This window comes from Rossellomorea sp. DA94 (assembly GCF_029834455.1).
GTDB classification, from domain to species: domain Bacteria; phylum Bacillota; class Bacilli; order Bacillales; family Bacillaceae_B; genus Rossellomorea; species Rossellomorea vietnamensis.
The window spans coordinates 2,755,178-2,812,236 of record NZ_CP122397.1 but is presented as its reverse complement, the minus strand read 5'-3'; the positions used below and the strand labels follow the sequence as shown (position 1 = coordinate 2,812,236).

Here is a 57,059-nt window from a genome sequence, read left to right as displayed (position 1 = left end):
ACCGGAAGCGACACAGGTGTTCCGATTGGTCATGCAGCCAATTTTATTGCGGGAGTCCTTTTGATTCTTCCGACATATTACATCTATTCACGTTTTCAATCGAAAAAAGGTCTGTTGATCGGACTGATCACAGGAACCGTCGTCATGAGTATCAGCATGGGGATCCTGAATTACTTTGTGTTCCTTCCTGCTTATAAATACTTCATGAACTTTGAGCTTCCTGCTGAAATCATCATTACCGGAATCGTTCCATTCAATATCCTGAAAGGGATTTTGGTGACATCCGTATTTACTTTACTGTTTGTCCGCCTTCAAGGCTGGCTATCAAGACAGGTGGCCTTAAACAAAGCGGCATAGTGATACTATAAAAATGAACCCCTCAACCAAATTGAGGGGTTTTTCTATTGGATTCCATTCCATTAAAAAAAGCTAAGAAGATCGATCTTCTTAGCCTTCATCCTTACTATTCAAATTTCAGTGCATCTCCGTCGAATGGTTCGTCAGATACTTTAATGGAATCTGTCGGGCAACCTTCAAATGCATCGATCATATCATCTTCCAACACGTCAGGAACTTCAACCGTCCCCTGGTTATCATCTAATGTTACAAATGCAATACCTTCATCATCATAATCGTAAATATCTGGAGCGGCAGCCCCGCATGCTCCACATGCAATGCATGTATCCTTGTCAACGATCGTATATTTTGGCAAAGAAAAAACCTCCCGAATAAATAATTCTATATAATTCATCATTATACACAATGTCAATTTGTGAAAAATCACTTAATGTTTATTTTATAGAGGATTGGATGACTTTTCAATAGTTAGGTGCTTTCTTTTTATTTTTATCCTATATATGAAAAACAAAACATGGTGAAAAGCCAATTTCATGGTACAATATTTGACAATAACCTACATATTAAGGAGGAGAGCATTGACCTATCTTAATTATGTGATCCTATATTGTTTTATGCACATTAATGGAGAGCGCTCCATTTACTCTGTATTTCACATTCTAAAAGGGAAGAAATCTTCCCAATCGATTCAGGATGCACACATTTTTCATCTGCAGCCTTTTTTCCTTTCTTTACCTAAGTTGAAGCGGCCGTATTTCAATCAAAAGGTAAGGGAACTGGAAGAGGCCGGATGGATGACCGTTGGTGAAAATGATAATGCCATAGTGTCATCCGAGGGTTCTAAAGCCGTGAAACAGTATTTTCTTGATGAGACCTTCCCTTCAGAAATGAACGGTCTCATCCATGGTGATAAAGCCCGTCTATTCTGGATGAGGTTAAGCCTCCTGGTTCAGGTCCTTTCCAATGCGAAACGACAGGAATTCCTCTATTACCCGGTTCAGCGGAACAGACATATACAGGAATGGGTCAAGAATTGTATCAGGGCCAATCCAAACAGTGACAATCTCTCGTCCCTCTTGTTCAAAGAGCTGACCACCCTGCTGAATGTCCAGGAAAGTGATCCATCTTTATTGGTGTATCGATTAACTGGATATAAGGACTATGGCTGGACGGAATTTCAGGTGGCAGAGCAATTGGACATGGATCTTGAAGAGTGCCGCTTCCGATTCCTGAATTTGCTTCACGGTATGTTGACAGAAATAGAAAAGGATCCTAAAGGCTTTCCGTTATTATATTCCATGGGCTTGAAAAGTGACCACCGACAGAACCTGACCATATCGACCAGCAAGACCTACGACTTGTATAAGAGGGGGCATTCCCTTGAAGAAATCGCCCGGATTCGTAAATTGAAACTCAATACCATTGAGGACCATGTCATCGAATTGATCTTAACAGAAGAAGGTTTGGGCATTGATCCCTTCATTACCAGGGAAGAATACGTAAACGTACTGAAGGTGATGGAGGAAGCGCAGACGAAAAGACTTAAGCCCATTAAAGAAAAGCTCCCTCATTTGAGCTATTTTCAAATCCGGGTGGCTATCGCAAAGGCAGGTGAAACACGTGAATCTGCAACAAGAACTTAAAGAAAGATTCGGTTACTCTTCCTTTAGGGAAGGACAGGAAGAAATCATCCATTCCGTGCTGAATAAACAGGACACAGTTGCTATGCTCCCGACCGGGACAGGGAAGTCACTATGTTATCAGCTGCCCGGTTATCTGATGGATGGGCACGTGTTGATCATTTCTCCCCTGCTCTCTTTAATGCAGGATCAAGTGGAGCAGATGAAAGTGATGGGGGAAAAGCGGGTCATCGCACTGAATTCTTTTTTGCCCTACATGGAAAGAAGAGAGGCTTTGGAACGATTACATCTGTATAAGTTCATCTTCATTTCCCCTGAAATGTTAATGAAGCGAGGGGTCATATCCTCCCTGCAATCTTTGGATATTTCCCTGTATGTGATCGATGAAGCACACTGTATATCTCAGTGGGGACCTGATTTCAGGCCGGATTATCTAAAGCTCGGGGAACTGAAGAAAGTGCTCCACAACCCGACCACTCTGGCATTGACGGCAACGGCGACGGAGGAAGTCAGGGAAGACATCAAGCAGGTGCTTCAAATGGATCATGCTGTTGAAATGGTCTATTCAGTCGATCGTGGGAATATTGGATTATTTGTTAAGAGGGTGTCCGGACCAAATGAAAAACTGAACACTTTGTTAGAATGTGTGAGAGCGTGGGAGGGTCCGGGAGTAGTATATTTCTCAAGTAAACGTATGGCTGAAGATGTTGCTCTCTGGCTGTCAGAGAACGGTGTGTCAGGAGTGGCCCACTATCATGGTGGGATGGAGCAGGAGGACCGGATCTTGATTCAACAGCAATTCCTTTCAGGGAAGCTTAGAATGATCTGTGCAACCTCTGCTTTTGGAATGGGAGTGAATAAAGAAAATATACGTTTCGTCATTCACTTTCATTTCCCCTCCAGCATCGAAGCGTTTTTACAGGAAATTGGAAGGGCGGGCCGCGATGGAGAAAGTAGTGTATCTGTCGTGCTATACTCAGAACAGGATCTTTCCTTGCCCCTTCAGTTCATCGAAAGTGAGTTGCCCCAAGATGATCAAATTCAGAGGTTTATCGAAGAGGGCAGAAAGGGACAGTCAAAGGAGTTAATCGAACAGCTTCAACTTACAGAGGTGCAGTATCGATTCCTGTTGTATTATACAGAGGAGTTGACCCGGGACATGCCAATTGATCAAGATAGATTACTAGAAAAAGTGAAACAAATCCGGAACAATCGTTTACAATACAAGAAGGACAACCTGTACTCCATGATCAACTGGCTTCAGGCCGTTACGTGCAGACGGGAGAAGCTCCTCCATTATTTCAATGAAAAAAAGAATGTCGATAACCCATATTGTTGTGATCGATGCGGTGATTCACTCGATGATTTCAAGACTGAGCCATTCTCGTTAAATATACAAGAAACCGGCACTGCGAACTGGGAGAAAAGGTTAGAAAATTTATTATTAGGATAAGTGGTATCAATGAAGAAACAAGGGGAAATCATTCAACAGCTTTCCAAAAAGCAATTAACTTTCCATTTGTATTTTACTCAATTTTTACTATTAACGATCGCCTGTGTGTTAGGTATATTTTTATTTGACACAACGTCCGAATTCTGGAATCAAATCAGGTTTTCCCCTGCCATCTTTACGGTCGGGATGTCGAGCGGTCTCCTGATCGTCCTGATCGATATCCTCCTGATGAAGCTGTTGCCTGCTAAATATTACGACGATGGCGGGGTCAATGCACACATATTCACAAATAGAAGCATGGGGGAAATCGCTCTTTTAGCGATGTTTATCAGTGTAAGTGAAGAGGTTTTATTCAGGGGTGTCCTTCAATTTCACTTTGGACTGATCATTTCAAGCATTATTTTCGCTCTCATTCATTTCAGGTACTGGGCTCACTGGTTTTTAATCATCAATATCGTATTGCTCAGCTTTTGGATCGGTTTCATTTATGAATTCACAGATAATTTATTGGTTACGATCATCATGCACTTTGTCATCGATTTTTTACTGGGGTTACATATGCGTAAGAATGGAAGACAAAGAAGTAAAGAAGGGATGTCACATGAGTAAAGACCCATATCGAGATCAGGCAGCGAAACGGAAGATAAAAATTGAACGAGTCCCTGAGGAAACACCCGTCAAAAAAAGGGAGCCCCTTCCCCCAAGAAGTGAGCTGCATAGAGAGAAACATAAAAAGAACAAATGGAAAATGAAGTACCCATTGATCAGTATGCTGCTCTTATTTTTTATTTTATTGCCTTTGACCGTTTTTGGCATTTATTCTTATCTCGATCACAGAAATGGTCCCCTCGTCGTCATGTCCGAAGATATAGATGACGTGGTTGAAGTCCGTTATGACCAATCTGAGGATGAACAAGAAGATAGTGAGGCTGAGGCTGCCGTCGCCCCTCAAAAGGAAGAGGATCCTCCTGCAACGGACAAGGAAAATGCAACATCGAAAGAGTCCGCTTCCACTACTGGTGAGAAGAATCAACAAGCCTCGGCACCGCCGCCTAAAGAAACAGTGGAAGAAAAGCCGCAGGAACAGATAAAAGAAGAACCAAAAGAAGAACCAAAAGAAGAACCAAAAGAAATAGAGAAAGAAGAGCCAAAGGTCAAGATTGTGTATCATACGGTTAAACCACAGGAAACCTTGTACCGGATCGCCATGAATTACTACCATTCCCCATCAGGCGTTGACCGGATCAAAGAATGGAATAAAATTCAGGATACAGACATTCAGACAGGCCAAGTGTTGGAAATTCCGTTAGATCAATAAAGCACCCTCCCCAGAATATGGGGCGGGTGTTTTTTTGTTGGTGATTTACATTCATTTGCAACAATCGCAATGAGAATTTACATGGAATTAGTAGAAGCATTACAAACCGAAAATATAATGAAACTGACATATCAGTATAGAGAAGGGGTTGATGGAATGGACAATATGCTGACGCGCTTTCGTCATGCAGATGATAAGTTGTTTTATAGGATCAATGGCAGTAAGGAGCTTTATCGTTCATTCTTTGGATATGTAACTCACTTGGGAGGAGCGAGGTTCAGTGTGGGATCCATCTTCATCTTATTCTTCCTGGGTCAGTATTATAGTTGGCTCATGGATACGGTCATTGCGGCTGCTGTCTCCCTGATCATCAGCCATATCCTGATGATGTTGCTGAAAAAAGGGGTCAAAAGAATCCGTCCATATATGACATTACCGGGGGCGATCATTCATGGCTATCCATTCAAGGATCACTCATTTCCTTCGGGCCATTCAACGGCTATTTTCTCCATCACCTTCCCTTTTATGATCCACTACCCGATCACGATGCTCGTTCTGTTCCCGTTGAGCTGGCTCGTTGGGTATTCAAGAGTCGTCCTGGGTGTCCATTATCCTTCAGACGTATTGGCAGGTGCGTTTCTGGCATTTGCCACGACAATGATGGTTATCTTGTTTATCTAAAGAAGCTAACGGAAAGCTAAGATTGCATGCAAACCAAAAAGGGGGAAGGGTAATGAGAGTGGCGCTTTTTACTGATACGTTTTATCCGCAGGTAAACGGAGTGGCAAGGACGTTAAAAAAACTGACGGATCATTATGATAAGAGAAGGATTGAATACAAAGTGTTCACACCTGATCTTCAGCATAAAGGGGAGAATTATCCTAATGTGCACTCATTCACGAGTTTCCCATTCTTTCTTTATCCTGAATGCCGGACGGCCATAGTAAATCCAAAAACAATCCGAAAGCAGCTAATGGATTTCTCTCCCACATTGATTCATGTTACCACGCCACTGACGATGGGGCTTTATGGAATCCGTGGAGCAAAGAAATTGGACCTCCCCCTTGTGGCTTCTTATCATACCCATTTTGATGTTTACTTGAATTATTACAAAATGATGTGGGCGGCCCCATTATTATGGAAATATATGAAGTGGTTTTATTCACATGCCGACCGCATCCTCGTCCCTTCTGAAGAAACGAGGATGCATCTGGTGAATCAGGGCTTTACCGACCTGTCCATATGGGGGAGAGGGGTCGATTGTGCGACGTTTTCACCCAAGAAGCGAAACTCCTCCCTTAGGGAAAAATTCAAGATTGATAAGAAATATATCCTCCTTTACGTAGGGAGGCTGGCACCAGAGAAAGACTTGGATACACTTGAAAAAACAATCAAACACCTTCCAAGGGAAGTGAAGGATCGAGTCCAATGGCTCATCGTCGGCGATGGACCGCTAAAGAAAGAGCTCATGGATAAGACCCAGGGTGAAAATGTCATCTTCACAGGCTATCTGACAGGGGAAGAACTTGCAGAAACGTATGCCTCCTCCGATTTGTTTGTCTTCCCTTCAGCTTCTGAAACATTTGGGAATGTCGTACTGGAAGCACTGGCATCAGGGTTGCCTGCCGTAGTCGCAGACAGGGGAGGCGTGACGAATATCGTCGAGCATGATCATACTGGCAGGGTTGCAGAAGCTCATCGATATCAATCCTTCATCCACCATATCATCGAATCGCTGGATGAAAGCCGGCTGATCTACATGAAACGAAAAGCACTTCAGATGGCTGAAAAACAATCCTGGGATACTATCTTCGAAAAACTCATAACTGAATTAAGGGAAGTGAGCTCCTTCCATAGCCAAACGCAGCGGTATGGATGAAAAAATAGTCAAAAGGGATCCTCAAAAGGGGATCCTTTTTCAGGTGCTGATTCTATCTCTCTGGACATGTTCATATGCTTTAAGGAGGGGAGGAGTGGATAAGGATGGACCTTGGAGGAAAGGAATTTGGGGAGTGGACAGATCAGGCAACGGAGCAAATGCTCTATAACCTGATTGAGAAGAAACAAAAATTTGATAGGGCGAAGGCCCTTCACCTCTATATATTATGGGGGGCAATGTTTGCGTCCTTCTTTTTTCTATATTATTTGACGAAGTTCGTGTTGGACCCTTATTCATACTCATTTGCCGCCATGTTCTCAAGCTTTGTATCAGATTCCATTCATTTATTCATGGTCCTTTTTTTGGTTGTGCTATTCGGAGCTGCCAAAATACTATATGAAAAGAAGGAAAAGAAAGAAAAAGAATTTCATGCATTAAGATGCGAAATCATCGATCGAAGTAAAGATTTATGGAAAGAAGAAGCGTGGAAAAAGAGGCATCATGTATACGATAAGATGAAGAAAGAATGGGATATCAATCTGTTCCATGGCAGTAAATGAGAACCCAGTGCTTAAAGGGAAGCACTGGGAGTGGCTTTAACAGACATGCACATCCCTCACACTTGCCATGGCCAGGGTGCTTCCTTCCAATCCCACGGGTAATTGGAGTAGCTGTACCCAAAATGGGTCAGTGGGCCGAATTCCTTTTCAAATTTCTTTTTAATTTGTTTTCGGGTTTTGACATACATATTGTACTGTGAGATGGCCTCATGATCTTCCGGGTGGGTATCAAGGTACAGAGTGAGGTCGACAATGACGAAATCGACCGCCTGCAGTTCTTCCAACACTTCATAATAATGGGCGGGAAGCTGTTTCATATGGGATCACTCTCCCTTCGCTTTTTCGTAGGGACTATAATACGGATCATAAAATACTTTCCACAGTGTCCCTTTCTGCAATGCCTCTTTAGGGGTATATTGTTCTAAATTTGGTGGTTGAAACCCAAGATACAGGTTTGGGGGAGTCGAATATACCTTCCGTGTAATCGGCTTACACGGGTCATAGGGACTTATATACGGATAATATGCTTTATAGAATTCATGCATATCGATTCCTCCTTTAAATGAATTCCTTCGTAACAACATATGATTGGAGGAATGGGAACATGTTAATTTATATAAATTCATTAGAATGAAGGGAAATACAAGGGAAATGTTGAATACTTAAGATGTAGGAAATTAATGATGAGGTGGTCAAATGTTTGTTAAAAATGCCATGATACCGAAACACAAATGCTATGTGGTGGATGTAAACGATTCAGTTGAAAAGACGCTGACGGTGCTTGAACACCATAAAATCGACGGGGTACCTGTCCTTTCGAATGAAGAGTTTAAAGGCGTAGCGACCCGTTACAATATCTATCAAAGCTTCTTCCTTTCCGGAATGGACAAGGAAGCCTTTCTCAAAGAGAAAAAGGTCAGTGATATCATTACGGATTCGGACAAATATATAACCGAAAAGGATGTATTTGAAAATGCATTGATCGAATTAAAGGATTCGCCGATCCTCCCGGTGGTGGCCGAAAATAATAAGTTCCTGGGACTCGTTACACGCTTCGACGTCCTGGATCAATTCAGGAGTGCATTCGGCATGGACCAGAAGGGAGTCCGCATCGCTTTCTCTTCTGTAGAAACGGAAGGGCGGATCGCAAGGCTCGGTGACATCATCCAACAATATTCAGAATCAGTGATATCCCTTGTAACATTCGATGAATCCGATAAATTATTACGTCGTATTGTCCTGAAGGTGGAAAAGAAGGACAATATGGATAAATTCCTTCATAAGTTAGAAAAATCAGGTTTCCGGATTCTCGATATCCATGAAGATGAATAATTGAATAAATCCCTGTATGAAACAAAATCCCTCTCATAAGATTTATGGGAGGGATTTTTTTGATCAATCATTTCATGAAACTGATAATGACGTTTCTTTTAGGGTATCTATTCATTACATGGTTTCCGACATCCGAACGATTTACAAATCCGGAAATCATCGTGGAAATGGTCCTCAATCCTGTACAGTTCTTCGCTGCGTCCATTGCTTTTATGATCGGGGTCATGGTCCAGGTGAATGTACTGAAAGCTGAATTCTATTCTGTCCTTCAATTATGGAATGGAAAACTACATAAAGAATCGATCCTCATTCCATTTCACTTAGCGGTGATCTACGTGTTGAGCGGGTATGGCATATGGCAAACGATGATTTTTTCCTGTTCAGCCATTTTTTATGGTATCATTTCAATAGATTTTCGCCGTCAAGGAGGCCACAATGCTTGAAATTAGTATGATTTTATTGGCAGGGGGAGTCAGCCTCCTCTTTTATATGGTATATGAAGCCCGACGTAACATCGTAAAGATTGAAAAGGTGAAGCTGCCTCACTATCCCCGACAGATGAAGCCTGTATCCCTTTTTTTTATTTCTGATATACATAAACGGGAAATTTCAAATGAAATCATTGAAGAAGTGAGAGGGAAAACGGATCTTGTCATTATCGGCGGGGACCTGTTGGAAAAGGGAGTGCCTTTTTCAAGGGTCGAACGAAATCTTGACAAACTCCTGACTTTGGGAAGCGTTTATTTCATATGGGGAAATAATGATTATGAAGTGAATACGAGCAGGTTAAAACAAATATTCAAGAAAAAAGGAATCATCGAAATCGTCAATTCCTCAGTGAAGGTAAAGGTTCATAACGGTGTCTTGAACTTGATAGGGGTGGATGACGCAAGTACCCAGCGGGCAAATTATGAGGCTTCACTTGAAGGGGTACACCCTGATGAATTCAACCTTTTGATCAGTCATGATCCAAGACTTGTGAATCAAGTTCGGAAAGAAGACGGAATCGACTTCATGATAAGCGGACATACACACGGGGGGCAGATTCGTCTGTTCGGTTGGGGGATGTATAAAAAAGGAAGACTTGAAACTCTCCCGGAGACCACCCTATTAGTAAGCAATGGCTACGGGACCACCGCTATTCCTTTGCGGCTGGGTGCCCCGGCGGAAACCCACTTGGTGATGATAGATAAAGGTTAAAATGAACAAATGTTATTCATTACCTATACAAATTTTACACAATAAGGTTTCTCGGGTTATAATTCTAGAGAGATGAGAAATACTTGGGGGACTATTTATGAGCAATGATAAAAAGTTGGAAGGCAAATACAACATTAAGGCTGTGTCTACCATTTTAGGGATTCAACCTGGAACATTGAGGGCATGGGAGAGAAGATACCAAATCATTGCTCCTGTGCGGAATGAATCCGGGCACCGTTTGTATACCGAACAACATTTAAATATATTGAAATGGCTGGTTGAAAAGGTCGATCAAGGCTTTACCATCAGCCAGGCCGTTGCGTTACTGGACAAACAGGAGCTGGAAGAGAATGAAATCACATCCTCTGAACAGAAGGATCGTACCCAGACGATTTCCGATGATCTCTTGAAGGCTTTATTGAGTTTTGATGAAACGAAAGCCCATGAATTGATCAACCAGTCGTTTTCGGTGTATACCATCGACAAAGTGGTCATCGACATTCTCGGCAGCCTCCTGGTCAGGATCGGTGATTTATGGGAAAATGATGAAATCACGACGGCCCATGAGCACTTTGCCACTTCCATCCTCAGGTCCCGTATCGGTATCATCATGCATTCTTTCCCACATAACGGGATATTACCCAAGGTAGTGGCTGTCTGCGGCCCCGGAGAATGGCATGAATTAGGATTGTTGATTTTCACCCTTTACGTACGAAGGAAGGGGTTTGAAGTCATCTATCTGGGATCAAGCATAAAAGAGAATGATATTGAGGTCGTATTGGATGAAGTGGATCCAAAGTTTCTATTCTTCTCGTGCACATTGTTTGAAAATGTGGATAACCTTCTTTCACTCGTTACATCCTTAAAGACCGAGCGGAAGGATCTCGTAATCGGAATGGGCGGTTTCGCCGTCGATCATCTGCCCAAAGACGTAAAAGCAGAATTTGATGAACACATCGTGGGACAATCCAAATCCGAATGGGAACATTGGCTCAAAAGTAAATTATAAGAGCATGCACTGTTTTTTGCCCCTTACATAGTATGATGATAAATCGTCACACTCTAGGGGGTACGAAGATGAAGCTCGAAAGAATTTCGGACAATAAAATAAAATTTTCCATTAGTGTAGAAGAGTTGGAACAAAAAGGGTTATTTGAACAGGACCAATGGAAAGATTCCTATATGTGGCATGATCTGTTCGAAGACATGTTAGATGAAGTACAAGGGAAGTTCGGCATCGAAACACAAATGGAAATCACAGTGGAGATCGAATCATTTGATGACCAGGAAATCTGTCTGATCCTCACGTTGGAGTCTGAGGATGACTTTTCCGACTGGGAAGAAGGTACCGAAATGATGAAATCCATGAACGATCATGATGTTCTCGTGTATTTCAATGATTTCGAGGACTTACTCAACCTTCTCATACGGATCAATGAGATGGGAAAGCTGAGCCATTCCCTCATTCAATGCAGTATTTTTCACTATGAAAAAAAATATTACGTACTTATAGAGAATTTGCTTGAAGGCGACAGTTTCGTCCTTGAAGCGATTTGCGCCGAATATGGTCAACACTCGACGATCACAAAGCATATTCTGATGGAATATGGCCGAGTTGTGTTACTAAGGGATTCCATTAAAAAGATATTACATTATTTTTGACTCGTTCATCCTTGTATTGTATCTTTACCCCCTTTGAATATATATTTTATGTTTGATCTTATAAGAAAATCGTCTTTTTGCACTCTCAGGGTCTCCTGGGGGTGCTTTTTAGAAATTCTTATTCTAAAATGATAGCGTTTTCAAAAAAATATCCCATATTGAATTTTCCTTCTTTGCAAGTGCAAATCAAACGTGTATACTATGTCATGAAAGCGGACGAGGTTCTGCTAAACAGTGAAGGATACTGGGAGGTTTACATACATGGTAGCCGAAAAGGGGAAAGAAAATCATCAAAGTTCAGAACAGCATGATGTGCTGAAATCTACACAAACGGTTATTCATCTTGCACTCGATAAATTAGGGTATTCAGAAGAAGTTTATGAATTATTAAAAGAACCAATTCGTATGTTAACGGTTAAAATACCAGTCCGGATGGACGATGGAAAAGTAAAGGTTTTCACTGGCTATCGTGCCCAGCATAATGATGCGGTCGGACCGACAAAGGGCGGTATCCGCTTTCATCCAAACGTTTCGGAGAAGGAAGTTAAAGCGCTCTCCATTTGGATGAGCTTGAAATGCGGAATTGTCGATCTTCCCTACGGGGGAGGTAAAGGCGGAATCATCTGTGATCCCCGGGATATGTCATTCAGAGAGTTAGAGCGATTAAGCCGTGGATATGTGCGTGCCATCAGCCAAATTGTCGGACCTTCTAAAGATATTCCGGCACCGGATGTTTTCACCAACTCTCAAATCATGGCGTGGATGATGGATGAATACAGTCGCATTGATGAATACAATTCTCCAGGATTCATTACCGGCAAACCACTGGTGCTAGGAGGATCCCACGGCCGTGAAACGGCCACTGCCAAAGGGGTGACAATTTGTATCCATGAAGCGGCGAAGAAAAAGGGAATCAAACTCGAAGGGGCACGGGTGGTCGTTCAGGGGTTCGGGAATGCCGGAAGCTTCCTTGCCAAATTCATGCATGATGCCGGTGCGAAGGTGATCGGGATATCCGATGCCTACGGCGGCCTGCACGATGAGGACGGCTTGGACATCGACTATCTGCTGGACAGACGCGACAGCTTTGGAACGGTCACGAAGTTGTTCAATAATACGATTACAAATGAAGAACTGCTGGAGCTGGATTGTGATATTTTAGTGCCTGCTGCCATCGAAAATCAAATCACGGATAAGAATGCCCACAATATCAGGGCAAGCATCGTCGTCGAAGCTGCCAACGGCCCGACCACACTGGATGCGACGAAGATCTTGACGGAACGCGGTATCCTATTGGTACCGGATGTGTTAGCGTCCTCGGGTGGCGTGACGGTTTCCTACTTCGAATGGGTTCAGAACAATCAGGGGTATTACTGGACAGAAGAAGAAGTGGAAGAGAAACTGGAAAAGATCCTAGTTAATTCTTTCAATAATGTGTATGAAACGTCACAAACAAGAAGAGTGGATATGAGGCTCGCAGCCTATATGGTCGGGGTAAGGAAAATGGCGGAAGCCTGCAGGTTCAGAGGGTGGATTTAGCGACATACTAAAAGGGGGGGGACAAGATACCCCACCCTTTTTTCTATTGGGATCATATTCAATGGCGCCCATATAATGAGTGTGGATCACGGGAGACCGAGGGCTCCTTTTTGACCTGGACGCAATCTTATTCCATAATAACTGAGTAAAGACTTTTTAAAAATCTGAAGTGTACGGATGAACTTGATCATTCAGATAGAGGAATTGAAGGAGTGTCTGAATTTGAAAATGGAAGAATGCATAATTGTAGGCGGAGGACCGTGCGGGTTGTCTGCTGCCATTAGTCTCAAAGAAAAAGGAATCAATCCTTTGATCATTGAAAAAGGAAATATCGTCAATGCGATTTACCACTATCCTACCCATCAAACCTTCTTTTCGTCGAGTGAGAAGCTTGAGATCGGCGATGTACCATTTGTCATTGAAGAGCATAAGCCGAGAAGGAATCAGGCATTAGTCTATTATCGCGAAGTGGCGAAGCGTAAAAAGCTGAGGATCAACCGATTTGAAACCGTTTATAAAGTAGAGAAGCACGACGACAGCTTTACGGTGACGACTTCTAAGGGCCATTACGAAAGTAAGTCGATCGTCATCGCAACCGGATACTACGATAACCCGAATTATATGGAGATCCCGGGAGAGGAACAAGAGAATGTGTTTCACTATTTTAAAGAAGCCCATCCTTTTTTTGATACGGATGTGGTGGTCATCGGAGGTAAAAACTCCGCGGTTGATGCAGCACTCGAATTGAATAAAGCGGGGGCAAGGGTCACCGTTTTATACCGGGGAAGTGAATATTCCAAAAGTGTCAAGCCCTGGATCCTCCCGAATTTTGATGCGCTTGTAAGAAACGGTGAAGTCACGATGGAGTTTCAGGCATGTGTGGACGAAATAACAGGGGATTCTGTTCTTTACAACGTGAATGGAGAAAAGAAAGAAGTCAAGAGTGATTTTGTGTTTGCCATGACCGGCTATCATCCCGATCACAGCTTCCTGACGAAAATGGGGATAGAAATCGATAAGGAAACAGGACGTCCGGCCCACAATCCCGAAACGATGGAAACAAATGTAGCCGGTGTCTATATTGCGGGAGTCATTGCCGCAGGAAACAATGCCAATGAAATCTTCATAGAAAACGGTCGTTTGCATGGCGGATTGATTGCAGGATCCATCACGGAAATGAAAAAATAGAATGACAAAGAGGCTCGAGAGAGGAGCCTCTTTCTTTCGTCTTTTTTACTTTTTGTCGTTTACTAGTTTTTGAAAATCGCTTCAAGTTCTTTCATATCATGTATTTGGGAAAGGGCGACCACAAGCTTGATTCTGGCTTTTTGTCCATTTAGACCGTTAGAGAAGATGACCCCTTTTTCCTTCAGTTGTTTTCCTCCACCTGAATATCCGTAAATGTCCTGGACGATCCCATTGAAGCATCTCGAAACCAAAACGACGGGAGTATTCGCTTCTAACAGTTCCTCGATGCCCATCACGGTTTCCGGTGGGAGATTCCCCTGTCCCAATGCTTCGATGACGACCCCGTCGTACTGAAGCTCTTTTATCGCCCGCAGTAAACCTGAATCCATTCCTGCATACGCTTTTATAAGTGTCACCCTTTTGGAGATGTCACACACTTCGTAGTGTTCGTTAGAGGTCGGCTGGTGATGGAAGAGGACCCCTCTTTTCGTCACGATCCCGATCGGTCCATACTGTGGGCTTTGAAAAGTAGATACATTGCTCGTATGGGTTTTGGTCACATTTTTCGCAGAATGGATCTCATCGTTCAGGACAACCAGAACCCCTTTGTTCATGGATTTGTCGTCCGCTGCTACACGTACAGACGAAATCAGGTTATATAAACCGTCAGCCCCGATTTCATTGCTTGATCTCATCGCCCCCGTCACCACGATCGAGATGGGGAGGGAGAGGGTCAAGTCCAGGAAATAAGCTGTTTCTTCCAATGTATCTGTTCCGTGGGTGATGACGACCCCGTGGAATGGCTTTTCCTGATACTTTTCTTCGATGGTCTCTTTCAGCTGCTGCATATGCAGAGGCGTAATATGAGGGGAGGGCAGATGGAATGCTTCTACTACACTCAGATTCGCCAGATTTGAAACGATGGATGTTTGCACAGAGAGCGGGTTTTCTTTTCCCGGTGAAACGGCTCCGGTTTGTTCGTCTTCCATCATCGAGATGGTGCCGCCTGTATGTATGACTAAAATATCTTTCTTCATTATTCATTCCTCCAACCATTTAAATTCCTATTTCCAATCCTACATTAACATGATACGATTAAGAAAACCGAAAGAAAAGAGGACTTTTTATGCTGGTGATTTTATCAGCGGGTATAGCACCAGGATTAGCATTGTTAAGTTACTTTTATTTACGGGATCAATATGAGGCCGAACCCATTACATTGGTGTTTAAAACGTTTATGTACGGGGCCCTTATTACCTTTCCGATTATGTTTTTACAATATGTCCTGGAAGTGGAAGGGATCATTAATTCCAATTGGTCTACAGCCTTCATTTCTTCCGGGTTCCTCGAAGAGTTTTTTAAGTGGTTTATTTTGATGTTTGCCATCTTCCAACACGTGGACTTCAACGAACCCTATGACGGGATCGTGTATGGGGCCAGTGTTTCCCTTGGGTTTGCTACAGTGGAAAATATTTTATATTTGATCGCCAATGGCGTAGAGCACGCATTTGGGAGGGCGGTACTCCCTGTATCCAGTCATGCCCTTTTCGGGGTCATCATGGGGTATTATTTAGGGAAAGCCAAGTTCTCTTCCCGAGAAGAAAGGCATAAATGGCTTTTTCTGGCCATTTCGGTGCCTATCTTGTTACATGGAACCTACAATTATATTTTCCTTTCTGAGAAAAACTGGGTTTACTATATGGTTCCGTTTATGTTTTTCTTATGGTGGCTGGGATTAAAGAAAGTGAAGAGTGCCCATCAGCTGACAGAGAAGAAGTACAAAAGGGAACTGAAGAAAGAAGTCATTTAAAGACGATTGTGAATAAGTGAATCAGAAGAACCCCCGCTAATTGCGGGGGTTCGGTTTATTTATAGGCAGCAGCTAGATCAGTTTTTGGGGATTCTTTCCGCTTCACTTCATCAATTTTGTTCACAAACATCTGAAATACTTTACGTTTTTCATCCAAGTCGCGTATGTATTCTTTCAATTCACTATACTTTTCTTCAAATGGCTTATGATACATTTCCCTGATATTTTCAATGATTTCCTCATTCACCGTGGATTGAATGACCTGCTTTGTAATTCCGTATTTATAGGAATAGACCTTCAGTTCTTTTTTTACTTCCTCATAATCTGTATTGATTTGATCCAATACCTCTGAAATATCTTCTTTCCATTCATCCAACGATTTCGCTAAATAATCCTCCATCATGACCCTCCTGTTTGAATTAATGAAGTATCCCTCACTCATTATAACCTTACTTGTTTACATCCTTTTTGCTGAGACATTACAGTGTCTTATCAAAGTGCTTCACTTGTGCAGGCGCTTTTTCCTGTTTTCAAATTTTAATGATTCCACTTGTATAAAATGGGAGCCTCTACAAAAACTAGAGTTAATGTTAATTGAAGATATGGAGGTTAAGGCATTATGAATAGTCGTTTCAAATGGGTTTCTACTTCAGTCGTCATGGTGCTTATGTGTTCTCTTCTTATGATTTCTTCTGAAGGTGAGAAGGCAGACGCTTTTACGAATCAGGTCATTCAGCATGGCGCAACGGGTGAGGATGTAATCGAGCTTCAATCCAGACTTCAATATATCGGATATTATAACGGCGATATTGATGGTGTATTTGGATGGGGGACCTATTGGGCGCTCCGAAACTTTCAATATGAGTTCGGTCTTCCGATCGATGGCCTTGCCGGTGCGAAAACAAAAGAAAAACTTGTGAAAGCATCAAAGTACAATAAGGAATATGTGAAGAATCAAATTGAAAAAGGCAATGACTTCAGCCATTATGGCGGGACAGATTTAGATAAACAAGGAGGTTCGACAGGTGGGGGAGGGGCAAAGGCTCCTGCTCAAAACAAGCCGGCACCTTCTAAGCCGACGGCGGTGAATACACCGAATGGTTTCTCTCAGAATGACATTCAATTGATCGCAAACGCAGTATATGGAGAATCGCGTGGTGAACCATACGAGGGACAAGTAGCTGTAGCAGCAGTCATTCTCAATCGGATAGACAGCTCAGCGTTTCCCAATACCGTGGCAGGGGTCATCTTTGAACCAGGTGCGTTCACAGCCGTAGCTGACGGCCAAATCTGGTTAACCCCAAATGAAAGAGCAAAAGAAGCGGTGTTGGATGCCATTAACGGTTGGGATCCGTCATCAAGTGCCCTGTATTACTTTAATCCAGCGACGGCAACAAGCAAGTGGATTTGGTCCCGTCCCCAAATCAAGAAAATTGGAAAACACATATTCTGTAGTTAAAGAGGTGAAGGGAATTGCTACGTATCATTTTAATTACGGTACTCGTCCTAGGTGTTGCAGGTACCGCTTTCTGGGGATACCAGGAACACCAGGAGAAAAATGCGATACTGATCAATGCGGAAAATAATTATCAAAGAGCATTTCATGAATTGACTTACCAGGTGGACCTGCTTCATGATCAAATCGGTTCCACTCTTGCCATGAATTCACGGAAGTCACTATCACCGGCACTTGCCGATGTGTGGAGGTTGACGTCACAGGCTCACAGTGACGTAGGTCAGCTTCCTTTGACGCTGCTGCCATTTAATAAGACGGAAGAATTCCTGAGTAATATCGGTGACTTCAGCTATCGTGTAGCTGTAAGGGATTTAGATAAAAATCCATTGACGGATAAGGAATATAAGTCATTGGAAAATCTGTATAAACAAAGTGCCGATATTCAAAATCAGTTACGTCAAGTCCAGCATCTTGTCATGGAAAACAATTTGCGATGGATGGATGTGGAAATGGCTTTGGCTTCAGGGGATGAACAGGCAGATAATACCATAATCGATGGATTCAAGACTGTTGAGAAAAATGTAACCGGATATGATGAGGCGAACTTTGGCACGACTACCTTCGTCAACACGGAGAAAAAAGATCAGAACTTTAAGAAGTTAAAAGGGAAAGAAATTTCCAAAGAGGAAGCAGTCAAGATATTGAGAAGGTATTCCGGTATCCCTAAATCAAAAGATGCAAAAGTTTCAAAAAGTGGGAAGGGTGCCGATTACAAATTCTATAGTGTATCAATCGGAAATGGTAACACCGAAGCGAGCATGGATATCACCCAAAAAGGCGGGTATCCGATCTGGTATATCAATAACCGTAAAATCAAGGAACCAAAGATCAGCTTGAACAAAGCAGCTGAAAAAGCGACGGCTTTCCTGAAGGAAAATAACTTCCAGAAGCTTGAACTTTTTGAGAGTGCACAATATGATAACATCGGTATTTTCACATACGTGACGGTCCTGGACGGAGTGAGGATTTATCCTGATTCAGTCAAAATAAAAGTAGCGCTGGATAATGGACAGATTGTCGGATTTGCTGCTGAAGAATACTTAAAGAATAATCATGAAAGAGAAATCCCTAAAGCGTCCATTACAAAGGCAGAGGCGAAAGAAACGACGAACCCCAACCTGAAGATAATGGAAGAGCGCCAGGCAGTGATCGTGAACGACCTGAACGAAGAAGTGCTTTGCTATGAATTCATGGGTATGCTGGGTAAAGATACCTATAGAATATTCGTCAATGCAAAAACAGGAGAAGAAGAGAAAGTAGAAAGGCTCAAAAAAGCAGAGCCCATTTATGAAGAAGTCGTTTAACACTAGAGGGACGGACCTCCAACTTGGAGGTCCGTCCCTCTCTTTTTTATTGGAAAATTCAGAATGGAGTTAAAAAAGGTATGGAAAGGAGAGGGATCTCGTGACATAATATAGATACATAATATGGGAAAGTGGGAATTTTGGACTATGATAAAAACAGGTACCACATTGCAATTGGAGCCTATAGATAATGAAACATTTGATCGATATAGATGCAGGGTGGTCGAACTTTCCGAGGAGGGGATTTTTATCGATTATCCCATCCATACCAAAACGGAGAAAGCCGTTTTTTTAATCGATGGAACACAGTTGAAAGCAAGCTTCACCTTTAATGAACAGACCGTCCTGATGTTTGAAACGGAAGTGATGGGCCGTAAATTATCCAAGATACCGATGATCCACCTGCACTATCCAGGAGAAGAAGGGTTAATGAAAGTCCAGAGAAGGCAATTCGTTCGTGTAGATGCGAATACCGACATTTCATTAAAGAAGAATGGTCAGTTTTACCCTACGATCACGGAAGATCTCAGTGCAGGAGGATGTGCTGTGGTGGTGAGGAAGGGAATGGATTTGAAAAGTGGCGACAGGGTGTCAACCATCATCGTCCTCCCGATGCAGACAGGGGAGTGCCGGTATGCAGAAATCGAAGGGAAAGTGATCCGGGTCTGGGAAAAGGAACACAAACAAATTGCGAGCATCGAATTTGTTCATTTAACTGAAAATCAGAGGCAACATATTTTAAGGTATTGTTTCGAAAGACAGCTTGACTTAAGAAAAAAAGGCTTACTTGAATAAAAAAACGAAATGTACACATACTTTTTCTTAGTAAGGAAAAAGGGTGATCACAGTGAAAAGGGTAGAAAGAATTTTAATCAAATTAGCCATCATTCATGTCATATTATTAATAGCGGTCCAGTTTGTATTTCATCAACTGAATGTCCTTCCCGAGCTTCATAAGCTTGTATTCTACGAAGGAGTGGAGAAAATGGAGTACAGTGAAATTGTAGAAACCCTATCACGTTAGAGCAGGAGATGAATCCCTGCTCTTTTTTTTGAAAAAGACTCCAAAAGTAAGAATCTATAAACGAAAAGTGAGATTTATGTTAAAATGGGTAAGAAAATTATTAGGAACTTAAGTAGGTGGATGAATTGAAAAAATTAAGAATTGCAATCGATGGTCCTGCAGCTGCAGGGAAAAGTACTGTTGCAAAGATTGTGGCAGGAAAATTATCTTATCTTTATATTGATACCGGGGCGATGTACCGCTCTTTAACGTATAAAGCTTTGAGCAACAACGTAGACTTGCATGATGAGAATGAATTGAATCAATTATTGTCTGAAACAACGATCGAACTTGAACCTTCTGAAGTGGGACAGCTTGTATTCCTGGACGGGAACGATGTAACGGATGAAATCCGTCAGGCTTCCGTGACCAATTCAGTTTCCCATGTGGCCGTTCACTCTGGTGTAAGGGAAGAAATGGTGAAGAGACAGCAGCTGCTTGCGAAAGAAGGCGCTGTAGTGATGGACGGAAGGGATATCGGCACCCATGTCATACCTGATGCGGAAATCAAGGTTTTCTTACTCGCGAGTGTGGACGAACGCGCCCAAAGGAGACATGAGGAGAACCTCTCGAAGGGATATCCGAGTGATCTGGAGCAATTAAAAGAAGAAATCGCCCGCCGTGACAAGATCGATTCTGAAAGAGAAGTGGCCCCATTGAAAAAAGCCGAGGATGCAACGGAAATAGACACCACTTCCCTTTCCATTTCAGAAGTTGTTGACCAAATCATGATGTTAGTAGAAAGGAAAGGTTAAAGTGAACCTATATACCTTTGCCAGAGGTCTCGTTAAGTCGATCCTTTCCCCTTTGTACCGGATAGAGGTGAAGGGGCTGGAGCATTTCCCGGAAGATGGGGGTGTTTTACTATGCGCCAACCATATTGATAATCTGGATCCCCCCGTTGTAGGGATCTCAGCCCCAAGGCCAGTATCCTTCATGGCGAAAGAAGAGCTCTTCAATGTTCCCGTGTTGGGGAAATTGCTGCCTGACTTACGTGCATTCCCTGTGAAAAGAGGGATGAGCGACCGGGAAGCACTCCGTAAAGGATTAAAGATCCTGAAGCGGGGAGATGTTTTAGGACTGTTTCCAGAGGGTACTAGAAGTAAAACAGGGCAAATAGGCAAGGGATTGGCCGGAGCGGGCTTCTTCGCTCTCAGATCTGAAGCTTATGTCGTACCCTGTGCCATCATCGGCCCATATAAGCCATTCAGGAAATTGAAGGTTGTGTTCGGACCGCCGATCCCGATGGATAGTATCCGTGAAGAAAGATTAAATGCGGAGAAAACGACGGAAATCATCATGAAGCATATTGAAGAGTTGATACTTGCGAATCAATAATATAAGGTTTCCCGCTTGACAAAAAGTAGTATTTATTAGAAGTTAGTAGAAAGAATATTTTAAATTGCGAAGTCTCACAATAATCAAAATCTTTGCAGTCATGGATTAAGGAGGAGTACATAATGGAAGACATGAATGGAATTGAAGTGAAGAATCTTGAAATTGGTGAAAAAGTTAAGGGGACAGTCACTAAGGTTGAAGAAAAACAAGTCTTAGTCGACGTTCAAGATAGTAAAGTGGATGGCATCATTCCAATTAGTGAACTCTCAAGCCTTCATATTGAAAAAGCTTCTGATGTAGTCAGTGAAGGGGATGTACTTGAGTTAATCGTGACAAAAGTGGAAGAAGAACTTCTGGTTCTATCCAAACGTAAAGTGGATGCCGAAAAAGCATGGGAAGAAATGAAGGTCCGCTTTGAAAATGGAGACGTCTTCGAAGCTGAAGTGAAAGACGTTGTGAAGGGCGGTCTTGTCGTTGATCTTGGAGTAAGGGGATTTGTCCCGGCATCATTGGTGGAAGATTACTATGTCGAGGATTTCTCCGATTATAAAGACAAAACCTTATCATTCAAGATCGTTGAGCTGGATCAGGAGAAGAATCGTTTGATCCTGTCCCACCGAGCAGTGGTCGAAGCAGAGAAGCAGCAACAGAAAAAACAGCTGCTGACAGATATCGAATCGGGTGCCGTCCTTGAAGGGACAGTCCAGCGGATTACGGATTTCGGTGCATTCGTGGATATTGGTGGAGTGGACGGACTTGTCCATATTTCCCAACTCTCCCACGAACATGTAGAGAAGCCTTCGGATGTCGTGACTGAGGGACAAAAAGTACAGGTGAAGGTCCTGAGTGTCGATCGTGACAACGAACGGATTTCTTTATCCATCAAAGAAACCCTCCCTGGGCCATGGAGTGACATCACAGGCAAGGCTCCTAAAGGAAGTGTGTTGGATGGGGTCGTAAAACGCCTTGTATCTTATGGTGCATTTGTAGAAGTGTTCCCTGGAGTGGAAGGACTTGTTCACATCTCTCAAATTTCGCATAAACATATCGGTACTCCGCACGAAGTGCTTCAGGAGAACCAGGATCTAAAAGTGAAGGTGCTTGACGTGAACGAAAATGAACAACGCTTATCTTTAAGCATCAAGGCACTTGAGGAAAAAGAGGAAGAAGTAACGGATTACGAAATGCCTGAAGAAAGCACCGGCTTCCAATTAGGTGAAATGATTGGAGACAAATTAAAAGATCTTAAGTAATGGTGATGAATTGTGACGAGAGCTCAAAGAAAGCAAGACCACATTAATTATGCTTTGTCTACCGGTCAACAGCGGAAGACCGGTTTTGATGAAGTGGCTTTTGTCCACCAAAGCTTACCGAATATAGCAGTAGATGAGGTTCATCTGCAGTCTGAGATTGGCGAACTTACATGGAGTTCGCCAATTTTCATAAATGCTATGACGGGTGGAGGTGGAGAATCCACTACAAAAATCAATCAGGAATTATCGATTCTTTCCAGGGAAACGGGGCTCGCCATTGCGGTAGGATCGCAAATGTCAGCACTTAAAGACCCTGCTGAACGAAAAACGTATGAAGTCGTACGGAAGCACAACCCGGATGGGATGGTTTTCGGGAATTTGGGAAGTGAGGCCACTGTTCAACAGGCAAGAGATGCAGTTGAAATGATTCGAGCCGACGCCCTGCAGATTCATTTGAATGTAATTCAGGAATTGACGATGCCTGAAGGGGACCGTGACTTCCGGGGTGCATTGGAGAGGATACAGAATATTGCCGAGAATCTTTCTGTACCTGTGATTGTGAAAGAGACCGGGTTTGGCACTAGTAAAGAGGCTGCCAAATCCTTGTCCGGCTCAACGATTTCAGCCATCGATATAGGCGGATTCGGCGGAACGAACTTCTCAAAAATCGAGAACCAACGGAGAAAGCGTATGCTGGATTTCTTTGATGAATGGGGGATCCCCACTGCGATATCGATTGCCGAGAGCTACGCTGTCTCAGATAAGCCGATCCTGGCTTCCGGTGGCATCCAGAACAGTCTGGACATCGTTAAGTCCCTTGGTTTAGGGGCATCCGCTGTTGGGATGGCCGGCGTCATCCTTAAACAGCTCCTGGAATCGGGTTTGAACGATACCATTGAAGAAGTGAATCAAATTCATACGGATATTCAATTTTTAATGTGTGCTCTCGGATGTAGACGGATTGACGATCTTCATAAGGTGCCCATGGTGCTATCAGGCCACGTATATCATTGGCTTGAGACGAGAGGGTTGAATCCCCGGGGGTACAGCAATAGATGTATGTAAAAAGAACGAATTCTCATGAGTGAGAATTCGTTCTTTTTTTTGTTGCAGGGGTTGAGTCGGTCGGTTTTGATTCGGTTTGGTGGACTAGCGTTTAGCTTTTTCCGGTCCTTCGACGCCTGTCGCTCCGTTGTAATGTAAGCCCTGGTCACGGTCTGATTCCACGCGCTTGCTTTGTTTCAGCTTTTTCTCTTGTCGATCTTTACCCACTTGAAAACACCTCCTTTCTTTATTTTTTCTTTGGAAAGTTGATTCATACATGAATGAGATACATAAAGATTTTCCATAATGTAGATAATAGGAGGGAGAGTGTACTGATGGATGGGATATTGTATTTGTGGTTACTGTGGGGAATATGGGTATATACGACATTTTTAATGAGAAAGACGCATCCGGAACGTTTTCGTTATTCGTTTCTCTGTTTATTGCTTCTTTGTGTATTTCCTTATGGAATGATGGTGGGTCCTGTAGAAGTATCATTCCCTGTTATTGTACTTGCACTCATTTGTATTGTTTATATACGAAATTTAAGCTTGAGAGAGAAGCTATACATGCTTGTAGCTGTTCTCTCCATGGGGATGCTCTACGCTGGAATCGCTCTGATTTCCATTTATGACCCGGTACTTATGTTTATAGATCGGGATATCATCCTTTCTTTGTCGTTGGTGCTTGTAGGTGTTCTATTCTACAGTCTCTCCACCCAATACAGGCTCCGTCTCATTGCGGTTGCTTTAAGCAGTGTGATCGGCGACTTTTTTCTGAGCATTCCATTAAACAAGGTGGGATTTTATTATTCGATTGGAGGTCCTGCTTACCTGGACGTGCTTGCTCTAACCATCGGGCTTTTATCAGCCTTGAAAATAGTGGGGGAATTAAATCAGGCTGTTCACATCAAGACACAAACAAATAAGGGGGAAATGAAGAATCTATGAATGTGTATGTGTATCCGGTGATCTTTGGTGTGGTGGTGGGGACCCTGACAAGGATTTATATGCTTCGCACCGACTATCGCCAATATCCAACTTATCTGCACGGAAAGATTATCCATATAGCCCTTGGGTTCATTGCAGCGGGGCTAGGTACCATCGCCATTCCGGCATTACTTGAGGAGAATTTTACGGCGATTACATTTTTGACCGTTGCGGCCTCACAGTTTCGGGATGTGAGGAATATGGAGAGAAACACTTTGACAGAACTGGATGCTTATGAACTTGTCCCAAGAGGGGCTACATATATTGAGGGAATTGCCGTTGCCTTTGAAAGCCGGAATTACTTAGTCATCTTCACCTCTCTTCTTGCCACCATCGCGTACATCGTCATTAATATATATGCGGCTATAGTGATCAGCGCGATCTGTATGGTATTGGCTCATAAACTGATGGCTGGCGGACGATTGAAGGACATTGTCGACATTGAATATGTGGAGCCGCGTTTTGACGGAGCGGGTTTATATGTTGATAATATTTACATCATGAATATAGGTTTGAAAGTAAGGCAGGAGGAGATCTTACGATATGGGATGGGGTTCATCCTTTCGCCTAAATCCTTCGATGCAAGGTCGACACTCGCCAATCTGGGTCAGCGTCAGGCCATTCTCCATGATATGTCCACTTCCCTCGGGATCTTTAAGGATTCGGGGACTCCTGCTTTGACACCGCTCGCCAAGAGGGATCTAGATGATGGGAGAGTCGGGGTGTTTGTCCTTCCGCAGCGAAAGGACGTAGAGAAGGCCATTGCCATCCTTGGGCAGGTACCAACACTGGAAAATGCCATAAGGATGCCGTCTGAGTCGAAAGCGAATCAGGAGGGGAGTAAGTTAAAATGAGTACGACGATACAGAAATTCATCCTCGCAACCGTCACCACCACTCCTGAAAAAGTACCGAGTGGAACAAGTGTGTTCTATTGTAAAACGGATGATGAATTACAGAAGATCTGTGCAAACCTGGAAGCCATCCTGGACGGGATTGCCCATGAAATAGACGAGGGACTCTTCATCATTGTAAAACATTGATTGCCAGTTTATTCTTTTACTGATAAAATAGTAAAGTTAGGGGGGACTGTCCCATAAGGAAGCATTACCTTAAGGGCCGGTCCTTCTTGTGCCAGTTAATGAAAATGATTGAACAGGCTTAAAAAGAGGAAATGTAAGAACGAAACAACTTCTTACAGAAAGGGTGATGAACGTGACTAAACCAGTAGTAGCAATCGTAGGGCGTCCGAACGTCGGGAAGTCCACGATCTTTAATAGAATTGTTGGGGAAAGAATATCCATCGTTGAAGATGTACCTGGTGTAACAAGGGACCGAATATATAGTTCTGCAGAATGGCTGACGCATGAATTTAATATCATCGATACAGGCGGGATTGAACTGGGAAATGAACCATTCCTGGATCAGATCAGGCAGCAGGCTGAAATTGCGATTGATGAAGCCGATGTCATTGTATTCTTGACCAATGGCCGTGAAGGTGTCACAGCCGCTGATGAAATCGTTGCCAAAATTCTTTACAGATCAAAGAAACCGGTCGTATTAGGGATAAACAAAATCGATAATCCAGAAATGAGGGAAATGGTTTATGATTTCTACTCTTTAGGATTTGGCGAACCGTATCCTATTTCAGGTTCCCATGGACTTGGTCTTGGAGATCTGCTCGACGAGGTCGTCAAGAACTTCAAACAGGAAGAGGAAGAGGACTATGCGGAAGATGTCATCAAATTTTCTTTGATCGGACGTCCGAATGTAGGGAAATCTTCTTTAGTGAACGCTTTATTAGGGGAAGACCGTGTCATCGTCAGTAACGTAGCGGGTACGACGCGGGATGCCATTGACTCCTCCTATACGTATGATGGACAGGACTACGTCATCATTGACACAGCGGGTATGAGGAAAAAAGGGAAAGTGTATGAAACCACTGAAAAATATAGTGTATTAAGAGCTCTCAGAGCCATTGAGCGCTCAGATGTCGTCCTATCCGTCATAGACGGTGAGGAAGGGATCATCGAGCAGGACAAGAAAATCGCAGGGTATGCACATGATGCCGGGCGTGCTGTCGTCATTGTCGTGAATAAATGGGATGCCGTGGACAAAGATGAGAAAACCATGAATAAATGGGAAAAGAATATCAGGGAACATTTTCAATTCCTTGACTATGCTCCAATCGTCTTCCTTTCTGCGAAAACAAAGAAACGCATTCACACATTGCTGCCTATCATTAATACGGCAAGTGAAAATCACGCCATGCGTGTACAATCCAGTGTGTTGAACGAAGTGGTCATGGATGCTGTTGCCATGAATCCGACACCGACGGATAATGGAAAGAGATTACGGATTTACTATGCGACACAAGTGGCTGTAAAGCCTCCTACTTTCGTTGTGTTCGTCAATGACCCTGAATTAATGCACTTCTCTTACGAACGATTCTTGGAAAATAGAATCCGTGATGCATTTGGATTTGAAGGAACCCCTATTCGTATTATTGCTCGTGCTAGAAAATAATAAGGTGGGTGTAAAAATGAAAAGTTCAAAAAATGTAACGGTAATCGGAGCAGGAAGCTGGGGCACGGCCCTGGCGATGGTACTGGCTGATAATGGACTGGAAGTTAGGCTATGGGGCCACAAAAAAGAACAAATCGATGAAATCAATTCAAAGCATACGAATCATAAGTATTTGAAAGACATCGAGCTTCCTCACTCCATTATTGGTTATCACGACCTTGGGGAGTCATTGGATGGTGTCGATACCATCATTCTGGCCGTTCCGACGAAAGCGATCCGCGGGGTCCTCGGGCAAATTCAAGAGGTTCAACGTGCCCCGTTGACCGTGGTCCATGTAAGTAAAGGGATTGAACCTGATTCCCTCCTCAGAATTTCAGAATTGATCGAAGATGAAATGGCACCTGAGAATTTACATACAGTCGTGGTACTATCAGGACCAAGCCACGCTGAAGAAGTGAGCTTAAGGCATCCAACGACTGTGACCGTTTCATCTAAGGATATGAAGGCTGCTGAAGAAGTTCAGGACCTCTTCATGAACATGAATTTCCGTGTGTACACAAATCCGGATCTCCTGGGTGTAGAAATTGGTGGGGCTTTAAAGAATATCATCGCCCTTGCTGCCGGAATTACAGACGGCTTGGGATACGGGGATAACGCCAAAGCGGCTCTGATTACACGCGGGCTTGCTGAGATTGCCCGTCTGGGAACGAAGATGGGTGCGAATCCCCTGACGTTTTCAGGATTAACGGGAATCGGTGACCTCATCGTAACGTGTACAAGTGTGCACTCGAGAAACTGGAGAGCCGGGAATATGCTCGGAAAGGGTCATAATCTGGATGAGGTCCTGGCCAACATGGGAATGGTCGTAGAAGGGGTTCGCACGACGAAAGCGGCCCATCAGCTTGCTGAGAAGTATGAAGTGAATATGCCGATTACGGATGCACTGTACGATGTCCTCTTCAATAAAGTTGAAGCGAAAGAAGCCGTTGATCATTTGATGGGTCGCGTGAAAACGAATGAAATGGAAGACCTTGTGAATATTCTGGGTGAACGCTTAACCTGATCCGGAAAATAGGACTGTATGAATGATTATTTTTGCATAATGCACAATTATTCCTCGATTTATAGGCATTCGAGGATGCGTACACGGATCTTTCTGCATACACTGTCATGAATATATACAGCTTTGCCTATGGATGGGTAGGTCTCCCTTATTTAGAGCTTCTCTTAGTATGTTGACGTCTATGATGCTGACATACTTGAGAAGCTTTTTTTGATCTTTCATCCATAAGCTCCCCCTTTAAGGTTGTAACAGATTATTGAACAACCATTCTTTTCTATTCTTTAGTAAAAATCTTATGATATAATACATTCGATAACAGGAGGGATGTACTTTGGATTCGATGATGAAGATGTGGATTTCGTTTGCCTCGATGGGATTCATGTTTTTTGCCATATTAACGATTTATTTTAGCAGATATAAGATTAAGCAGAAATTCCTGCGTTTTATCACAGCTTTCATGGCATACATACTGATGATCGCTGGTGGGCTCATGATGATTTATATAGTATTAAGCGGACCTACCAATTAGGGCCGCCCGATTGAAAGGACGTTTTAGATTGAAGCGCTTTAGTATAGCAGCATTACTCCTCATACTTACGATGAGCATACTTTCCGGCTGTTTGTATCCGGATGAAGAATTAAGTCAGAATCAGATTCCTTATGAAACCCAGGTGAAGGCAGTACAAGAGGCAGTGGAAACCTATCAGAAAGATAATAGCGGACTGCTTCCGATCAAGACCAGGGATCAGGATACTCCCATCTATCAGAAATATCCGATTGATTTCAGGAAATTATCCCCCAGATACTTACCCGAAATTCCGGGGAATGCCTTTGAGAATGGAGGAATCTTTCAATATGTTCTAGTGAATGTGGAAGAAAATCCCGAAGTCAAGATATTCGATCTTCGTATGGCTGAACAAATAAGGGAATTGAAAATCAGGATCCAGGCACAGGACTATCCTCCGTTTAAAAAAGAAGTTGCAAACAATGTCTATACCCTGAATTATAAGGAACTTGGCTATGACGAGGAAGTCTACGTGAATAGCCCTTATTCCAATAAAAATCTTCCCCTTGTCATCAATGGGGACGGCGACATTTATGTTGATTATTCAATGGATTTATTTGAAGAACTCAAATCGGGTGACAAAGATTATAAAAAAGGTGAAGATATCCGGAATTTACTAGTAAAAGATACATACTTTGTTCCTGCATATTCTTTACCGTATACGGTTGATGAAAATAACGAACCTGTCTTTATGACAAAATAGGCATAACCCTTTTCTTGCAAAATATATTGTAAGGGAAGGGTTATTATTTTTATGTCATCCTTTATAGGGTTATTTCATCAAAACAAATGATCATAAATGCTAAGACATAATAAATTTTTCACTTTTCATCATAAGGGGGGAAAAAAAGCATATTAATAGTCATAAGTCATTGGGACAACATCATAACTATAGAATGTGAGACACAGAATACACGGATGAAACATCCCTGGAATATAAGATGGGAGGGAATCTCTTGGAAAGAGTCGATCTATTTAAAGACATTGCCGAAAGAACAGGCGGAGATATCTATTTAGGTGTGGTAGGAGCAGTTAGAACAGGAAAATCAACATTCATCAAGAAGTTCATGGAACTTGTCGTCCTTCCTAACATCGCAAGCGAATCAGAGCGTGCAAGAGCGCAGGATGAGTTGCCTCAGAGTGCGGCAGGCAGGACGATCATGACGACCGAACCGAAATTTGTTCCGAATCAAGCCATCTCTGTTCACGTCGATGAAGGCCTCGAAGTGAATATTAGATTGGTAGATTGTGTAGGATATACGGTCCCTGGTGCCAAGGGATATGAGGATGAAAATGGACCCAGGATGATCAATACCCCATGGTATGAAGAGCCTATACCATTCCATGAGGCAGCCGAGATCGGCACGAGGAAAGTCATCCAGGAGCATTCCACGATCGGAGTGGTTGTCACGACAGACGGCTCCATCGGGGAAATTGGCAGAGGAGACTACATTGAGGCAGAAGAAAGGGTCATAGAGGAACTGAAAGAAGTGGGTAAACCATTTATCATGGTCATCAACTCAGCGAGGCCTCATGCTCCTGAAACAGAAGACCTTAGAGTGAAACTTCAGGATAAATATGACATACCGGTCCTCGCCATGAGTGTGGAAAGTATGAGGGACTCGGATGTATTGAATGTCCTGAGAGAAGCGCTGTTTGAATTCCCGGTTCTTGAGGTAAATGTCAATCTTCCAAGCTGGGTAATGGTGCTGAAAGAAGAGCATTGGTTAAGACAGAACTACCAGGAAGCGGTGAAGGAAACAGTCAAGGACATTAAGCGACTCCGGGATGTGGATCGGGTTGTCCACTACTTCAGTGAATTCGATCATATCGAACGTGCGGGGCTTGCCGGCATCGATATGGGTCAGGGGATTGCTGAAATCGACCTGTACGCCCCGGATGAACTGTACGATGAAGTGTTGAAGGAAATTGTAGGGGTGGAAATTCGGGGGAAAGATCACTTGCTTGAATTAATGCAGGATTTCGCCCATGCGAAAGCCGAATATGATCAAATTTCAGACGCGCTGAGAATGGTGAAGCAGACTGGATACGGCATTGCTGCCCCTTCATTGAACGATATGAGCCTGGATGAACCTGAAATCATCAGGCAAGGGGCAAGATTCGGTGTCAGCTTGAAAGCGGTGGCTCCATCCATACACATGATCAAAGTGGATGTTCAGTCCAAGTTTGAACCGATCATCGGGACAGAGAAACAGAGCGAAGAATTGGTGCGCTACCTGATGCAGGATTTCGAAGATGATCCACTCTCCATCTGGAACTCCGATATTTTCGGAAGAAGCTTGAGTTCCATCGTAAGAGAAGGTATTCAGGCAAAACTCTCCCTGATGCCTGAAAATGCAAGATATAAACTAAAGGATACATTAGAAAGAATCATCAACGAAGGATCGGGTGGATTGATCGCCATTATATTATAAATGTCTTTGACCTTCTTAGGAGGGTCATTTTTTTTGTTTGCTTTTTCTTTAAGAAATATTCCTCGGACTCTGGATTTTTCACAATGTATAATTATAAATTTCCAGTCGTCTGAAGGAAGGTTTTTGTCATTTCGTCATACCCTGTGAAGCATTGGTGTGTATGGGTTTGTGGAAGGTTTATGCCCTGGATGGATGCCATCATGGAAGGTATGCAAACCTGACGGGAAACGGATATGGATGTTTAAGGGATTCCGTGGTTGGGAAGTAAGTTAGAGTACCTGATAGATGAGGGTATCAGTTGCAGTCATCCGAAAGAAGTGATAGGTTGATTAGAGTGCGAGAATAAAGGGATGGATGGTGATTCTATTACATTTCTGTTGCAAATAAGAAAAGATTCCCATTATTTCTTGATTTGTTCTTGCTAAGGTTTATCTATTGTGATAATCTTTTAACAGAATTGTTGTTGAATATTGATTCAGCAACGTTTTCAAGCGTTTTTTCTACACATCATGTATAGAATTCGCTAAAGTTGTTTACTAATGATATTAAAGTAAATGAATCATGACTGAGACATTTCCTTGGGAGGAGGTGAATGGCATGAACAAGACAGAACTTATCAATGCTGTTGCAGAAGCTGCTGAGCTATCTAAGAAGGACGCTACTAAAGCGGTTGACGCTGTTTTCGATACAATTCAAAATTCACTTGCAAACGGTGATAAAGTACAATTAATCGGATTCGGTAACTTCGAAGTACGTGAGCGTGCAGCCCGTAAAGGTCGCAACCCACAAACAGGTGAAGAGATCGAAATCTCAGCTAGCAAAGTACCTGCTTTCAAACCAGGTAAAGCGCTTAAAGAAGCTGTAAAATAATTACATACTTTGAGCGTAACGGGAAGGTCGCATAATTATGCGGCCTTTTTGTTTTTCTCTACTAGTATGAAGCCTCCTCCCGAAAATTATGTATGAAGTTTTCTTCATTTATCGAGTATTTTATATTAAGATAAAACTTCTAAAGCACTAGTCTTTGATGACATTATGGGCTTGTGCTAATATTAACAATGTTACTATTTCTTTAAGTTATTTTAGGAGGACAACATTATGGCACAAGTCAATCATGGCCAAATAGAAGAAGCAGTTCGATTAATATTAGAAGCTATTGGAGAGAATCCTAATAGAGAAGGCTTATTAGATACGCCGAAACGCGTGGCGAAAATGTATGCAGAAGTTTTTTCAGGACTTGATCATGATCCGAAAGAATACTTTGAAACCATATTCAGTGAAGAACATGAAGAACTCGTACTGGTAAAGGACATTCCGTTCTATTCAATGTGCGAGCATCACCTAGTCCCTTTCTTCGGAAAAGCACATGTTGCGTATATTCCAAGGGATGGTAAGGTGGCAGGATTAAGCAAGCTTGCAAGGGCCGTTGAATCCGTTGCCAAGCGCCCTCAGCTGCAAGAAAGAATCACATCCACAGTGGCGGATACGATCATGGAAACCCTTCTTCCACACGGTGCCATGGTAGTCGTTGAAGCGGAGCATATGTGTATGACGATGAGAGGCGTGAAGAAGCCGGGATCCAGTACAGTGACGACAGCTGTCAGGGGGACGTTCAAAGAGGACGCTCAGGCACGCAGTGAAGTTCTTTCTTTCATAAAGAATTAGGAGTGACGACAAATGAATTCAAATGATTATATTGTCATCAAAGCAATAGAAGACGGCGTGAATGTGATCGGCCTGACAAGAGGGACGGACACAAGGTTTCATCATTCAGAGAAGCTGGATAAAGGGGAAGTGATGATCGCACAATTTACGGATCACACTTCTGCCATCAAGGTAAGAGGGAAAGCGACGATCGTCACCAGTTACGGCGAGGTTGAGAGTGATAATAAGAAATAATCTTCTATTCTGCTTTTGGCTGATAGAGAGAATAAAGGAGGGACGGACTAAGAAGTTTTCAGCTTCGTGGTCGTCCCCTTTGTTATAATCTCCTTAAGGGGGATGGGACTCATGTTCCCTATTGTGGAGGATTTTATGGTATAATATTTAATGCTGAAATTTTTAGACCGATACATAGTAGAAATGGGGATTACAGGGTATGAAATTCATTGATTGTAACCATCAAGCGAATATCATTCATCAATACATAGAAGAGCAGTTGCATCACTCTTATCTAAAGGAATATATCGATCAACCGTATATTGACCGGGACCGGATCTATTTTCTGCTCCTGCCTTTCGTAAGTGAAGGACGGACGATGAGTAAAGAAGTTGTACAGTGGATTTCGACTGCCATGTTATTGCAGATAGCCCTTGATACACATGAAAAGGTTACAATCTCTGAACGTGATTCCTTAAAGGAAAGGCAGCTGACAGTTCTCGCTGGAGTGTACTTCAGCAGCCTCTATTACAAGATCCTCGCAGAAACAGATGATGTTGAACTTATCTCACATTTAGCAAAAGCGATCAAAGAAATAAATGAAAGCAAAATTTCCATATACAAGGACGAGCATAAAAGCATCGCTGAACTCATGAAGAAGTTAAAGACCAGGGAATCAGCGATTGTGTCCAACTTCTATCGTTCCTTCGAAGACGATCAATGGATTGAGATCGTAGAAGAAGCCCTGCTTTACAAGAAGCTCGTCCAGGAGAAAATAAGTCTTGGGCATTCGCAGTATACGAGCTTCATACGGGCTTTGACCACTTTATCCAACCGGACAGATCAGGCTTCACCGGACTTCCATTTAACAAAGGAAGAAGCGGAACATCTGCTGTCTCAAATAGATGAACTCATAGCAATGACAAAGAGAAAGGTCCAGGGGCAGTTAGAGACCATCGAGCCGGACACGCCCTATTTTAAGAAGCTTATTGTAGAGCTGTTACCTTATGTGGAGCCTGAACCAATGACCAAACTATACGCGGAAGAAGGGTAAAACAACATGCAGCAGTCGAAAGAACAAAAAGTTCATGGAGTATTTGAAAAGATTTATTCCAATTATGATAAGATGAACTCCGTAATCAGTTTCCAACAGCATATAAAATGGAGAAAAGATACCATGAAGCATATGAATGTGAAGCCTGGCTCCAAGGCGCTTGACGTTTGCTGCGGTACTGCGGACTGGACATTGGCCATGGGGGAAGAAGTCGGTGAGTCCGGCAACGTGGTGGGCCTTGATTTCAGTCAAAATATGCTTTCGATCGGTAAAGAGAAAGTCAAAGAGTCCCACCTGAACAATATCGAGCTGATTCATGGGAACGCCATGGAGCTCCCTTTCGACGATAACACGTTTGATTATGTGACCATTGGCTTCGGTTTGCGAAATGTACCTGACTATCTCCACGTCCTGAAGGAAATGAACCGCGTAGTGAAACCTGGAGGGATGGCCGTCTGCCTTGAAACCTCCCAACCTACCATGTTTGGCTTCAAGCAGATGTATTACGCATATTTCCGTTTTGTGATGCCCCTGTTCGGGAAGATATTCGCCAAGAGCTTTAATGAATATTCCTGGCTTCAGGAATCTGCAAGGGATTTTCCGGGCATGAAGGAGCTTGCACAGATGTTTGAAGAAGCAGGCTTTAAAGACATACATGTGAAGCCGTATAGTGGCGGGGTTGCTGCTATGCATTCCGGCAGAAAGTAAGAAATTCGTAAATTAGGTGGAAAAACTATGAAGCTAAACAGGATGTATTCGTTTCTTAAAGCGGATATAGATGAAATTGAAAAGGAATTGGAAGTGGCGATCGAGTCAGAATCCCTGCTTTTACAAGAGGCCTCCCTTCACCTTCTTCAAGCAGGTGGGAAGAGGATCCGGCCGGTGTTTGTTTTGCTGTCTGCCAAATTCGGACAATACGATATTAATATTGTAAAAAATGTAGCGGTAGCATTAGAGCTGATGCACATGGCTTCCCTCGTACACGACGATGTGATCGACGATGCAGAGTTGAGAAGAGGAAAACCGACGATTAAAGCCCAATGGGATAATCGTATCGCGATGTATACAGGGGATTATATATTTGCACGGGCCCTTGAATATATGACATCTATAAAAGTTCCTGAAGCACATCAGATTTTATCACACACACTGGTGGAATTATGTAAGGGTGAAATCGCTCAAATCGAAGATAAATACCGATTTGATCAGAATCTGCGGAATTATCTTTTACGGATCAAAAGGAAAACCGCCTTGCTTATTGCCGTAAGCTGCCAGCTCGGTGCTATTTCTTCCGGTGCACCTGAAGAGATTCACAGGCGTCTTTACCGATTTGGTTACAATGTAGGAATGAGTTTTCAGATCACGGATGATATCCTGGACCTTACAGCAAGTGAGGAAGAACTCGGGAAACCTGCGGGAAGTGACTTGTGGCAAGGGAATATCACCCTGCCGATCCTGTACGCCATGGAGTACCCGGATTTGAAATCCAAGATTGAACGAGTGACGGAATATACCACCCCCGACGAAATGAAAGAGGTCATATCTTCGATCCTGGCTACAGACGCCATCGACCGGTCCCATGATCTCAGCAGGATGTATCTGGACAGGGCCCTGAAGGACCTGGAGCACCTTCCATATAACCGCGTAAAGAAAAGCCTTAAAAATATCGCAAATTATATCGGCAAGAGAAAATATTAAGAAAATTTAAAATGGAAACGTTGCCAAAACCCCCGATCAGTGTTACTATTTTCGTGGGATGTCCTTAGGAATTCCATACATACATATTAGGAGTGGGGAAGATGGAAAAGACATTTTTAATGGTTAAGCCGGACGGCGTACAAAGAGGGTTAATCGGTGATATCGTATCACGTTTCGAAAAAAAGGGCTTTCAATTGGTAGGTGCCAAGCTTATGAGTATTTCAAACGAGCTTGCAGAAGAACATTATGGTGAGCACAAAGAACGACCATTCTTTGGGGAACTTGTTGACTTCATTACTTCTGGACCTGTATTTGCAATGGTTTGGCAGGGTGAAAACGTCATCACGACAGCACGTGGAATGATGGGTGCAACAAATCCAAAGGATGCTGCACTAGGTACGATCCGCGGTGATTTCGGTCTGACTGTAGGCAAGAACATCATCCACGGTTCCGACTCTGCTGAAAGCGCTGTAAGAGAAATCGGTCTATTTTTCAAAGAAGAAGAATTGGTTGAATATTCTAAGTTAATGAACGAGTGGGTTTACTAATAGCCTTTGCTATTTAGAAGCAGGTCGCATTTTGCGGCTTGCTTTTTTCTATGGATAAAGGTTAACTTTTCCCCGAAATGTTCGATATAGATAATATAGCTTTATACCTTTCGCAGCAAAGAGAGTGTGGATCTGAATGTCAAATGATTATACTGAATTTATTCAAGGGGTTAAACGAAAAACAGGGATTGATCTTTCCCTATATAAAGAAGCGCAGATGAAGAGGAGGCTGACTGCCCTATATGAAAAGAAAGGGTATGGAAGTTTTCAGGAATTTCTTGGTGCGTTGAATCGGGATCGAGAAGAAATGGAAGGGTTTCTGGATCGTATGACCATCAATGTGTCAGAATTCTTTCGCAACTACAAGCGTTGGGAAATACTGGAGACAAAGATCCTCCCGAGACTGTTAAGTGGGAATCCAGTACTGAAAGTATGGAGCGCAGCATGTTCAACCGGGGAAGAACCTTACACCCTTTCCATGATGCTGTCGAAGTATATGTCCCTCTCAAACGGATCCATCACAGCTACAGATATAGACAAAAATGCCCTTCAACGGGCCATGAACGGGGTCTATCCGGAAAGATCCCTAACCGAACTCCCGGAAGAAATGAAAAAAGTCCATTTCACCCAGGAAGGACCTTTATTTAAACTGAAGGACGAAGTAAAGCGAACGGTGAGCTTTAAGCAGCAAAACCTGCTTTCGGACCCATTCGAAGGGAAATATGATTTAATCGTGTGCAGAAATGTGATGATCTATTTCACCGAAGAAGCCAAAAACCTCCTTTACCATAAATTCAATCATTCACTAAAGCCAGGCGGCGTGCTCTTCGTAGGAAGCACAGAACAAATCTTCAACCCCTCACAATACGGCTTCGAAACAGAAGACACCTTCTTCTACAAAAAAATATAAACAACGGCGATGTCAATCCGCATATCCAAGAATCACTTTTTCATCCCTTAGGCTGATGAAGAAGTGCACTCTCAAAATATGATGGATTCACATCGTTTTATTTTTTTCAGGAAAATAGAATATTAGAAAAGTTTTTAAACGTAAGGACTAGGAAAGAATATAAATTCTATGTTATATTGGTACATAATTCTTTAACGAGTTGAAGGGGGAAAGTAAATGAGATACTTAACATCTGGAGAATCACATGGACCACAGTTAACGACCATCATTGAAGGGCTGCCGGCAGGAATGCCGCTTGAAGCTGAAGATATAAATGAAAACCTGGCAAGAAGGCAGAAAGGTTATGGGCGCGGACGAAGAATGCAGATAGAAAAGGACCGTGCTTCCATCGTCGGCGGGGTGAGGCATGGATATACCCTTGGTTCTCCTTTAGGATTGGTTGTGGAGAATAAAGACTGGACTCACTGGACGAAGGTGATGGGAATCGAGCCCCTTCTTGAGGGCGGAGAAGAAGAAGTGAAAAGAAAGATCTCGAGGCCGAGACCAGGTCACGCTGATCTCGTCGGCGGAATGAAATATGGACATAGAGATTTAAGGAATGTCCTGGAACGTTCGTCTGCCAGGGAGACGACTGTAAGGGTGGCAGCAGGAGCCGTTGCTAAGAAGCTGTTGAAGCTATTGGATATAGAAGTCGTCGGACATGTCCTTGAGATCGGAGGCATTAAAGCCGAAAAGCTTCATTATGATTCAATAAATGAACTGAGAGAGATCACGGAAGAATCTCCTGTCCGCTGCCTGGATGAAGAGGCTGCCGGGAAAATGATGAACCTGATAGATGAAGCGAAGCAGAATGGGGATTCCATAGGCGGGGTCGTGGAAGTCATTGTTGAGGGGATGCCTGCAGGAGTAGGTAGTTATGTTCATTATGACCGTAAGCTTGATGCGAAAATTGCCATGGCTGTCATGAGTATCAACGCATTTAAAGGGGTCGAATTCGGCTTGGGCTTTGAAATGGCAAGAAAGCCTGGAAGTGAAGTGCATGACGAAATTGCATGGAGCGAAGAGCTTGGGTACTACAGGAAAACGAATCGTTTAGGAGGATTTGAAGGAGGTATGACAACGGGCATGCCGATCCGTGTCAAAGGGGTCATGAAGCCGATCCCGACTCTCTACAAGCCTCTTCAGAGTGTAGACATCGAAACGAAGGAACCTTTTAAAGCAAGCATCGAGAGGTCGGATAGCTGTGCGGTTCCAGCTGCAAGCGTAGTAGCGGAAGCCGTAGTGGCATGGGAACTTGCTGCTGGCATCGTTGAACAATTCAATAGTGATCAATTTGAGAAACTTCGTCAGGATATCAACAGACAACGCCAGGAATCAAAGGAGTATTAATGAAATGAAACAGGTAACCATTCAAACTGCTTCCAAGACATATGACGTAACTATTGGAGTGGAGATGACGAATGAGATTGTTTCTTTTATTAAGAAGTCCTTCCCTGATGTATCAAAGCTATGGCTCATTGCCGATGAAGCCGTATATAAGCTCCATGGGCAAGCATTCTCGGATGATCTAGGTCAGTCCTTTGATGTAACCATTTATCAAGCTCCCAAAGGGGAAAAAGCGAAAAGCTTTGCCACGTATGAAGATGCGATAACACATGGGCTCAAGCATAGAGTAGATCGCAAATCCATCGTGATTGCTTTCGGTGGCGGTGCCATAGGTGATCTTGCGGGCTTTATCGCATCCACCTATATGAGGGGAATTCCTTTCATCGGCGTTCCGACCACGATCCTTGCACACGACAGTGCCGTGGGAGGGAAAGTCGCGATCAATCACCCCCTGGGGAAAAATATGGTCGGACAGTTTTATCAGCCGGAAGGCGTATTCTTTGACTTGAATTACTTTTCGAGCCTTCCTAAAACGGAAATACGATCGGGATTCGCTGAAGTAATCAAGCATGCCTTCTTGTCTGACCGTGAGTTCCTGCAGGATCTCATGCACTCTTTCCGATCGCCTGAAAACATAGATGAAAGCTTTTTAACAGATTGCCTGATCAGGGGAATACAGGTTAAGGGAGACATCGTATCAAAGGATGAACGGGAGTCAAATATCCGGGCTTTCTTAAACTTCGGGCACACATACGGGCATGCGGTTGAAAGTGCAAGCGGCTATGGAAATCGGACTCACGGGGAGTCGGTCATGATCGGGATGGTCTATGCTTTATATCTCAGTGAACGCTACTGCAACCTGTCATTTGACATGGATGGGTTCATAGGATGGATCAAAACTCTCGGGTACAATCTGAAGGTTCCTTCCAACATCGGTTTTGACACATTATACGAGGGGATGAAGCGTGATAAGAAGTCCCTGAACGGCAATCCGGTTTTTGTGTTGTTGAAGGAGCTCGGTGAACCCGTGATGGCGGGCGTTACGGAGGAAGATTTAAAACAGGCGGATGCATACATTCGACAGTTATAGATCCCGCCGCTGAACAGAGTACAGAATATCAAGAAAAAGGGAGAGTGGAAGAATGATCAGGGGAATTCGAGGTGCCACTACAGCAGATCGTGATAATGAAAAGGAAATTCTCCTTTCAACTGAAAGTCTCTTAAAGGAAATGATTTTACATAATAATATTACGGCAGAACATGTCGCATCCGTTTTTATTTCTGCAACAGATGACATTAAAAGCGTATTTCCAGCCAAAGCATTAAGGGGATTCGAAGAGTGGAAATATGTCCCGGTGATGTGCATGCAGGAATTGGACGTACCCCATGGACTGTCCCGCTGCATCAGGGTGATGATTCACTATAATACCTCAACACCTCAGAGTGACATCCAACATATTTATATGAAAAATGCAGTCAGCCTTCGTCCTGACTTGAAGAAGTAAGAAGCGGCCATTATGAATACGACTGAAAGGAAGTTTAAACATGAAGTGGAAATCCCAGATTCAAAATCTTAAAGCATACCAGCCTGGAAAAACGATGGATGATGTAAAAGAGTTATTCAATCTTGAGAAAGTAGTGAAGCTCGCATCGAATGAAAATCCCTTTGGATGCTCCAGAAACGTTGAAACCTATCTGAAAAACAATGCCCTTTCACATGCGCTCTATCCTGACGGTTATGCGAAGGAGTTACGTTTTAAGGTGGCAGAACATTTATCTGTGGAACCTGGACAGTTATTGTTTGGAAATGGCTCTGATGAAGTGATCGAGATCATCTCAAGGGCTTTATTGGATGGAGGGAAAAGCACGGTTATGGCAACCCCTACTTTCCCTCAATATAAGCATAATGCCATCGTTGAGGGAGCAGAGGTCCGTGAAGTTCCCCTGGATCCGGAAGGAAAGCATCAACTGGCCAAAATGCTGGAAGAAATTGATGACACCACTTCGGTCGTCTGGTTATGCTCGCCAAATAACCCAACAGGGGAGTATATCCGGAACGGGGAACTCATTTCCTTCCTGGATGCAGTACCTGCCCATGTCCTGGTCGTTTTGGATGAAGCGTATTATGAATATGTCGTGGCGGATGATTATTATGATTCTCTGGAATTGTTGAAGTCATATCCTCAATTATTGATTACACGCACCTTTTCAAAAGCATATGGCCTTGCAGGGTTCAGAGTGGGATTCGGAATCGGGAATAAGGACATAATCGGGAAATTGGAGCCGATCCGTGAACCTTTTAATAATAATACACTGGCTCAAGGAGCGGCTTCAGCAGCAATCGAAGACCAGGCCTTCATCGATGAATGCAGGAGAGAGAACCGAAAAGGACTGGTGCAGTATTACCGCTTCTGTGAGGAGAACGGACTCGCCTATGTCCCATCACAGGCGAACTTCATCTTGATCGACTTCGGCGTAAGTGGGGACGAGGTATTCCAATACTTGATGAGCAAGGGCTATATCGTCCGGTCCGGAGAAGCGCTCGGATACCCTCATTCAGTCAGGATAACAGTGGGATCCCATGATCAAAATGAAGAGGTCATCGAGAAAATGACGGAATTTCTGCTACTTCAGAAACAAGCATGATGAGCGGTCGGAGGGGCGTTGGTCCTTTCCGGCTTTTTTTAAATAGAAAGATGGAGGGGAAACGATGAATGGAACAGTGTTGATCATTGGGATGGGGCTGATCGGAGGGTCCCTTTCCCTCTGCATTAAAAAAGAGCATCCACATGCCAAGGTCATTGGTCATGATGTGAATCATAAAGAATTAAGGCTGGCGAAATCATTGGGAGTGATCGATGAGATGTCCCTTTCTTTACAGACAGCCGCCGAACAGGCGGATCTCATTATTATCTCTACACCTGTTTTTCAAACAGAAAAGATCATCGCACAATTTGAATCCCTTTCCTTGAAAGAAAGTGTTCTGATCACCGATACTGGAAGTACAAAGGAACAGATTATGAGGTCTTCGGAAGTGCTGACCAAAAACGGGATTCAATTTATCGGGGGACATCCGATGGCAGGCTCTCATAAGAGCGGCGTAGCAGCTGCGAAAGAGATCCTTTTTGAAAATGCCTTTTACATGCTTACGCCGGGATCCGGTGTGGCAGAAGAAAACGTCGGTAAGCTTCAAGACTGGCTGAGGGGAACGCACGCAAAATTTTTAATAGTAGAACCAAGGGAACATGATGAGTTAACGGGTATGATCAGCCACTTTCCCCATATAGTAGCGGCTTCACTCGTTCATCAAGCGAAGGGCTCTTCGACCGAACACCCTTATTTAAGAAGGCTCGCTGCAGGGGGCTTTCGTGATATCACCCGAATCGCTTCATCCAACCCGACCATGTGGAAAGACATCACCATCCAGAACAGGGGAGTCCTGCTTTCACTCTTAAAGGAGTGGAAAGTAGAGATGGATGAGGTCGTATCACTCATCGAAATGAATGATTCACAGAAAATATACGATTATTTTAACGATGCGAAAGAATTCAGGGATGATCTCCCCATCTTGGAAAAAGGGGCGATACCTTCATTCTATGATTTGTTTGTAGACGTACCGGATTATCCAGGTGTGATCTCGGAAGTGACAGGATATCTTGCACAGGAGAAGATCAGTTTGACGAATATCAGAATAATGGAAACGAGAGAAGATATATACGGAGTATTAGCAATCAGCTTTCAAACGCTGGAAGATAGGGAAAGAGCTTTGCACTGCTTAAGAGAACAAACAAATTATGAACTATTCTTAGGATAAAGGGTGATAAGGATGGAACCGAAGAAAAGACTGTCAAATCCAAACATTGGTTTGAATGGAGAGCTTCACGTACCAGGAGACAAATCGATCTCCCACCGCTCCATTATGTTTGGATCGGTAGCTGAAGGGAAAACGGTTATACATAATTTTCTTATGGGGGAGGATTGTTTAAGCACGATATCCTGCTTCCGTAAATTAGGAGTTGAGATTGAGGTTTCTAAAGACGCAGTGACCGTGTACGGTAAAGGGTGGGACCACTTGAAAGAACCCTCTGACATTCTTGATGTGGGAAATTCAGGGACCACGACCCGTCTCATTATGGGAATTCTTTCAGGAAGACCTTTTCATTCAGTCCTGATAGGTGATCCCTCGATTGCGAGAAGGCCCATGAAGAGGGTGACAGAGCCTTTAAAGCAATTCGGGACCGTGATTGATGGCCGTTCAGGAGGCAACTTCACGCCTATATCCATCAGGGGTGGAAACCTGAAAGGGATCCATTATTCTTTACCTGTGGCGAGTGCCCAGGTGAAATCCGCCCTCATACTGGCCGGGCTTCAGGCTGAAGGAATGACTGAAATAGTCGAAAGAGAGCAGACGAGGAACCATACAGAAAAAATGATCGTTGAGTTTGGGGGAACGATTGAGAAGCACGGAGACACCATTAAAGTAAAGGGAGGACAGGTATTGAAAGGAACGGAAATCTATGTACCTGGAGATATATCCTCAGCAGCCTTTTTCATGGTGGCTGCAGCCATCGTTCCAGATAGCAGAGTACTGTTGAAGAATGTCGGGCTGAATGAAACGCGAACCGGCATTGTAGAAGTGATGAAGAAAATGGGTGCGTCCATTGAGGTCATGGAGCAATCAAACGAAGGTGAACCTATCGGTGATATTCTCGTGCAAACCTCCAACCTTACCGGCATTGAAATCGGAGGGGACCTGATTCCTTCTTTGATCGACGAAATTCCCATCATTGCTCTTTTAGCTTCACAGGCAGAGGGGAAGACCGTCATCAAAGATGCCGAGGAATTGAAAGTCAAGGAAACCAATCGAATCGATGCCGTTGTGAAGGAGCTTGGAAAGCTTGGTGCAAACATACAGGGTACGGATGATGGGATGATCATCGAGGGGAAAACCCCTTTACACGGTGGAGAAGTCCATTCCTGGGGCGATCACCGGATCGGCATGACACTGGCTGTCGCTTCCCTGTTGACCGACTCTGATGTATATTTAGAAGATGCAGAGGCCGTGAAGATCTCGTATCCGACTTTCTTTGAACATATCAACCAACTGTTGATAAATTAAAACTGAATCGATTAAGTGAGAGGTGGTTGGTCTTTGGGCTGAAATCCGCCTCTCTTTTTAATGAGTGGGTGGCATGAATTCATCCTTACCTTCATAGCTTGTCTATAAAGGAAGGTGATGATGGGGTGAGCACCTATATTATTGAAAATGCCCATTGGGTAAAGGACACCAAGCTAACTCACACTTCACTATTGGTGAAAGATGGAAGGATTTCAGCCATCAGGAACAGCTTTCAGTACTACAAGTACATGAAAATGGATGTGTCACATTTTTTGATGACTCCCGGACATGTCATGTGTGACATAATGGTACCCCAAGGGAACGACTTCATCTCCGTAAAGAATTATTACCTTGACGAATTCATAAAAAGAGGGTGCACCACCATTTTAACGGCTTTTTCAATACAGTATGAGTATGAATTCCTTACACAATTGAATGAACGGAAAACCTCCCTTCTCAACAGTCCCCTTGATTATACGATAGGGTTGAAAACATCTGCGAATCTGATTACCCCGAACATCATACGTGCATGTAAGCGGCATAAAGTGCCCCTCATCTGGATCGAACTGGATGAAGCAAGTGGATTCAGAGACATTCCATGGGGATGGATCAAAGGATTATTGTATGATTACCCTATTACTTTTGTCCCTTTTTTTACGACAAACATAGACAATAAAACCAAAATGAAGCATCTTAAAATATGGCAGAATTCGATGAAAAACGAGGGTATTCCCCATATTCCTGTTGAAATCCCTGAAAAAGAGCCACTGAACGTAAGCATATTGAAGAAAATTGGAATATATCCCCTTAGAGGAAATTTTTTGGTGGGTGGAGAAATATGTTATAACCTCTATATGAAGCCTGAAGGTGAGTCAAGTACTGAGCCATTATCATTTCAATATGATCATCATGTGCTAAAATGTACTATGAACAAAGGGAAATATCATTATGTAAATAATAGAGGTCATTTTTATCCTGGAGCTGGTGAAGAACTGATCATACAAACCCCGGGATATTTTACTTAATTGAATACAAGCTTTTTTATAGAAAGGGATTGACCATGTCATACAAAGAACAAATGTTATCTTCCTTGGAAGAAGGGAATTTAGAAGAAGCAAAGAAACAGTATAATCAAGTGCTGAAATTTGGAAGCCATGAAGAAAAATTCAGTCTTGCCGAAGAATTACATCAATTGGGGTTTCTGGAGGAAGCAAAAGAGCTTTATGGGAATCTCCTTCAATATTATCCGGGTGAGGGTGAACTTCTCATTGAACTGGCTGAAGTGCTGGTGGAGATGGATAATGAAGAGGGAGCCATCGAAACGCTTGCTGAACTGGATGAGAAAGACCCCACCTATCCAAGATCACTTCTTCTTTTAGCGGATCTTTATCAAATGCAGGGTTTGTTTGAAGTAAGCGAACAGAAGCTTCTTCAAGCCAAGAAGTTATTACCTGATGAACCCGTCATCGATTTCGGACTTGGGGAATTGTACTCCGAAACGGGCAGATTCCTGGAAGCGATCAGGCATTATCAGATCCTCATAGAAAAGGGGACGACGGAGCTTGGCGGAACGAATGTCCACCAGAGATTGGCAGAGGCCTATAGTGTAGGAGGAGCATTCGAAGAAGCTTTGACCCATTATGAAAAAGCCCTTCAAGAACATTTGGAAATCAATACACTGTTTGGCTATGCCTTTACCGCCTATCAGGCTGGTTATTACGAAAAGGCGATTGAAAAATTCGTTTCCGTCAAGGAACTGGATCCTGAATATCATTCAGTCTATTTACTACTGGCGAAGTCGTATGAGCGTGAAGAAAAGCTTCAAGAGAGCCTGGAGGCTGTTCAGGCGGGAGTCAAACAGGATGAATACAATAAAGAAATGAATGTATTCGGAGGCAAAATTTCATTGAAGATGGGACTTGAAGAAGAAGCAGAAGCGTTTCTTCGGGAAGCCCTTGCCCTTGATCCTGGATATGTGGAAGCTGCCCTTATCATCAATAAATTGTTCTTTACACAGGACCGGTATGAAGATGTTCTGGAAATCGCCCAGATGCTGACAGTTGAAGGAGAAGAAGAGCCTCAGATCAACTGGGATCTGGCAAAGGCTTATGAAGGGCTTGAACAATATAATCATGCATTAAAACAATACCGTATTGCATATACTTACTTTAAGAATCATCAAGAGTTTTTACTAGAGTTCGGACAATTTCTAGTAGAAGAAGGACTCAGGGGTGAAGCAGTAGAAGTATATAAACACCTGATTGAAATGGATCCTTCAAATGACGAATGGCAGGACCTGATTGAAAGATTACAAGACTGATCTGTGACGGTGGGTTAAAGGGACTAGGGTGTCTTGAGATGAAATTGGCAAAGAGCTTATGAATGTGACTTGCACTTTATGATGAAAGAAAAACGGACCTTTTAAAAAGGATTCTGCAGAGGAGGGAAAACCATGACCACCCCTGTTTCTGTCAACGAGAAGAAAGAATTTATCCGCTGGTTTTTGAACCGATATCAATTAAAACGAAGAGAATGTGTGTGGATCTTAAATTATTTGATGAGTCATGACCAATTAATGAAAAAGGTTCACTTTGTCGAAGAATCCCAGTATTGTCCGAGAGGCTTGGTGATGTCCACTCATTGTGTCGAAGATGTTCCATTCCGGTTCTACAAGGAAAATATCATGACAACGGACGCAGAAAAGTCATTTCATGATATCCGCTTGAACAAAGATGAGGACATTTATATTCAGCTGAACTTCAGTAAGGCAAATTCGAGTTATCAATTTGCAGCCGTACTGGAAGAAAATCCGTTTATGCCGAAGTACTTACTCATCAATGAAAAAGACAGAATGGTAGCTGAACAGTTTTTAGAGGACAGCCTGCAGACTTTCAGGAAGGACCGCTTGTTAAAGGCCATCGATCAAGCATTGGATACCGGTGACAAAAAGGCTTTCAGTAAATTGACCAGAGAATTGAATAGCCTGACCTGATAAGTCGGATGAAGAGAAACACCATCTCTTCATTCGATTTTTTTATTGTCTTTTTAGATAGGAAGATTAAGAATGGTACATACTATGAACGAGGCTCTTTTCGTGCCCTTTTAGTGGAGTATCTCCCAGAAGTATTTCTATCCAGGGGAGTATTTCACCGGGAAGCACGTTTTGTATGTAAGGCACTAGTATAAAAAAAGTGAAATCGCTTTATATGAGATGAGATAAAGTGATAAGATGGGAAGTGGAAAATGAAAGAAAAAAGTGAGGGTTATATATGAATTGGAACGTAAAAGATATTGAAGTGTTTGAAGCGGAAAAAGCATATGTAGATACGGCGGTCATTCCCGTTGTCCCTGTTGATTTTGGGAAGGATATAAGAGTCTCGGCAGCACAATCAGAGTTTATCAATCTACTCGCTCTACACCTGGAAAGGCAGTTCAAAGGAAGAATGATGATGACCCCTTCATTTACGTATAGAATGACATCATCGGAAGAGCAAGAGGCATCCGAATTATCCCAATGGGCAGGAGAATTAACCGGGAGTGGTGTGAAGCACGTTTTCTTCCTGACTTCAGACAGCCGGTGGAAGAAGGTCGAGGATAAACTTGGAGAAGGCTTGATCTGGGTCCCGTCCATCCCGCTTGAAAACCTGGACGACCAATATAAACATTCGATCATGGAAGATCAGGTCAAGCAGCTGTTAAATGTGATTGTACAAAAATGGCAAAAAAATTCATAAAAACTTCACATTGTTTCCATCTTTTAGATACGAGAGTTATTGACCTTGTATAGAGTTTAATATATCATAGTTATGTCCTAGTTTTATATTTGTGCGAAATATGTCCGACGGACTTACCTTACGATAGAGGGGGGAAAAGGATGAGCAAACATCGTGTATCTAGACGTCAATTCCTTAACTATACACTTACGGGTGTAGGCGGTTTCATGGCGGCGGGAATGTTAATGCCGATGGTTCGCTTTGCAGTGGATCCAGTGTTGAAAACGGAAGCTGCGGGAGATTTTAGAGCGACTAAGCAAAAGGTTTCAGAATTATCGAATGAACCAGTACGTGTCGATTTCTCATATGAGCAAAAAGATGCGTGGTACACATCAGAAGTTACACAAACCGCTTGGGTATATAAGAACAAAGAAGACAAAATCATTGCTCTTTCACCGGTTTGTAAGCACCTCGGTTGTACAGTTAACTGGAATGGGAATCCGGATCATAAAGAAATGTTCTATTGCCCATGTCATGGTGGAATGTATCACAAGAACGGTGAGAATGTACCAGGTACACCACCGACAGCACCGTTGGATTCATATCCGACAAAAGTAAAAGATGGAATTCTTTATCTTGGACAACCAGAACCAAATAAATTTGTTAAGTAAGGGGGCGTAATCTGTGCTGAACAAGATCTATGATTGGGTTGACGAGCGTTTAGACATTACGCCTTTGTGGCGCGATATCGCGGATCACGAAGTTCCTGAACATGTAAACCCGGCGCATCACTTTTCTGCGTTCGTTTACTGCTTCGGAGGATTGACATTCTTCGTAACCGTCATCCAGATTTTATCCGGAATGTTCTTAACGATGTACTATGTTCCAGATATTAAAAACGCTTGGGAATCTGTGTATTATCTTCAAAATGAAGTTGCATTTGGACAAATTGTCCGCGGAATGCATCACTGGGGAGCCAGTTTGGTTATCGTAATGATGTTCTTACATACACTACGCGTCTTCTTCCAAGGTGCATACAAAAAACCTCGTGAATTAAACTGGGTTGTTGGGGTTCTTATTTTCTTCGTTATGCTGGGGCTTGGTTTCACAGGCTATTTACTGCCGTGGGATATGAAAGCGCTATTCGCGACGAAAGTAGGTCTTGAAATCGCAGGGGCCACTCCATTTATCGGAGACCAGGTAAAAATGTTATTAGCGGGAGATGCTCATATCGTCGGGGCACAGACTCTGACTCGATTCTTCGCTATTCACGTATTCTTCCTGCCTGCTGCTCTACTTGGTTTGATGGGAGCTCACTTCCTGATGATCCGTAAGCAAGGTATTTCCGGACCACTATAAGAAACAATTGTAAATGATTAACCTAATAAAAGGAGGGGGACACTATGCATCGAGGAAAAGGGATGAAGTTTGTAGGGGACTCCCGGGTTCCTGCAGACAGAAAGCCGAATATACCGAAAGACTATTCGGAGTTCCCTGGTAAAACAGAAGCTTTCTGGCCGAACTTCTTATTAAAGGAGTGGCTGGTAGGAGCTGTTTTCCTTATCGGTTATCTTTGTTTAACGGTTGCTCATCCATCACCGTTAGAACGTATAGCCGATCCGACAGATACTGGATACATTCCATTACCTGACTGGTATTTCTTATTCTTATACCAATTACTTAAGTACACATATGCATCAGGACCTTATAATGTTATCGGAGCGTTCGTCATTCCTGGAATCGCGTTTGGGGCACTTTTACTTGCACCATTCATTGATAAAGGACCTGAACGCCGTCCGACAAAACGTCCTTTTGCAGTAGGATTCATGTTATTGGCACTCGCAGCTACGTACTTCCTGACTTGGGAATCCGTTGCGACCCATGACTGGGAAGCGGCTAAGGAACAAGGGAAGATCCGTGCCGAAGTGGATATCGATAAAGAATCTGAAGGATATAAGATTTTTTCTGATCAGAAGAATGGATGTATCAACTGTCATGGTGAGAATTTGCAAGGTGGGGCTGGTCCTTCCCTAATCGGAACGGGTCTTGCACCTGAAGAAATTGCGAAAATTGCTAAAAACGGTAAACCGCCGGGCATGCCTGCAGGTTTATTTAAAGGGACAGATGAAGAGCTGAAGAAGCTGTCCGAGTTCATTGCTGGTTTAGAAGAATAGTTTTAATAAAAAAGGCCGGCTTATGTCGGCCTTTTTTCTACTTGAAAGTGAGGTGCGAACATGCTTTGGCTCATGACGATCTTAAGAAATAAACTGTTTTTATGGTTGCTGCTTATAGTGAATGTTTTCGGTACCGTCTACGGATACATATGGTATACTCCACAACTCCAAAATACTCCTCCACAGTTTTTACTGTTTGTCCCGGATAGTCCGACAGCCAGTCTGTTTTTTTGCTTCGTATTGATCGCATTTATACTGAAGCGGAATTGGCCGATTTTCGAAGTGCTTGCCATCATCACCCTGTTTAAATACGGTGTTTGGGCAGTGATCATGAATCTGTTGACCCTCATGGTATCAGGTGACTTGCCTTGGGAAGGATATATGCTGATGGCTTCACACGGCGCAATGGCCGTGCAAGGGATCCTATATTCATCGTTTTATCGGGTGAAGTTGTGGCATATTGTCGCAGGGGCCGTCTGGACCGTCCATAATGATATCATCGATTATGTTTTCATGCAGTTTCCGGTATACTCAAAACTCTATATGTATATTCAGGATATAGGGTATTTCACTTTCTGGCTAAGCATCATCTCCATTGCCATTGCGTATTATTTCACTCAGAAAACAAATCGTCTCACCCTCGACTATTAGTTTGACTGATTTATGGTCTACTCTTGTCCACCCCTTCATACACTTTATTAGTAGTTTTAGGGGGGACAAGTATGAAATTAATCCAATTTTTTATCACGCTTTTCTTATTTCTCATTTTAGTACCTCACCCATTAATCGCTGTAGAATCTCCGTCTCCAATCAACGAGCTTGATGATCTATCGGATCAGGCTTTACAGATGACAAAGGCCGGCCGATATGAAGAAGCCAAGCACCTATTGGTTTATTTCTCCGAAGAATTTGCCTCTTTGAGTGCCCAGCAGTCCTTTTCGATGGATGAGCTTAGAATCCTTACCATTTCACATAATCTTGCATTGGAAAGTATCAACCAATCCTCCCTTGCCCTTGAGCAAAAGGTGAATGCCGTTACGAAGTTCCGCCTGGTGATGGATGCATTAAACAGTCAGCATCAGCCTTTATGGGTTGAAATGGAGGACCCGATCATGGAAGCCTTTAATGGTGTCAAAGTGGCGGCGGAAAATGGAAACGTGTATGAATACCAAACGACATTGAATGTCTTTTTATCAAAATATAATATCATTCAACCGAGTATTAAGTTGGATATTCCAGTTGAGCGGGCTCAATCCCTTGATGCGAGGATCACTTACTTGGATCATTATCGACAGGACGTGCTGGAAGGGGAGCAAACGATGAGCGAGCTTACTGCTTTGGAAACGGATCTCCAGAAATTATTCGAGAACATGACAGAGGATGAGGCAGATCCTTCTCTTTGGTGGGTCATCATATCGACGGGCAGTATCATTGTTTCTACATTATCTTATGTAGGTTGGAGAAAATATAAGGGACAGGGTGAAATGAAAAAGTCCGAACGTCAAAAAAATTGACAGTGCGAGGATGGCGCTATAAAATTTAGGTAATCTATACATCTGGAGGTTTTTGCGATAATGGCAGGATTTTTGATTTACTTTTTACTGATTGCTCTTATTCCAATAGGGGCACAGATGCGTGTAAAGAGTACGTTTAAGAAATATTCAAGAGTGGCCACCACTTCTGGTATGACCGGAAGGGAAATGGCAAGAAGGATTCTGGACGAAAACGGTTTGCACAATGTGAAGGTAGTGGAAGGCCGGGGATTTCTGAGTGATCACTACAACCCTATGACCAAAACGGTCGCCTTATCACCTGATAACTACCACGGGCACTCCGTAGCCGGGGCCGCAGTGGCTGCCCATGAAGTTGGCCACGCCATACAGGACGCTGAAAGCTATGCATTTCTCCGTTTCCGACATGCTCTCGTACCGGTAGCGAACATCGGTTCCAATATGTCCTGGATTTTCTTGATGATCGGTATTTTCACGCAATTATCCGGTATGTTCCTGCTCGGGATCATTTTGATGGCGGCAGGGGTTGTGTTCCAATTGATCACGCTTCCTGTTGAATTCAATGCTTCCTCAAGGGCGATGAATCAAATCGTTTCCCTTGGACTGATCCGCAACGAAGAAGAGCGTCATGCCAGAAAAGTGCTGAACGCAGCAGCAATGACGTATGTAGCAGCTGCAGCTGTCGCAATCATTGAATTGTTAAGACTGGTACTTATTTTCACCGGGATGAATGGTGACGATTAAGAATAGAATAAAAGCAGCCGGACCCTTGATCATGGGTCCGGCTGCTTTTTGTTTACCTCTAGTCCAGTATAGGGTTTTTATCTGCATCAAGTGTAAATCCTTCGCCGAGAACGTCATGGACCACAGTGACGGATACAAAGGCGTGGGGATCAACGCTTGTGATGATGTTTTTCAGTCTTACGATTTCATTTTTCCCTACCACACAGTAAAGAACTTCCCGCTCTTGTTTCGTAAATGAGCCGTGGCCGCGTAAGACGGTCACTCCCCGGTCCATTTTCTCATTGATGACATTGGCGATTTCTTCATGGCTTTCTGAAATGATCATGGCGCCCCTGGCAGAATAAGCCCCTTCCTGCATAAAATCGATGACCCTTGCAGCAACAAATACAGCGACCAGGGTGTACATCGCTTCCCGATATTCCAAATACGTAATGAGAGAGATGCCGATGACGACGGCATCAAACATGAACATCGTCTTTCCCATGCTCCAGCCTATGTACTTATGGGCAAGCCGGGCGATGATATCCACCCCGCCTGTCGTACCTCCGTATCTGAAAATGATCCCCAGTCCGATTCCAATGAAAACACCTGCAAATAAGGCCGCGAGAAAAAGATCCCCTTCAAGGTTGATGGTCATTTGATACCGTTGGAAAATCCATAGGAATACGGATAGAGCTACAGTCCCTATCACAGTATAATAGAAAGCTTTCTTCCCTAGGAGCTTCCATCCCAGAAAGAATAGGGGTATATTTAAGGCTAGGTTGGAGTACGATGGATCAATATCAAATAAGAAGTAAAGGATGAGTGTTATTCCCGTGAATCCACCTTCAGCCAGTTTATTTTGGATATTAAAATGTACAAGTCCAAATGCAAATATAGCCGATCCTAATAAGATGAACAAAATATTCTTAATACGTAATCCCAACATCTGTGTTTCCCTCCTTTTATAGTATTATCCCGTTGACAGAGACATTATATAAGAAGAAAAACAAACTGGCAACGAAGACTTGCGAAATCAAACGTAATATTTGTCAAACGGGGAGGATTTAGCTAACATGATAGGAGATAATGAAGGAGTGAGGCTTCTCATGGATAATAATAAAACGATGAATCAATTGCAAAAAGAAGTGGACCAATACATAAGTCAATTCAAAGAGGGTTATTTCAGTCCATTGGCGATGGTAGCGCGTCTGACCGAGGAACTTGGTGAGTTAGCGAGAGAAGTGAATCATTACCATGGCGAAAAACCAAAGAAACATACAGAAGAAGAAAACACGATTGAGGAAGAGCTGGGGGATTTATTGTTTGTCGTCATCTGTTTGGCCAACTCCCTGGATATAAGCCTTGAAGAAGCCCATAATAGAGTGATGCATAAGTTTAATACAAGAGATAAAGATCGTTGGACCAGAATCGAAAGTGGGGATGAAGATGGAGCAAATTAACATCACGATTGCAGGACCAAGAGGAAGAATGGGTAAGGAAGCGGTTCAATTGGTGAAGGACACCGAGCATTTTACTCTTATTAGCGTAATCGATCATAAAAAGGAAACGAATCTGGATGTACCGGTGTATACAGATATAGAGGCATGCTTTCAAGTGGAAGCGCCACATGTGTTAATTGACTTGACGACGCCTGAAGTCGGGTATCATCATACGAAAACGGCCCTGGAATATGGAGTCAGACCGGTTGTCGGGACAACGGGTTTTTCTCCGGATGAACTGGAAGAATTGAGGGGATTGGCAGAGTCCAAGTCACTTGGATGTATCATTGCTCCCAATTTCGCGATCGGAGCCGTACTTATGATGAAGTTCTCTCAAATGGCTGCAAAATATTTCGATGATGTTGAAATCATTGAATTGCATCATGATCGAAAATTGGATGCACCATCGGGTACGGCCGTGAAAACAGCGGAAATGATAAGGGAAGTAAGGCAATCGAAGGAGCAGGGGCACCCTGATGAAAAGGAAACACATAGTGGTGCCAGGGGAGCGAATGTAGATGGGATGCATATTCACAGTGTCCGTCTTCCGGGTCTCATCGCACATCAGCAGGTGATGTTGGGAGCAGAGGGACAAACATTGACGATACGCCATGATTCTTTTAACAGAGGAAGTTTCATGTCTGGCGTGAAGGTTTCTGTGGACACGGTCATGAAACTGGACACATTAGTGTATGGACTTGAAAATATTTTAGACTAAAGGGTGAGTGTTATGAATATTGCGCTGATTGCTCATGATAAGAAAAAAGACGATCTTATTCGTTTTGTGCTCGCATACAAGACAATCATAGAGAAACACACTCTCTTTGCCACTGGGACAACGGGAAAAAGAATCGGGGAAGAAACGGGTTTATCCGTCCATCGATTCCGTTCAGGCCCATTGGGGGGAGACCAGGAAATAGGATCATACATTGCCAATAATAAAATGGACCTTATCCTCTTCTTCCGGGATCCCTTAACGGCACAGCCCCATGAACCTGATGTATCGGCTCTGATCAGGCTCTGTGACGTGTACTCAGTACCCCTTGCGACCAATATGGGGACCGCTGAAGTGCTGGTAAGGGGTCTTGACAGAGGGGATATTGCGTGGCGAAGTATAGTGAAGGAAAAGGAGGAGTAAAGTGGACCGACAAATAGACATCCTTGCGTTCGGAGCACATGCCGACGATGTGGAGATCGGTATGGGGGGAACATTGGCGAAATATGCAGCTGAGGGTAAGAAGATTGTCATCTGCGATATAACAGAGGCAGAGCTGTCCTCGAATGGGACGGTTTCTTTGCGAAAAGAGGAAGCGCTGCGGGCAGCGGACATATTAGGTGCATATAAGAGAGTGACCCTCGATATACCCGATCGGGGAATATACATAACGGACGAAAACATCGGGAAAGTCGTCAACTTGATTAGAACATATAAACCGAAAGCGATATTTGCTCCCTTTGACCAAGATCGCCACCCAGATCATGGAAATGCTTCCCGACTGGTGAAAGAGGCTTTTTTTTCTGCTGGAATCCGGAAATATCATCCCGAAACCCCGGCGCATAAAACCGCTCATCTCTATTTCTATATGATCAACGGGTTTCATAAGCCTCAATTTGTAGTGGATATCGAGCCGTATATGAAAGCGAAGATTGCGAGCCTTCAAGCATATGGAAGCCAATTCTCCAAAGGGTCCGACGGGGTCTCGACTCCTTTGACAGATGGTTACATCGAAGCGGTAGAAGCAAGGGAGAGAATGATGGGGAAGGATGCCGGACTCCTTTATGCAGAAGGATTCTTTTCCTATCACACCCTTATCTTGCATCATGATTTGTTAGGAGATTAATTGTATGAAGAAGTTGAAGATAGGAATCACCTGCTATCCGACGGTCGGAGGATCAGGGGTAGTGGCAACGGAGCTCGGTAAGTTACTGGCTGAGAAAGGCCATGAAATCCATTTTATTACCTCTAGCATCCCGTTCAGGTTGAACAAAATGTATCACAATATTTATTTTCATCAAGTGGAAGTGAGTCAATATTCAGTGTTTCAATATCCTCCTTATGATATTGCGCTGGCAAATAAGATGGCGGAGATCACGGAACGGGAAAACCTGGATATCCTGCATGTTCATTATGCCATCCCCCACGCTGTCTGTGCTATCTTGGGGAAACAAATGTCCGGGAAGGACGTGAAGATCGTCACCACATTACACGGAACGGATATTACGGTTCTTGGGTACGATCCATCTCTGACAGGGGCCATTCGTTTTGGCATTGAAAAGTCGGATGTCGTGACGGCGGTGTCTACCGCTCTAGTCAAACAGACCCATGATTTAATCCAGCCTGATAAAGAGATCAAGACGGTTTATAACTTCATTGATGAGAGGGTTTACAGGAAAGTGGATTCCCGTCATCTGAGAAGCGAATATGGAATCAAGGAGGATGAAAAGGTCATCATCCACGTATCAAACTTCCGTGGTGTGAAAAGGGTGAACGATGTAGTCGATTCCTTCAACCTCATCCAGAAGGAGATCCCATCCAAGCTCCTCCTTGTAGGGGACGGACCTGAAATGACCCTCATATGCAAGCAGGTAACGGAGCTTGGATTAGAGGATAGGGTCTTATTCCTTGGAAAACAGGATAATCTGGAAGAACTTTATTCGATCAGTGATATCAAACTATTACTTTCAGAAAAAGAGAGCTTCGGCTTAGTCGCACTCGAGGCGATGGCTTGTGGCGTTCCGAGCATCGGTACGAATGTAGGGGGCATCCCTGAAGTGATCGAGGATGGATACAACGGTTTTATTTGTGAAATCGGAAACGTCAGGCAAATTGCCGGCAGGGCGCTGCAATTACTGAAGGACGATGGGCTCCACGGTGAATTATCGAAGAATGCCCTTCATACGGCACGGTCGACCTTTCACTCGAGCAAAATAGTCGAACAGTATGAACAAATCTATAAGAATCTTTTGTGAACAGTCAGGGATACGTGAAGACGATTCAAGTAAAGCAGGTGTTAAGAATGTTACCAACCATATTCCAACAGGCTGTTCCCGTGTTGAAAAGGCTTGAGAAGGCAGGGTTCGAAGCCTATTTCGTTGGAGGATCTGTCCGGGATTACCTTCTTGGCAGGACGATCAATGACGTAGACATCGCCACTTCTGCCTATCCGGAAGAGGTTAAAATGGTTTTCCGTAAAACGATTGATATCGGTATTGAGCATGGAACGGTCCTCGTATTGGAAGAGGGCAGGGAATATGAAATCACCACGTTCAGGACCGAGTCTTCCTATACGGATTATAGAAGGCCCGATAAGGTAGAATTCATCCGTTCACTCGACGGGGACCTGAAACGCCGGGATTTCACCATGAACAGCATGGCCATGGACGGGGATGGCACGATCATCGACCCTTATCATGGCAGAGAAGATATACAGAATAGGTTGATACGGACCGTGGGCTCACCGGAGAAGAGGTTTACAGAGGATGCCTTGCGGATGGTGAGGGCAGTCCGGTTTGTCAGTCAGCTCGGCTTCAATCTCGAATCATCCACTTTAACCAGCTTAAGGGAGCACTCGAAACTGCTCGAGCATATAGCAGTTGAACGAAAAACGATGGAATTCGAGAAAATTCTGGCTGGCCGATGGAAGCAAGAAGGGCTGAATCTCCTTGTGGATTCCGATTTGTATAAGGAGCTTCCCTTTCTAAGTGGATATGGCACACAGCTCAAAGCGTTCGCAGACCTCCCCGATTTGGATTCATTAAATAAAGATCAAGCATGGCTGGTCTTATTGACTTATATAGAAGAGGAAGATG

The 57,059-nt window shown here is 43.4% G+C and carries 69 protein-coding genes (2 of these 69 running past the window's edge); 62 read left to right on the top strand and 7 right to left on the bottom strand.

Going from position 1 to position 57,059, the window contains the following annotated elements; translation table 11 throughout:
• On the top strand, positions 1–357 hold the 3' portion of the coding sequence (locus P8596_RS14685) for an ECF transporter S component (RefSeq protein ID WP_034758259.1). 213 nt of this gene lie to the left of the window's left edge; only the last 357 of its 570 coding nucleotides appear in the window; its start codon lies beyond the left edge, outside the window; the stop codon is at positions 355–357.
• A 106-nt stretch (positions 358–463) separates the two neighbouring features.
• Here the strand turns inward: P8596_RS14685 and P8596_RS14680 are convergent, their stop codons facing one another.
• Positions 464–712, bottom strand: a complete 249-nt coding sequence (locus tag P8596_RS14680) for a ferredoxin (protein ID WP_034758261.1) — start codon at positions 710–712, stop codon at positions 464–466.
• 223 nt (positions 713–935) lie between these two features.
• Between P8596_RS14680 and P8596_RS14675 the strand changes: the two genes are divergently transcribed.
• The 7 genes from P8596_RS14675 to P8596_RS14645 all read left to right on the top strand — a co-directional run bounded on the left by P8596_RS14675 (position 936) and on the right by P8596_RS14645 (position 7,207).
• Positions 936–2,000, top strand: a complete 1,065-nt coding sequence (locus tag P8596_RS14675) for a YpbB family protein (RefSeq protein WP_279724218.1) — start codon at positions 936–938, stop codon at positions 1,998–2,000.
• Positions 1,978–3,450 (top strand): RecQ family ATP-dependent DNA helicase, encoded by a 1,473-nt coding sequence (locus P8596_RS14670; RefSeq protein WP_224519600.1) that lies wholly within the window; start codon positions 1,978–1,980, stop codon positions 3,448–3,450. Before P8596_RS14675 ends, P8596_RS14670 begins: the two co-directional genes overlap by 23 nt.
• 9 nt (positions 3,451–3,459) lie before the next feature.
• On the top strand, positions 3,460–4,059 hold the full coding sequence (locus P8596_RS14665) for a CPBP family intramembrane glutamic endopeptidase (protein ID WP_224519601.1): 600 nt from the start codon (positions 3,460–3,462) through the stop codon (positions 4,057–4,059).
• The gene (locus tag P8596_RS14660) at positions 4,052–4,768 is read left to right on the top strand and encodes a LysM peptidoglycan-binding domain-containing protein (RefSeq protein WP_279724217.1); all 717 of its coding nucleotides are present in this window, start codon (positions 4,052–4,054) and stop codon (positions 4,766–4,768) included. Before P8596_RS14665 ends, P8596_RS14660 begins: the two co-directional genes overlap by 8 nt.
• A gap of 81 nt (positions 4,769–4,849) precedes the next feature.
• Positions 4,850–5,449, top strand: coding sequence for a phosphatase PAP2 family protein (locus P8596_RS14655; RefSeq protein ID WP_224519603.1), 600 nt, complete (start codon positions 4,850–4,852; stop codon positions 5,447–5,449).
• Between the two features lie 52 nt (positions 5,450–5,501).
• Positions 5,502–6,647 carry a glycosyltransferase family 4 protein gene (locus P8596_RS14650; protein WP_254651762.1) on the top strand — a complete coding sequence of 382 codons (1,146 nt, stop codon included), beginning with the start codon at positions 5,502–5,504 and terminating at the stop codon, positions 6,645–6,647.
• Between the two features lie 104 nt (positions 6,648–6,751).
• Positions 6,752–7,207 (top strand): DUF2663 family protein, encoded by a 456-nt coding sequence (locus P8596_RS14645; protein ID WP_224519605.1) that lies wholly within the window; start codon positions 6,752–6,754, stop codon positions 7,205–7,207.
• A gap of 56 nt (positions 7,208–7,263) precedes the next feature.
• Here P8596_RS14645 and P8596_RS14640 read toward each other — a convergent pair whose 3' ends face one another.
• Both P8596_RS14640 and P8596_RS14635 read right to left on the bottom strand, forming a co-directional pair.
• Positions 7,264–7,524: a spore coat protein CotJB gene (locus P8596_RS14640; RefSeq protein WP_034758277.1), complete on the bottom strand. Its 261-nt coding sequence runs from the start codon at positions 7,522–7,524 to the stop codon at positions 7,264–7,266.
• Between the two features lie 6 nt (positions 7,525–7,530).
• Positions 7,531–7,752: a spore coat associated protein CotJA gene (locus P8596_RS14635; protein ID WP_224519606.1), complete on the bottom strand. Its 222-nt coding sequence runs from the start codon at positions 7,750–7,752 to the stop codon at positions 7,531–7,533.
• A 151-nt stretch (positions 7,753–7,903) separates the two neighbouring features.
• Here P8596_RS14635 and P8596_RS14630 point away from each other — a divergent pair, with 151 nt between their 5' ends.
• The 7 genes from P8596_RS14630 to P8596_RS14600 all read left to right on the top strand — a co-directional run bounded on the left by P8596_RS14630 (position 7,904) and on the right by P8596_RS14600 (position 14,128).
• Positions 7,904–8,539 carry a CBS domain-containing protein gene (locus P8596_RS14630; RefSeq protein ID WP_224519607.1) on the top strand — a complete coding sequence of 212 codons (636 nt, stop codon included), beginning with the start codon at positions 7,904–7,906 and terminating at the stop codon, positions 8,537–8,539.
• A 59-nt stretch (positions 8,540–8,598) separates the two neighbouring features.
• Complete coding sequence (locus P8596_RS14625) at positions 8,599–8,982, top strand: hypothetical protein (RefSeq protein ID WP_224519608.1); 384 nt, start codon at positions 8,599–8,601, stop codon at positions 8,980–8,982.
• Positions 8,975–9,739: a metallophosphoesterase gene (locus tag P8596_RS14620; protein ID WP_224519609.1), complete on the top strand. Its 765-nt coding sequence runs from the start codon at positions 8,975–8,977 to the stop codon at positions 9,737–9,739. The genes P8596_RS14625 and P8596_RS14620 overlap by 8 nt, the downstream gene beginning before the upstream one ends.
• A gap of 97 nt (positions 9,740–9,836) precedes the next feature.
• Positions 9,837–10,748, top strand: coding sequence for a MerR family transcriptional regulator (locus P8596_RS14615; RefSeq protein ID WP_034758288.1), 912 nt, complete (start codon positions 9,837–9,839; stop codon positions 10,746–10,748).
• Between the two features lie 68 nt (positions 10,749–10,816).
• The gene (locus tag P8596_RS14610) at positions 10,817–11,401 is read left to right on the top strand and encodes an adaptor protein MecA (RefSeq protein ID WP_224519610.1); all 585 of its coding nucleotides are present in this window, start codon (positions 10,817–10,819) and stop codon (positions 11,399–11,401) included.
• A gap of 261 nt (positions 11,402–11,662) precedes the next feature.
• Positions 11,663–12,940: a Glu/Leu/Phe/Val family dehydrogenase gene (locus P8596_RS14605; protein WP_034758292.1), complete on the top strand. Its 1,278-nt coding sequence runs from the start codon at positions 11,663–11,665 to the stop codon at positions 12,938–12,940.
• A 222-nt stretch (positions 12,941–13,162) separates the two neighbouring features.
• Positions 13,163–14,128: a YpdA family putative bacillithiol disulfide reductase gene (locus tag P8596_RS14600; protein ID WP_224519611.1), complete on the top strand. Its 966-nt coding sequence runs from the start codon at positions 13,163–13,165 to the stop codon at positions 14,126–14,128.
• A 62-nt stretch (positions 14,129–14,190) separates the two neighbouring features.
• Here the strand turns inward: P8596_RS14600 and P8596_RS14595 are convergent, their stop codons facing one another.
• Entirely contained in the window at positions 14,191–15,165 is a 975-nt protein-coding gene (locus P8596_RS14595) for an asparaginase (RefSeq protein WP_279724216.1), read from the bottom strand.
• Positions 15,166–15,254: 89 nt separating this feature from the next.
• Between P8596_RS14595 and prsW the strand changes: the two genes are divergently transcribed.
• A complete protein-coding gene (gene prsW / locus P8596_RS14590) occupies positions 15,255–15,938 on the top strand; it encodes a glutamic-type intramembrane protease PrsW (protein WP_224519613.1) in 684 nt (227 codons plus the stop codon).
• A gap of 55 nt (positions 15,939–15,993) precedes the next feature.
• Here prsW and P8596_RS14585 read toward each other — a convergent pair whose 3' ends face one another.
• Positions 15,994–16,338, bottom strand: a complete 345-nt coding sequence (locus P8596_RS14585) for a hypothetical protein (RefSeq protein ID WP_034758298.1) — start codon at positions 16,336–16,338, stop codon at positions 15,994–15,996.
• A 258-nt stretch (positions 16,339–16,596) separates the two neighbouring features.
• On the opposite strand from P8596_RS14585, the gene sleB reads away from it, so the two are divergent.
• The 8 genes from sleB to fni all read left to right on the top strand — a co-directional run bounded on the left by sleB (position 16,597) and on the right by fni (position 23,477).
• Complete coding sequence (gene sleB / locus P8596_RS14580) at positions 16,597–17,397, top strand: spore cortex-lytic enzyme (RefSeq protein ID WP_371928763.1); 801 nt, start codon at positions 16,597–16,599, stop codon at positions 17,395–17,397.
• A 14-nt stretch (positions 17,398–17,411) separates the two neighbouring features.
• Entirely contained in the window at positions 17,412–18,758 is a 1,347-nt protein-coding gene (gene ypeB, locus P8596_RS14575) for a germination protein YpeB (protein ID WP_229592353.1), read from the top strand.
• Between the two features lie 147 nt (positions 18,759–18,905).
• Positions 18,906–19,553 carry a flagellar brake protein gene (locus tag P8596_RS14570; protein WP_224519615.1) on the top strand — a complete coding sequence of 216 codons (648 nt, stop codon included), beginning with the start codon at positions 18,906–18,908 and terminating at the stop codon, positions 19,551–19,553.
• 52 nt (positions 19,554–19,605) lie between these two features.
• Positions 19,606–19,782 carry a YpfB family protein gene (locus P8596_RS14565; protein WP_159362177.1) on the top strand — a complete coding sequence of 59 codons (177 nt, stop codon included), beginning with the start codon at positions 19,606–19,608 and terminating at the stop codon, positions 19,780–19,782.
• Between the two features lie 125 nt (positions 19,783–19,907).
• Positions 19,908–20,576, top strand: coding sequence for a (d)CMP kinase (cmk, locus tag P8596_RS14560; RefSeq protein WP_034760589.1), 669 nt, complete (start codon positions 19,908–19,910; stop codon positions 20,574–20,576).
• A gap of 1 nt (position 20,577) precedes the next feature.
• Positions 20,578–21,159 carry a lysophospholipid acyltransferase family protein gene (locus tag P8596_RS14555; protein ID WP_279724215.1) on the top strand — a complete coding sequence of 194 codons (582 nt, stop codon included), beginning with the start codon at positions 20,578–20,580 and terminating at the stop codon, positions 21,157–21,159.
• Between the two features lie 119 nt (positions 21,160–21,278).
• Positions 21,279–22,412 (top strand): 30S ribosomal protein S1, encoded by a 1,134-nt coding sequence (gene rpsA, locus P8596_RS14550; RefSeq protein ID WP_279727009.1) that lies wholly within the window; start codon positions 21,279–21,281, stop codon positions 22,410–22,412.
• A gap of 12 nt (positions 22,413–22,424) precedes the next feature.
• Positions 22,425–23,477, top strand: a complete 1,053-nt coding sequence (gene fni, locus P8596_RS14545; RefSeq protein ID WP_254651756.1) for a type 2 isopentenyl-diphosphate Delta-isomerase — start codon at positions 22,425–22,427, stop codon at positions 23,475–23,477.
• A gap of 84 nt (positions 23,478–23,561) precedes the next feature.
• On the opposite strand, the gene P8596_RS14540 is transcribed toward fni, so the two are convergent.
• On the bottom strand, positions 23,562–23,684 hold the full coding sequence (locus P8596_RS14540) for a YpzI family protein (protein WP_079533103.1): 123 nt from the start codon (positions 23,682–23,684) through the stop codon (positions 23,562–23,564).
• A 107-nt stretch (positions 23,685–23,791) separates the two neighbouring features.
• On the opposite strand from P8596_RS14540, the gene P8596_RS14535 reads away from it, so the two are divergent.
• The 32 genes from P8596_RS14535 (at position 23,792) to P8596_RS14380 (ending at position 51,768) form a co-directional block, all read left to right on the top strand.
• Complete coding sequence (locus tag P8596_RS14535; RefSeq protein WP_279724214.1) at positions 23,792–24,406, top strand: YphA family membrane protein; 615 nt, start codon at positions 23,792–23,794, stop codon at positions 24,404–24,406.
• A complete protein-coding gene (locus P8596_RS14530; RefSeq protein WP_224519618.1) occupies positions 24,403–25,299 on the top strand; it encodes a YIEGIA family protein in 897 nt (298 codons plus the stop codon). The genes P8596_RS14535 and P8596_RS14530 overlap by 4 nt, the downstream gene beginning before the upstream one ends.
• The gene (locus P8596_RS14525; RefSeq protein WP_060672333.1) at positions 25,296–25,487 is read left to right on the top strand and encodes a capping complex subunit for YIEGIA; all 192 of its coding nucleotides are present in this window, start codon (positions 25,296–25,298) and stop codon (positions 25,485–25,487) included. The genes P8596_RS14530 and P8596_RS14525 overlap by 4 nt, the downstream gene beginning before the upstream one ends.
• A gap of 172 nt (positions 25,488–25,659) precedes the next feature.
• Entirely contained in the window at positions 25,660–26,970 is a 1,311-nt protein-coding gene (gene der, locus P8596_RS14520; protein ID WP_034760591.1) for a ribosome biogenesis GTPase Der, read from the top strand.
• A 16-nt stretch (positions 26,971–26,986) separates the two neighbouring features.
• The gene (locus P8596_RS14515) at positions 26,987–28,033 is read left to right on the top strand and encodes an NAD(P)H-dependent glycerol-3-phosphate dehydrogenase (RefSeq protein ID WP_279724213.1); all 1,047 of its coding nucleotides are present in this window, start codon (positions 26,987–26,989) and stop codon (positions 28,031–28,033) included.
• Positions 28,034–28,373: 340 nt separating this feature from the next.
• Positions 28,374–28,562: a DUF2768 domain-containing protein gene (locus P8596_RS14510; protein ID WP_079533131.1), complete on the top strand. Its 189-nt coding sequence runs from the start codon at positions 28,374–28,376 to the stop codon at positions 28,560–28,562.
• Positions 28,563–28,590: 28 nt separating this feature from the next.
• Entirely contained in the window at positions 28,591–29,301 is a 711-nt protein-coding gene (locus tag P8596_RS14505) for a YphF family lipoprotein (protein ID WP_224519620.1), read from the top strand.
• Positions 29,302–29,554: 253 nt separating this feature from the next.
• The gene (gene spoIVA / locus P8596_RS14500) at positions 29,555–31,033 is read left to right on the top strand and encodes a stage IV sporulation protein A (RefSeq protein WP_034758333.1); all 1,479 of its coding nucleotides are present in this window, start codon (positions 29,555–29,557) and stop codon (positions 31,031–31,033) included.
• A 597-nt stretch (positions 31,034–31,630) separates the two neighbouring features.
• Positions 31,631–31,903, top strand: coding sequence for an HU family DNA-binding protein (locus P8596_RS14495; RefSeq protein WP_034758336.1), 273 nt, complete (start codon positions 31,631–31,633; stop codon positions 31,901–31,903).
• A gap of 228 nt (positions 31,904–32,131) precedes the next feature.
• A complete protein-coding gene (gene folE / locus P8596_RS14490) occupies positions 32,132–32,698 on the top strand; it encodes a GTP cyclohydrolase I FolE (RefSeq protein ID WP_034758338.1) in 567 nt (188 codons plus the stop codon).
• A 12-nt stretch (positions 32,699–32,710) separates the two neighbouring features.
• Positions 32,711–32,932, top strand: coding sequence for a trp RNA-binding attenuation protein MtrB (gene mtrB / locus P8596_RS14485; protein ID WP_034758340.1), 222 nt, complete (start codon positions 32,711–32,713; stop codon positions 32,930–32,932).
• Positions 32,933–33,131: 199 nt separating this feature from the next.
• Complete coding sequence (locus P8596_RS14480; RefSeq protein ID WP_279724212.1) at positions 33,132–33,965, top strand: heptaprenyl diphosphate synthase component 1; 834 nt, start codon at positions 33,132–33,134, stop codon at positions 33,963–33,965.
• Positions 33,966–33,971: 6 nt separating this feature from the next.
• Positions 33,972–34,673 (top strand): demethylmenaquinone methyltransferase, encoded by a 702-nt coding sequence (locus P8596_RS14475; RefSeq protein WP_224519622.1) that lies wholly within the window; start codon positions 33,972–33,974, stop codon positions 34,671–34,673.
• Positions 34,674–34,700: 27 nt separating this feature from the next.
• On the top strand, positions 34,701–35,663 hold the full coding sequence (hepT, locus tag P8596_RS14470; protein ID WP_224519623.1) for a heptaprenyl diphosphate synthase component II: 963 nt from the start codon (positions 34,701–34,703) through the stop codon (positions 35,661–35,663).
• A 101-nt stretch (positions 35,664–35,764) separates the two neighbouring features.
• Positions 35,765–36,211, top strand: a complete 447-nt coding sequence (gene ndk / locus P8596_RS14465) for a nucleoside-diphosphate kinase (protein WP_034758349.1) — start codon at positions 35,765–35,767, stop codon at positions 36,209–36,211.
• Positions 36,212–36,347: 136 nt separating this feature from the next.
• Positions 36,348–37,121: a CheR family methyltransferase gene (locus P8596_RS14460; protein ID WP_279724211.1), complete on the top strand. Its 774-nt coding sequence runs from the start codon at positions 36,348–36,350 to the stop codon at positions 37,119–37,121.
• Between the two features lie 216 nt (positions 37,122–37,337).
• Positions 37,338–38,510 carry a chorismate synthase gene (aroC, locus tag P8596_RS14455; RefSeq protein ID WP_224519625.1) on the top strand — a complete coding sequence of 391 codons (1,173 nt, stop codon included), beginning with the start codon at positions 37,338–37,340 and terminating at the stop codon, positions 38,508–38,510.
• Between the two features lie 4 nt (positions 38,511–38,514).
• The gene (aroB, locus tag P8596_RS14450) at positions 38,515–39,597 is read left to right on the top strand and encodes a 3-dehydroquinate synthase (RefSeq protein ID WP_279724210.1); all 1,083 of its coding nucleotides are present in this window, start codon (positions 38,515–38,517) and stop codon (positions 39,595–39,597) included.
• A gap of 52 nt (positions 39,598–39,649) precedes the next feature.
• Positions 39,650–40,012: a chorismate mutase gene (aroH, locus tag P8596_RS14445; protein ID WP_034758360.1), complete on the top strand. Its 363-nt coding sequence runs from the start codon at positions 39,650–39,652 to the stop codon at positions 40,010–40,012.
• A 40-nt stretch (positions 40,013–40,052) separates the two neighbouring features.
• Positions 40,053–41,153 (top strand): histidinol-phosphate transaminase, encoded by a 1,101-nt coding sequence (gene hisC, locus P8596_RS14440; protein WP_279724209.1) that lies wholly within the window; start codon positions 40,053–40,055, stop codon positions 41,151–41,153.
• 64 nt (positions 41,154–41,217) lie between these two features.
• Entirely contained in the window at positions 41,218–42,321 is a 1,104-nt protein-coding gene (locus tag P8596_RS14435; protein WP_279724208.1) for a prephenate dehydrogenase, read from the top strand.
• Positions 42,322–42,333: 12 nt separating this feature from the next.
• A complete protein-coding gene (aroA, locus tag P8596_RS14430; protein ID WP_279724207.1) occupies positions 42,334–43,626 on the top strand; it encodes a 3-phosphoshikimate 1-carboxyvinyltransferase in 1,293 nt (430 codons plus the stop codon).
• Positions 43,627–43,751: 125 nt separating this feature from the next.
• A complete protein-coding gene (locus tag P8596_RS14425) occupies positions 43,752–44,651 on the top strand; it encodes a hypothetical protein (protein ID WP_279724206.1) in 900 nt (299 codons plus the stop codon).
• Positions 44,652–44,686: 35 nt separating this feature from the next.
• On the top strand, positions 44,687–45,946 hold the full coding sequence (locus P8596_RS14420; RefSeq protein ID WP_279724205.1) for a tetratricopeptide repeat protein: 1,260 nt from the start codon (positions 44,687–44,689) through the stop codon (positions 45,944–45,946).
• 132 nt (positions 45,947–46,078) lie between these two features.
• A complete protein-coding gene (locus P8596_RS14415; protein WP_098440025.1) occupies positions 46,079–46,618 on the top strand; it encodes a ReoY family proteolytic degradation factor in 540 nt (179 codons plus the stop codon).
• Between the two features lie 277 nt (positions 46,619–46,895).
• Positions 46,896–47,360, top strand: a complete 465-nt coding sequence (locus P8596_RS14410) for a YpiF family protein (RefSeq protein WP_034758382.1) — start codon at positions 46,896–46,898, stop codon at positions 47,358–47,360.
• A 140-nt stretch (positions 47,361–47,500) separates the two neighbouring features.
• Positions 47,501–48,010 carry a QcrA and Rieske domain-containing protein gene (locus tag P8596_RS14405; RefSeq protein WP_034758386.1) on the top strand — a complete coding sequence of 170 codons (510 nt, stop codon included), beginning with the start codon at positions 47,501–47,503 and terminating at the stop codon, positions 48,008–48,010.
• A gap of 13 nt (positions 48,011–48,023) precedes the next feature.
• Positions 48,024–48,698, top strand: coding sequence for a menaquinol-cytochrome c reductase cytochrome b subunit (gene qcrB, locus P8596_RS14400; protein ID WP_032087896.1), 675 nt, complete (start codon positions 48,024–48,026; stop codon positions 48,696–48,698).
• 44 nt (positions 48,699–48,742) lie between these two features.
• Positions 48,743–49,513: a menaquinol-cytochrome c reductase cytochrome b/c subunit gene (locus tag P8596_RS14395; protein ID WP_034758391.1), complete on the top strand. Its 771-nt coding sequence runs from the start codon at positions 48,743–48,745 to the stop codon at positions 49,511–49,513.
• Positions 49,514–49,573: 60 nt separating this feature from the next.
• Positions 49,574–50,164, top strand: coding sequence for a lipoprotein heptaprenylglyceryl N-acetyltransferase LhaT (gene lhaT, locus P8596_RS14390; protein ID WP_279724204.1), 591 nt, complete (start codon positions 49,574–49,576; stop codon positions 50,162–50,164).
• A gap of 71 nt (positions 50,165–50,235) precedes the next feature.
• The gene (ypjB, locus tag P8596_RS14385) at positions 50,236–51,027 is read left to right on the top strand and encodes a sporulation protein YpjB (RefSeq protein WP_279724203.1); all 792 of its coding nucleotides are present in this window, start codon (positions 50,236–50,238) and stop codon (positions 51,025–51,027) included.
• Between the two features lie 60 nt (positions 51,028–51,087).
• On the top strand, positions 51,088–51,768 hold the full coding sequence (locus tag P8596_RS14380; protein ID WP_034758397.1) for a zinc metallopeptidase: 681 nt from the start codon (positions 51,088–51,090) through the stop codon (positions 51,766–51,768).
• A 58-nt stretch (positions 51,769–51,826) separates the two neighbouring features.
• Here P8596_RS14380 and P8596_RS14375 read toward each other — a convergent pair whose 3' ends face one another.
• Positions 51,827–52,696: a YitT family protein gene (locus P8596_RS14375; RefSeq protein WP_034758399.1), complete on the bottom strand. Its 870-nt coding sequence runs from the start codon at positions 52,694–52,696 to the stop codon at positions 51,827–51,829.
• Positions 52,697–52,796: 100 nt separating this feature from the next.
• Between P8596_RS14375 and P8596_RS14370 the strand changes: the two genes are divergently transcribed.
• The 6 genes in view from P8596_RS14370 to P8596_RS14345 are tightly spaced (at most 47 nt apart) and all read left to right on the top strand, a layout consistent with a single transcriptional unit that may run on beyond the window.
• Complete coding sequence (locus P8596_RS14370) at positions 52,797–53,210, top strand: nucleotide pyrophosphohydrolase (protein WP_034758402.1); 414 nt, start codon at positions 52,797–52,799, stop codon at positions 53,208–53,210.
• On the top strand, positions 53,197–53,967 hold the full coding sequence (gene dapB / locus P8596_RS14365; protein WP_034758405.1) for a 4-hydroxy-tetrahydrodipicolinate reductase: 771 nt from the start codon (positions 53,197–53,199) through the stop codon (positions 53,965–53,967). Before P8596_RS14370 ends, dapB begins: the two co-directional genes overlap by 14 nt.
• Positions 53,968–53,979: 12 nt before the next feature.
• On the top strand, positions 53,980–54,387 hold the full coding sequence (mgsA, locus tag P8596_RS14360) for a methylglyoxal synthase (RefSeq protein WP_034758408.1): 408 nt from the start codon (positions 53,980–53,982) through the stop codon (positions 54,385–54,387).
• Position 54,388: 1 nt separating this feature from the next.
• Positions 54,389–55,090: a bacillithiol biosynthesis deacetylase BshB1 gene (gene bshB1, locus P8596_RS14355; protein WP_279724202.1), complete on the top strand. Its 702-nt coding sequence runs from the start codon at positions 54,389–54,391 to the stop codon at positions 55,088–55,090.
• A gap of 4 nt (positions 55,091–55,094) precedes the next feature.
• Positions 55,095–56,219, top strand: a complete 1,125-nt coding sequence (gene bshA, locus P8596_RS14350) for an N-acetyl-alpha-D-glucosaminyl L-malate synthase BshA (RefSeq protein WP_224519635.1) — start codon at positions 55,095–55,097, stop codon at positions 56,217–56,219.
• 47 nt (positions 56,220–56,266) lie between these two features.
• On the top strand, positions 56,267–57,059 hold the 5' portion of the coding sequence (locus P8596_RS14345; protein ID WP_279724201.1) for a CCA tRNA nucleotidyltransferase. The gene runs 401 nt beyond the window's last position; only the first 793 of its 1,194 coding nucleotides appear in the window; its start codon is at positions 56,267–56,269; the stop codon falls past the right edge of the window.

What these genes read in the sequence shown, in the direction of transcription:
- P8596_RS14610 (WP_224519610.1), top strand. Translation starts at nt 10,817, where the DNA reads ATGAAGCTCGAAAGAATTTCGGACAATAAAATAAAATTTTCCATTAGT.
- P8596_RS14375 (WP_034758399.1), bottom strand. Translation starts at nt 52,696, where the DNA reads ATGTTGGGATTACGTATTAAGAATATTTTGTTCATCTTATTAGGATCG.
- aroC (WP_224519625.1), top strand. Translation starts at nt 37,338, where the DNA reads ATGAGATACTTAACATCTGGAGAATCACATGGACCACAGTTAACGACC.
- P8596_RS14655 (WP_224519603.1), top strand. Translation starts at nt 4,850, where the DNA reads ATGGAATTAGTAGAAGCATTACAAACCGAAAATATAATGAAACTGACA.
- folE (WP_034758338.1), top strand. Translation starts at nt 32,132, where the DNA reads ATGGCACAAGTCAATCATGGCCAAATAGAAGAAGCAGTTCGATTAATA.
- P8596_RS14410 (WP_034758382.1), top strand. Translation starts at nt 46,896, where the DNA reads ATGAATTGGAACGTAAAAGATATTGAAGTGTTTGAAGCGGAAAAAGCA.
- P8596_RS14480 (WP_279724212.1), top strand. Translation starts at nt 33,132, where the DNA reads ATGAAATTCATTGATTGTAACCATCAAGCGAATATCATTCATCAATAC.
- dapB (WP_034758405.1), top strand. Translation starts at nt 53,197, where the DNA reads ATGGAGCAAATTAACATCACGATTGCAGGACCAAGAGGAAGAATGGGT.
- P8596_RS14595 (WP_279724216.1), bottom strand. Translation starts at nt 15,165, where the DNA reads ATGAAGAAAGATATTTTAGTCATACATACAGGCGGCACCATCTCGATG.
- hepT (WP_224519623.1), top strand. Translation starts at nt 34,701, where the DNA reads ATGAAGCTAAACAGGATGTATTCGTTTCTTAAAGCGGATATAGATGAA.
- P8596_RS14615 (WP_034758288.1), top strand. Translation starts at nt 9,837, where the DNA reads ATGAGCAATGATAAAAAGTTGGAAGGCAAATACAACATTAAGGCTGTG.
- P8596_RS14530 (WP_224519618.1), top strand. Translation starts at nt 24,403, where the DNA reads ATGAATGTGTATGTGTATCCGGTGATCTTTGGTGTGGTGGTGGGGACC.
- P8596_RS14510 (WP_079533131.1), top strand. Translation starts at nt 28,374, where the DNA reads ATGATGAAGATGTGGATTTCGTTTGCCTCGATGGGATTCATGTTTTTT.
- P8596_RS14635 (WP_224519606.1), bottom strand. Translation starts at nt 7,752, where the DNA reads ATGCATGAATTCTATAAAGCATATTATCCGTATATAAGTCCCTATGAC.
- sleB (WP_371928763.1), top strand. Translation starts at nt 16,597, where the DNA reads ATGGTGCTTATGTGTTCTCTTCTTATGATTTCTTCTGAAGGTGAGAAG.
- bshA (WP_224519635.1), top strand. Translation starts at nt 55,095, where the DNA reads ATGAAGAAGTTGAAGATAGGAATCACCTGCTATCCGACGGTCGGAGGA.
- lhaT (WP_279724204.1), top strand. Translation starts at nt 49,574, where the DNA reads ATGCTTTGGCTCATGACGATCTTAAGAAATAAACTGTTTTTATGGTTG.
- P8596_RS14460 (WP_279724211.1), top strand. Translation starts at nt 36,348, where the DNA reads ATGTCAAATGATTATACTGAATTTATTCAAGGGGTTAAACGAAAAACA.
- P8596_RS14475 (WP_224519622.1), top strand. Translation starts at nt 33,972, where the DNA reads ATGCAGCAGTCGAAAGAACAAAAAGTTCATGGAGTATTTGAAAAGATT.
- P8596_RS14515 (WP_279724213.1), top strand. Translation starts at nt 26,987, where the DNA reads ATGAAAAGTTCAAAAAATGTAACGGTAATCGGAGCAGGAAGCTGGGGC.
- P8596_RS14585 (WP_034758298.1), bottom strand. Translation starts at nt 16,338, where the DNA reads ATGGAGGATTATTTAGCGAAATCGTTGGATGAATGGAAAGAAGATATT.
- P8596_RS14495 (WP_034758336.1), top strand. Translation starts at nt 31,631, where the DNA reads ATGAACAAGACAGAACTTATCAATGCTGTTGCAGAAGCTGCTGAGCTA.
- aroH (WP_034758360.1), top strand. Translation starts at nt 39,650, where the DNA reads ATGATCAGGGGAATTCGAGGTGCCACTACAGCAGATCGTGATAATGAA.
- P8596_RS14420 (WP_279724205.1), top strand. Translation starts at nt 44,687, where the DNA reads ATGTCATACAAAGAACAAATGTTATCTTCCTTGGAAGAAGGGAATTTA.
- P8596_RS14645 (WP_224519605.1), top strand. Translation starts at nt 6,752, where the DNA reads ATGGACCTTGGAGGAAAGGAATTTGGGGAGTGGACAGATCAGGCAACG.
- mgsA (WP_034758408.1), top strand. Translation starts at nt 53,980, where the DNA reads ATGAATATTGCGCTGATTGCTCATGATAAGAAAAAAGACGATCTTATT.
- P8596_RS14405 (WP_034758386.1), top strand. Translation starts at nt 47,501, where the DNA reads ATGAGCAAACATCGTGTATCTAGACGTCAATTCCTTAACTATACACTT.
- prsW (WP_224519613.1), top strand. Translation starts at nt 15,255, where the DNA reads ATGCTGGTGATTTTATCAGCGGGTATAGCACCAGGATTAGCATTGTTA.
- P8596_RS14415 (WP_098440025.1), top strand. Translation starts at nt 46,079, where the DNA reads ATGACCACCCCTGTTTCTGTCAACGAGAAGAAAGAATTTATCCGCTGG.
- hisC (WP_279724209.1), top strand. Translation starts at nt 40,053, where the DNA reads ATGAAGTGGAAATCCCAGATTCAAAATCTTAAAGCATACCAGCCTGGA.
- P8596_RS14605 (WP_034758292.1), top strand. Translation starts at nt 11,663, where the DNA reads ATGGTAGCCGAAAAGGGGAAAGAAAATCATCAAAGTTCAGAACAGCAT.
- aroA (WP_279724207.1), top strand. Translation starts at nt 42,334, where the DNA reads ATGGAACCGAAGAAAAGACTGTCAAATCCAAACATTGGTTTGAATGGA.
- P8596_RS14650 (WP_254651762.1), top strand. Translation starts at nt 5,502, where the DNA reads ATGAGAGTGGCGCTTTTTACTGATACGTTTTATCCGCAGGTAAACGGA.
- ndk (WP_034758349.1), top strand. Translation starts at nt 35,765, where the DNA reads ATGGAAAAGACATTTTTAATGGTTAAGCCGGACGGCGTACAAAGAGGG.
- P8596_RS14395 (WP_034758391.1), top strand. Translation starts at nt 48,743, where the DNA reads ATGCATCGAGGAAAAGGGATGAAGTTTGTAGGGGACTCCCGGGTTCCT.
- P8596_RS14570 (WP_224519615.1), top strand. Translation starts at nt 18,906, where the DNA reads ATGATAAAAACAGGTACCACATTGCAATTGGAGCCTATAGATAATGAA.
- aroB (WP_279724210.1), top strand. Translation starts at nt 38,515, where the DNA reads ATGAAACAGGTAACCATTCAAACTGCTTCCAAGACATATGACGTAACT.
- P8596_RS14435 (WP_279724208.1), top strand. Translation starts at nt 41,218, where the DNA reads ATGAATGGAACAGTGTTGATCATTGGGATGGGGCTGATCGGAGGGTCC.
- P8596_RS14525 (WP_060672333.1), top strand. Translation starts at nt 25,296, where the DNA reads ATGAGTACGACGATACAGAAATTCATCCTCGCAACCGTCACCACCACT.
- P8596_RS14660 (WP_279724217.1), top strand. Translation starts at nt 4,052, where the DNA reads ATGAGTAAAGACCCATATCGAGATCAGGCAGCGAAACGGAAGATAAAA.
- P8596_RS14380 (WP_034758397.1), top strand. Translation starts at nt 51,088, where the DNA reads ATGGCAGGATTTTTGATTTACTTTTTACTGATTGCTCTTATTCCAATA.
- ypjB (WP_279724203.1), top strand. Translation starts at nt 50,236, where the DNA reads ATGAAATTAATCCAATTTTTTATCACGCTTTTCTTATTTCTCATTTTA.
- P8596_RS14630 (WP_224519607.1), top strand. Translation starts at nt 7,904, where the DNA reads ATGTTTGTTAAAAATGCCATGATACCGAAACACAAATGCTATGTGGTG.
- P8596_RS14535 (WP_279724214.1), top strand. Translation starts at nt 23,792, where the DNA reads ATGGATGGGATATTGTATTTGTGGTTACTGTGGGGAATATGGGTATAT.
- P8596_RS14640 (WP_034758277.1), bottom strand. Translation starts at nt 7,524, where the DNA reads ATGAAACAGCTTCCCGCCCATTATTATGAAGTGTTGGAAGAACTGCAG.
- mtrB (WP_034758340.1), top strand. Translation starts at nt 32,711, where the DNA reads ATGAATTCAAATGATTATATTGTCATCAAAGCAATAGAAGACGGCGTG.
- P8596_RS14665 (WP_224519601.1), top strand. Translation starts at nt 3,460, where the DNA reads ATGAAGAAACAAGGGGAAATCATTCAACAGCTTTCCAAAAAGCAATTA.
- P8596_RS14620 (WP_224519609.1), top strand. Translation starts at nt 8,975, where the DNA reads ATGCTTGAAATTAGTATGATTTTATTGGCAGGGGGAGTCAGCCTCCTC.